Here is a 57,671-nt window from a genome sequence, read left to right on the forward strand (position 1 = left end):
GCCGGGTGGCCAGTTCGCCGTCCTGGAGCACTTCGGCGTGCCTGAGGGTGATGACGGTCCCGGCGGGGCCGTCGACGTGCAGGCGGAGTCTGCCCACGAGGTTCTGGCCGAAGTCGAGGAGGTGGCGGCCGTCGCCGGTGGGCGTGATGGCGATGGGAGCGACTTGCTGGGTGCAACGCACGGCTGGTCCGTCGGGGGCGACGAGGGTCGCGGGGTCGCGTCGGCCGGTCCGTACAGGCGTCCAGTCGCGGGGCATCGAAGGCGCGGGAGTGGCCCAGTTCGGGTCGTGAAGGCGGGCGTCGAAGGCCTCGCCTTCGTACAGGCCGCTGCTCACGATGGGGCCCGGCGCCGCCGTCCAGCTGCGGTCGGTGGCGATGACGAGGGTGGTGCCGTCGTCGTAGGTCACCTCGAGCTGCGCGATGAGGCTCTGGTCGGTGCCGTAGATGTTGCGGGTGCCTCCGTCGAATCCGTACTTACCGCGGTACCAGCCGTCAGCGAGCCAGGCCCCGAGGGTGTTGGCGCCCTGGGTGAGGTGCTCGGTGACGTCGTGCGTGCGATAGCGCAGGCGCTTGGGGTAGACGGTCCATCCCGGGGCGAGCGCTTCGTCTCCTACGGGTCGGCCGTTGATCTCGACTTCGTAGAGGCCGTGCGCCGACACGTACAGGCGGGCACGCGTGGGTGTGCGGTCCAGGCGGAAGTCCTTGCGGACCTGTGCCGGGCGGCGTTCGGCTTGCGGGTCCTCCTCCCAGCCGGCGCCCACGGGCACGGCGCGCCAGTCGGCGGGCGTGAGGAGACCGGCTTCGACGGCACGTGCTTCACTCCACGCGGAGGGGGCGTCACTGTCGGCCGTCCAGACGCGCACGCGCACGGTCGCGCGCTCACGTGAGGCCAACGGTTCGTCGGGCCAAGCCACCAGTATCTGGTCGGTGCCGTCCAGTCGGCCGGTGCGACGGGTGGTGCCGTTGCGGCCGGTTTCCAGTTCGTAGGCCACCTGGTGGCCGGCGCCGGACGGCAACGCCCAGGACAGGCGGGGGGAGGCGATACCGATGCCGAGGCCGTCCGGAAGGTGCTCGAAGGACACCGGAGAGGGCTGAGGGGGGAACAAAGGGGGGACCTTTCGTGCACGAGCGGGAGCGAAGGCGGTGAGGGTTGAATGCGGCCCTTTACCGCTAACCTTTGACCGCTCCCGAAGTGAGGCCCTTCATGACCTTCTGGTTGAGGAAGAGATAGATCAGGAGGGTGCCGAAGACGTTGATGCAAATGGCTGCGAAGAGCGGTCCGTACTGGGTGGCACCGAAATCGCCGGTGAAGTTGAGCAGACCGACCTGAATGGTGCGCAGGTCCTGGCTGTTGGTGAAGGTCAGCGCAATGAGCAGGTCGTTCCAGATGAAGAAGAACTGCACCAGACCGACGGTGAGAATAGCGTTGCGCACCATGGGCACGCTGATGGTCCAGAAGGCGCGCAGAATTCCCGCGCCGTCGATGGTGGCGGCCTCGAAAAGCTCGCGGGGGACGGTCTTGTAGTAGGTGGCCATCATGAACACCGTGAGCGGCAGGCCGGTGCCGGTGTAGGTCAGGATCAGGGGCCACAGGGTGCCGGACAGACCGGTCTGGAAGTAGACGGTGAACAGCGGCAGCAGGATCATCTGGGCCGGGACCATCATGCCGGCGAGGAAGATGAGCAGGGCGAGGCTGCGTCCCTTCCACACCATGATCTGCAGGGCGAAACCGGCTGCCGTTCCGAGCAGGAGGATCAGGGCCAGAGCGGGAAGGACGGCCAGAAGGCTGTTCTGGATGTAGAGGCCGATGTTTCCCGTGGTCCACGCCTCGGTGTAGTTGCCCCACTCCCAGGTGGTGGGCAGGCTCCAGGTGGAGTGGTTGAGGTAGTCGTCGTTGGACTTCACCGACGTCAGGAACATCCACACGAGCGGATAGATCTCGACGACCAGCAGCAGGGTGACGACGGCCTTCACCCACAGGCGGCCGCCGCGGCGGCTGGCGGGGGAACGGGTGCCGGTGGGCTTACGGGCCGGGCCGGTGGCGGCGGTCTTCGCGGTTGTGTCGATGGCCATGGCGTTCAGCCCTCCGTGAGGTCGCGCCGCGAGATGCGGAAGACGACCAGGCTCACCATCAGGCACACCACGGTCAGCAGCAGCGCGATGGTGCTGCCATAGCCGTAGTCGCTGTAGGTGAACGACGTCTGGAACATGTACAGGGTCAGGGGCGTGGTGGCGTTGCCCGGGCCTCCGTTGGTGAGCGCCACGATGGAGTCGAACACCTTCAAGGTGCCGTTGATGCTGAAGATGAGTGAGGACATCAGCACCGGGAACGACATGGGCAGCACGATGTGGCGGACCAGCCGCAGGCCGGTGGCGCCGTCCAGGCGTGCGGACTCCAGGACCTCTTCGGGGATGTCGACCAGTCCGGCGAACAGCAGGACGGCGTAGAAGCCCATGGAGCGCCAGATGTCCATGACGACCAGTACCCAGAAGGCGTGTCCGGCGCTGCCGAACCAGTCGACGGAGTCCAGTCCGACCGCGTTCAGCAGGGAGTTGACGGGGCCGGTCTGGGGGGCGACCTGGAAGAACTTCTGGAACAGCAGCCCCACGGCGACGGTGGGCAGCACCACGGGGAAGAACACCAGGGTGCGGATCAGTGCCGAGGCGCGCTTGAGGAAGAAGACGTAGAGCAGGGCCAGCAGATAGCCGGCGATCACCTGGCCGGCGGTCACGACGAGCGCGTACTTGAGGGTGAACCACAGGGCTTCGCGCACCGCCGGGTCGTGCACGAGGCGGGTGAAGTTGGCGACGCCGTTGCCGGTGAAGCCGTCGATGGTGTTGCCCTTGGTGAAGGAGTACCCGAGTGACCACACCATCGGGACGAGCATGATCAGTGAATAGACGAGAAGGGCGGGACCGAGCAGGAGGGCGATGGCCCTGCGGTCACCGAGTACGCGGTGCATGAGTGGTGTCCACTTCGTTTTGTTGAAGAGGCCTTGACGGGGACCGGGGGCGGCTCGCGCGGGTGCGGGGCGGTGCGAGGAGGCCGGTGAGCCGCCCCTGGTCGGTCACTGGGCCGTCAGGGCGTCCTGAACGGTCTGCATGAACTGCTTGGCGCTCATGCTGCCGCTGACCAGCGAGGCGGCGTTGGTCTGGCTGACCGTGGTGGCCTTGGTGCTGAACAGGGCCTCGAACCACAGGACGTTCTGCTGGGAGGAGCTGATGGTGTCGCGGACCTGAGTGGTGACCTCGTTGGCGTCCTTGACCTCGGTGTTGACCTTGAAGCCGGAGATGGTGCCGTTGTCCTTCAGGGCGGTGGCACCGTAGTTCTTGGCGATGCAGGAGACCCAGTCACCGGTCTTGCTGTCGAAGGACTTGGAGCTGAGGGTGATACCCAGGCCGACGTTGGAGGGGTACTGGTCGATGGATCCCTTGCCGCCGGAGACCGCGGGGAAGGGCATGAAACCGACGTTGTCGGCGCCTACCTTGTTCTGCTTGGCGTCGGCGATGTTCGCCAGGGCCCAGCTACCCATGTAGAGCATGCCTGCCTTGCCGGAGAGGAACTCGTTCATCGCGGTGTCGTAGTCGATGGACCCGACGCCCTTGCCGAAGTAGCCCTTCTTGCCCAGCGCGGCGACTTCCTCGGCGGCTTTGACGTACTCGGGGTCGGTCAGCTTCGCCTTGCCGTCCGCCACCTTCTGCAGGGCGTCCGGACCGAGACTGCGGTAGAGGTATCCGCTGATCAGGCGAGTCAGCGGCCAGCCCTGCTGACCGGAGGCGGCGAACGGCTGCACGCCCTTGGCCTCGAGCTTGGCGGAGGCGGCGACCAGTTCGTCCCAGGTTCCTGGCACCTTCAGGCCGTTGGCCTCGAAGAGCTTCTTGTTGTAGAAGATTCCCTCGATGTTGTACTCGTAGGGCAGCACTTCGAGCTTGCCGCCGTAAAGGGCCTTGATGGTGGAGACGGCCCCCGGCTCCAGCTGGTCGAGGACCCCGAGGCTCGTGAGCTCCTTCTCCAGGTCGGCGACCTTCCCGGACTTCGCGAGCTGCTGGGTCAGTGCGGGGGCGTTGCCCGCCGCGAACTGCACGGGCAGGGCGTTCTGCCCGGCGAGCAACTGCAGCTTCTGGTCCAGGCTCGCCTGCGGGACGGTCTCCACCTTCAGCGGCAGCGCGTCGTCGGCCGACTTGCACGCACCCTTGGCCAGGGTGCCGAGTGCCGTCTTGACCGTGGTGTTCTCCGTGACGCTCAGGTAGCTGAAGTTCTCGGGCGCGGCCGTGGAGGCCCCGCCGCTGCCGCCGCAGGCGGTCGCGAGGAGCACGAGGGAGGCGGAGCCGGCCGTGAACAGACTCAGTCGCGCATGGCGGGCACGGGGCGTAGGTACAGACACAGAGGACTCCCATGGATCTTGGAGAGGAGGAGGCGAGGTGTGAGCTTGAGGGGGCTGGGCGGCTCTTGGCCCGGCCGGGTGAGCGGCGCGACGAGAACAGTGTTAAACGTTCTCTACGGCGAGTGGGCAACACCCTGCACTCCGGCCGGGAATCCGTCAAGACACGACCCTGTAACGTAGAAGGAACAGGGCTAAGGCTTGACGGCACCCCTGGGTCATCATGTAAATCGTTTACCTCAACCAGAGGAGCGGAGCACCGACGATGGACCGCGATGCTGCATCCAGCCCGAAACGGCGTGTGACCATTACCGACGTCGCCCAGTACGTCGGTGTGTCCACCGCCACCGTTTCCAAGGCACTGCGCAACGCCTACGGCGTCAGCCCAGCCGTGCGGGAGAAGGTCGCCGCCGCCGTGTCCGAGCTCGGCTATCGCCCCCATGCCGCGGCCCGCGGCATGCGCGGCCGCACGTACACCGTGGGAGTCCTGCTGGACAATGTCCGCAACGCCTTCTTCGCCGACATCCTGGACGGCATCCGCGACGAACTGCGCGACAGCGCGTACACCGTGCTGATCGGAGCGGCCGGCTTCGACCCCGAGGAGCAGGAGAAGACCATCCGCTCGCTGGTGGACCGGCAGATGGACGGCCTGATCCTCATCGCACCGGGAACAACCAGGGACGAGGTGCTCACCACGGCCGCCACCACACCGACCGTCGTCATCGGCCATCACGACACCACCGACACCCACGATTCGGTCGTCGACGCAGACGACCTCGGTGCCGCGCTCGTCGTCGACCACCTGGTGTCCCTCGGCCACCGCGACATCGCCCTCGTCGCGGCCCCCGGCACCAAGACCAACGACTGGCAGCGCACCCCTGAGATCGTCCTTCGGGAGGGCTATCTGCGCGCCATGCAGCGCCACGGCCTCGCCGAGCGCGCGCAGGTGCACCACGCCGCGTATTCCGACGAGGGCGGCTTCAAAGCAGGCATGACCCTGCTGACCGCCGAGCGGCGACCCACCGCCGTGATGACCGGCGCGGACGTGGCCGCCCTGGGCATCTACCGAGCGGCCCATGAACTGGGCCTGCGCATCCCGGACGACGTCTCCCTGGTCGGGTACAACAACACCGCGCTGGCCGCCCTGGCCCCCGTCCAGCTCACCAGCGTCGACCAGGCCGGCCACACCATGGGCTCCACCGCCGCCCGGATGCTCATCGAACGAGTGGAAGGCCGACGCAGCAGAGCCATGCAGACCGCCATGACCCCGCGCCTCGTGGTGCGGGGCACCACCAGCGGGCCCGGCCGCTGAACCATGGACCGGCATCCCCCGCCCACTCCCCCGTCGCCGATCGACGCCTCGCCCCGCGACGAGCCCACCCGGACCTGGACACGCCGAACCGCCGGCCGCCGCGTCGGCATCAAGGACGTGGCCCAAGCCGCCAACGTGTCGCTCGGAACCGTGTCCAACGTGCTCAACCGGCCAGAGATCGTCGCCGAGACCACCCGTGCCCGTGTCCTGGACGTCATCGACTCGCTCGGCTACGTCCGCGCGGAGGGCGCCCGCCAACTGCGTGGTTGGGCCGCACGGGTCATCGCGGTCCTGGTCCAGGATCTGGCGAACCCGTTCTTCACCGCACTGGCCGCCGGGGTCGAACAGGCGGCACGCGAGGCGGACCTCGGCATCCTGGTGTGCGTCGGGACCCGTGAGCCCGCCGAGGTGGCGCGCCATCTCGCGCTGCTCACGTCGCACCAGGTGCGTGGGGCCGTGCTGACGTCGGGAGAAGGAGTGGGAAGCACCGTGGCGGCCTTCCGCCGCAACGCGGTCCCCTTCGTCGTCGCAGACCAGAGCGCCGCCCAGCCCGGCTCCTGCTCGGTGGGCATCGATGACATCGCCGGCGGCCACGCAGCCGTTCGGCACCTGATCGAGCGCGGACACCGCTCGATCGCCCTGGTCAGCGGCCCTGACCGGCTGCAACAGGTGCGAGACCGCCTCCGCGGTGCCTACCGCGCCGTCGCGGAGGCGGGGCTGTCGACCGACAGTCTGCGCGAGGTCCCGTGCCGGGCTCTGACCGTGAGTGCGGGGCTGGACGCCGGTCATCGCCTGCTCGGCATGTCGGTGCGGCCCACCGCTGTCTTCTGTGCGAACGACCTGCTGGCGCTGGGCCTGATGCAGGCCCTTTACGAAGCCGGACTGCGCGTGCCGGACGACCTCGCCGTCATCGGATACGACGACATCGAGTTCGCGGCATCCGCCATCGTGCCGCTGACCTCGGTGCGACGGCCGGCCGTCGCCATGGGCCGCCACGCCGGCCGCCTGCTCATCGAGGACACGTCTCCGAGCCGCACCGGCCAGGAGCACGCACACGTCGTGCTCCAACCGGAACTGGTCGTCCGCCGGTCCACCATGGCAGCCCCGGCGCGACGTACCTGACGTCCCTGCCGGTGGGACGCGCACCGGCAGGGAACCGAGACTGAGCACCGCGGGCCTCAGTGACCTCGTGCGATCCATGCCTCAAGGTGCGGCGCCTCGTCGCCGATGGTCGTCTCCGGGCCGTGCCCGGTGCGGACGGTGGTGGACTCAGGCAGCACCAGCAGGCGGTCGCGGATCGACCGGACGATGGTGGGAAAGTCCGAGTACGACCGACCGGTCGCTCCTGGGCCGCCCGCGAACAGGATGTCACCGGTGAAGACGGTGCCGAGATCGGGGAGGTGGAGGCAGATGGCTCCCGGCGTGTGCCCGGGTGCGTGCAGGACGCTCACATGTGTACCGGCGACCCCGATCCGCTGGTTGTCGGAGACGTAGCCGTCGGGAGCGCGGTCCGGGTGTGTCTGCTTCCACAGCAGTCGATCGTCCAGGTGCAGCAGGATCGGGGCGCCGGTGGCCGCGGTAGGGCCTGTCCGGCGGATCAAGTCGCAGGAAAGCTGCGGCGCCTCATCGACGCGGGGGAGCGGGGTCTGGCGCGTTGGACTGCAAGGCGGAGGAGGGCGGCGACGCGGAGCGTCGGCAACCGACGACAACGCCGCAGGCCGGCGTGCCAGACCCCGCGTCTGCGGCATGATCCGCCGGACAGGCCCTAGTGCCGGGGCGGCATTGACGTGGTCGTTGTGGGCGTGGGTGCACACGATGGCGGCCAGCCGCCGGTCCCCGACCGCCTCGGCGATGGCGTCGGCGTCGTGCGCTGCGTCGATGACAACCGCTTCATCGTCGTCGCCGACGATCCAGACGTTGTTGTCGACCTCCCAGGTCCCGCCGTCCAGCGTGAAGACGCCCGAGGTGACCACGCGTTCGATACGCAGGCCGGCCCTCACAGGATCACCACCGAGCGCAGGACTTCGCCCTTGTGCATGCGGGCGAAGGCGTCCTCCACCTCGTCCAGGGCGATGGTCTCGCTGACGAAGGCGTCCAGGTCCAGGCGCCCCTGGAGGTAGAGGTCGATCAGCATGGGGAAGTCACGGGAGGGCAGACAGTCGCCGTACCAGGAGGACTTGAGCGCCCCGCCGCGGCCGAAGACGTCCAGCAGCGGCAGTTCGAGCTTCATGTCGGGGGCGGGTACGCCGACGAGGACGACGGTGCCTGCCAGGTCGCGGGCGTAGAACGCCTGCCGGTAGGTCTCCGGGCTGCCGACGGCCTCGATGACGACATCGACGCCGAAGCCACCGGTGAGGTCACGGACGGCCTCGACCGGGTCGGTCCGGCGGGAGTTGACCGTGTGTGTGGCGCCCAGGGACCTGGCGGTGGTCAGCTTGCGGTCGTCGATGTCGACGGCGATGATTTTCGCCGCGCCCGCCAGCCGTGCGCCGGCCACCGCCGCGTCGCCCACACCGCCACAGCCGATGACGGCCACACTGTCGCCCCTGCCGACACCACCGGTGTTGATCGCCGCTCCGATACCCGCCATGACTCCGCAGCCGAGCAGTCCCGCGGCGGCGGGTGAGGCCGCCGGGTCGACCTTGGTGCACTGGCCTGCGGCAACGAGGGTTTTCTCGGCGAAGGCACCGATGCCGAGGGCGGCCGACAGCTCGGTTCCGTCGGCGAGGGTCATCTTCTGGCGCGCGTTGTGGGTGTCGAAGCAGTACTGCGGGCGCCCGCGCCGACAGGCCCGACAACGGCCGCACACCGCGCGCCAGTTGAGGACGACGAAGTCGCCCGGGGCCATGTCCGTCACGTCGGGGCCGACCTCTTCGACCACACCTGCCGCCTCGTGGCCGAGGAGGAAGGGGAAGTCGTCGTTGATGCCGCCCTCGCGGTAGTGCAGGTCGGTGTGGCAGACACCGCACGCCTGCACCTTCACCACCACTTCTCCTGGGCCGGGGTCGGGAATGACGACCGTCTCGACGCGTACCGGTTCACCCTTGGCGTGGGCGACGACACCACGTACGTGCTGGGGCATGGGGACAGGTCCTTTCAAGGAAGTGACAGGGGATCGTGGGCGACGCGGGGTCAGTTCGCCGGACGGATGCGCACCGGCAGCGAGGCCCAGGAGCGAAGGGTGTTGTTGAGGTGCCGCCTCGGTTCTCCGGCCAGTTCCAGGTGTTCCACATGGCGGGCGAGCGCGGTCAGCAGGGACTCGGCCTCCAGACGCGCGACATGCTGGCCGACGCACTGGTGGATGCCCATGCCGAAGCCGACGTGGCCGGAGGGGTCCCGGGTGAGGTCGAAGCGGTCGGGATCCGCCCAGCGGTCCGGGTCCCGGTTGGCGGCGCCCAGGAACATCAGGATCTTGCCGCCCTCCGGGATGCGGGTCCCGGCGATGTCGACGTCGGTGGTGGCCGTGCGGAAGAACGTCTGGACCGGGGACTGCCAGCGCACCGCCTCGTCGAACGCCACCCGCGCCAGCTCAGGGCGTTCACGCAGCCGCTGCCACTCCTGCGGGTGGGTGGCGAAGGCGTACAGGGCGGCGGCGAGTCCGTGCACGGTCGTGTCGACGCCGGCGGTGAGCAGCGAACGCACCACCAGGGGTGCCTGCGCGTGGGTGAGGTCGCCGCGGTCGGCGGCGGCCCAGATCCGGGCACCGAAGCCGTCCTCGCGCAGCGCCTCACGGGCACACTGGGCGTTCACCCACGCCGACAACTCCCCCACCCGGTGCGCGTCGGCCTCGACCAGGGTGTTGCGCGGCCCGAAGGCGTTGAAGGCCATGTTGCCGTAGGGCAACAGGTTCTCCCGCCCGTGCGGACCGAGACCCACCGCGTCAGGGAAGACGCGCAGCGGGAACGCCTTCGCCAAGACGTCGAAGGCGTCGAACTCCCGTCCCTGCTCGGCCAGTACGGTCTCGACGAGTTGGTCGGCTACCGCCTGCCACGTCTCGCGCAGTCGGCGCAGGGCGAGCGGGGCAAGGATCTCGCTCAGCACGCGGCGTGGCGCGTCATGGTGGGGCGGGTCGGCTTCCAGCAGCAGGCTCGGCGGACGCCACGGCTTCTCGTGGCGGAAGTTGGCCAGTCCTACCCCGGCGCCGGACTGGAAGGTCTGCCAGTCGACAAGCGCAGTGTGCACTTCCTGGTAGCGGGCCAGGGCGTGTACGTCGTACCGGGAAAGGCGGACGACGGGACCGGCTGCGCGCAGTTGCCGGTGCAGTGGTTCCGGGTGTGCCAGGTGTTCGGCGGCGAAGGGGTCGGCGTCACTGATCGGCGGCAACGCGGGCAGGGCGGAGGTTTCGGTCATGGCGACTCCACGAAAGGCGAAGGGGTGCGAGGCACATGGCTCGGGAGTTCGGCAGCGTGTGACTCAGGTCGGCGGCCGGTTACGAAAGCTCAGAGGTCCAGGACCAATCGGTCGGAGAGCGAGCGGGACACGCAGGGCAGCATGCAGTCACCTGCCGTGCGTTCATGGCCGCCCAACACCGCGTCGCGGTGGTCCGGGGTTCCGTCCAGCACCGGGACGAGACACGTGCCGCAGGTCCCCTGCTCGCAGGAGGACAGCACCTCGGCACCGACGGCCCGCAGCGCGCGCAGCACGGAGACGTCGGGGGTGACGGTCACCGTACGGCCGGTGCGACGCAGTTCCACCTCGAAGGGCGTACTGCGCACAGGCTCGGACTGGACAGCGGCGGTGAACCGCTCGGTGCGCAGGCTGTGGTCCGGCCAGTGCGCGCTCGCCTTGTCAACGGCGGCCAGCAGAGGGGCCGGTCCGCAACAGTAGATCTTGGTCCCGGGCAGCGGCTCGCTCAGCCACCCGGCCAGGTCCAGCAGGCCGCGCTCGTCCTGGGGGCTGACGTGCACGCGCTCGCCGTAGGCGTCCGTGAGGTCCGCGTGGAACGCCATGGACACGCGAGTGCGACCGCCGTAGAGCAACTGCCAGTCGGCGCCGATCATGTCGGCTTGCCGGATCATCGGCAGCAGCGGGGTGATCCCGATCCCGCCCGCGATGAACAGGTAGCGGTCGGCCGGCACGAGGGGGAAATGGTTGTGCGCGCCACCGACGCTCACACGGTCGCCGACCGTCAGCCGGTCGTGCACGTACGCCGAGCCTCCGCGCCCTGCGGGCTCGCGCAGCACGGCGATGCGATACGTGTGCGGGTCCCAGCGATCGCCGCACAGGGAGTACTGCCGCGTACTGCCGCCGGGCAGCACCAGGTCGATGTGCGCCCCAGGCGTCCAGTCCGGCAGCCGCACGCCGTCGGGATGGTCGAGGGTGAGGGACACGACGCCGTCCGCGACGACGTCCTTGGCGCGGACGCGCAAGGAGAGGGTGGGGGTGGGGCAGGGAACCGCAGGTAGCAGGTTGTGTACGACCACGTTGTCGCCTCCCGTCTGTGGAATGCAGGAAGGATGCGCGTGGCCGCCGTCGCAGCGCGACGGCATTCTCACTGAGCGAGAGACGAAGTTCGGGCCGATGTCACACTGCCGTCACACCCGCATCCTCACGCCAGGCGGGCGCGCCGAGGGCACGGGAGACACCCCGTGCGGCGGTGCGCACGACGGGGACGACCGCTTGGGCGCCCGCGTCGTTGGGGACGATGACCGACAGCGCCGCGACCACCCGGCCGTCCGCACCGCGCACCGGAGCGGCGACACCGAGGGCTTCCTCGTGCACATAGCCGGGACAGTAGGCGTAGCCCCGCCGGCGGACTTCGGACAACGCGGCGCGCAGCCGGGGGCTCGTCGCCGGGGTCTCCGGGGTGTACGCGGTGAGCGAGCCGGCCAGCACTCGTTCCTTGAGGTCTGCCGGGCCGTGGGCCAGGAGCACCAGTCCGCTGGACGAGGCGTACAGAGGCAGCCGCCCGGCGATCCGGGTGTAGTTGATCACCGCGCTCGGCGCCGAGAGGCGTTCGAGGAACAGCACCTCGTGGCCCTCGAGGACACCCAGTTGCACATGGTGGCCCACGACGTCGTGCACGCCTTCCATGAACGGCATCGCGGTGTCACGCAAGGACAGCGTGGGTGACGCCCGTACGGCGAGTTCCCACAGCCGGACACCGATCCGCACCCGGCGATCGTCGTCCCGGCCCAGGAAGCCGTGGGCGGTCAGTTCACCCACGAGCCGGGAGGCCGTGGCCACGTGCAGTCCGGTGCGACGCGCGATCTCGGAGACCGTCAACGCCGGCTCCTCCTGGGTGAACGCCTCCAGGATGCGGGCGGCGCGTGAGAGAACCGACTCCTGGTGAGGTGTCTTCACAGCGTCACTCCTCGTCTGTGCGGGGCAGCTGAGCCCCGACCCGCGCGGCCGTCTCCCGCAGCCAGATGTGGGCCGCGTCATGGGTGTGGACCGGATGCCACCACAACGCTTCCCTCAGCGGCACCGCCTCATAAGGCGGATCCAGCACCCGCACCGCGGCGACCGGGGCCATCATCCGCGCCAGCCGAGCCTGGACCAGGGCGATGCGCCGGGTGTCGGCGATCATCAGGGGCAGGAGCTGGAAGCTGTCGACGGAGACCTCGACGCGCGGTTCGATCCCGAGCATGCCGAGCTGCCGTACAGCCGGCGCGTCGTACGTGCGCAGGTACGTCACCCAGGGCAGCGCGGCCAGGTCGTGGTGGGTGAGCCGGTCCCCCACGGTGGGGTGGTCCCGCGCCACGAGGAACACCCATCGGTCGTCGTAGAGATCGGTGGCAGGGAAGTCGCTGATCACGCCGTGGGGCATGAGCAGGCCGTCGGTGGCGCTCAGCAGGGTCGCCGTGTCGTCGATGACGGTCGGCGGGGCCTGGGTGAAGCGCAGCCGGATACCGGGGGCCTCCTCGTGCACGAGGCGAGCGAGTTCGGTGCCGAAGACGGAGACGGCGTAGTCGGACGCGATCAGTTTGAACTCTCGGTTTTCCTTGGCCGGGTCGAAGTCCGCCTGACTGGAGAAGAGGCGTTCCAGCAGGTCGTAGGCCGAGGCGGTGCGGTCCAGCAGGACCTGGCCGAGTGCGGTCAGCTCGTAGTGGCCGCCGACGCGTGCGAGCAGCTCGTCGTTGAAGTGTCGGCGCAACCGGGCGAGAGCGGCGCTCATCGCGGGCTGGCTGAGACCCACCCGCTGCCCGGCGCGGGTGACGTTGCGCTCCTCGAGCAGAGCGCGCAGGGCGACGACGAGATTGAGATCGAGACGGGCCAGGTTCACGGATCGGTCCCTTGCGGTGGGCGGCGGAGAAGGAGAATAAACACGATGGATGCCGATCATCCACAGAATCGATTTCCCTGATCACGGGGGGCGGGTCCAGATTAGTCCCACCGCAATCAGGAGGACATGTCCGTGAAACCCGAACCCGCGTCCGCTCTCTTTGCCGGGCCGTTCGCCCTCGCCACCCTCTCGACCCCTGACGGGCCGGAGTTCCCCGCCCTGGTCACCGCCGACGGCCAGGCCCTCGATCTGCGGGACACCTTCGGCGACGACCGGCTGACCGTCCTGGACGTGCTGGACCGCTGGGACACGGTCCTGCCGCGGCTGCGCGCCCTCGCGTCCGACACCGGCCTCGCCCGTACGCCCGTCACGGACCTGCGCGTGCACGCACCCGTCGCGCCGCGCCAGGTGTTCCAGTCGGGCGCGAACTACCGGCAGCACGTCATCGACCTGCACGTCGCCCACCGCGCCCCCGACGACGACCGGCCGGAGAGCGAGCGCCGCGCGGAGGCCGCGGAGATCATGGACCGGCGGGCCGCCGAGGACCTGCCGTACGTCTTCATCGGCCTGCCGAGCGCGATCACCGGCCCGTACGACGACGTCGTCCTGCCCGGATGGGCCGAACAGCCCGACTGGGAACTGGAGTTGGCGGTCGTCATCGGCAAGCCGGCCTACCAGGTGCCGGTGGAGGACGCGGCCGAGTACATCGCCGGTTACACGATCGCCAACGACCTTACCGACCGGGCCACCGTGTTCCGCCGGGACATGAAGGCCATCGGCACCGACTGGCTGCGCAGCAAGAACGCGCCCGGCTTCACCCCGCTCGGCCCGTGGATCGTCCCCGCCGAGTCCATCGCGAACCCGGACGACCTGCGCGTCACGCTGAAGCTCAACGGCGAGACCATGCAGGACGAGTCGACCAAGGACATGATCTTCAAGGTCGCCCGCATGGTGTCCTACGCCTCGCAGACCGCCCGCCTGCTCCCCGGCGACCTGGTCCTCACCGGCTCCCCGGCCGGCAACGGCATGCACTGGGGCCGGCTGCTGCGCGACGGCGACGTCATGGAGGGCACCGTCACCGGGCTCGGGCGCCAGCGCACCCGATGTGTCGCGGAGGGCTCCGCATGAACCGCAACGACCCCGAGGGCTCGATCGCCGAGGCCGCCAAGGCGTACTCCAACTGGGGGCGTTGGGGCGAGGACGACCGGCTCGGCACCCTGAACTTCCTCACGGAGGACAAGCGCCGCGAGGGCGCGGCCCTGATCCGGCGAGGCGTCAGCTTCTCGCTGTCGCAGTCGTTCGACATGAACGGCCCGCAGAAGGGCTGGCGGCGCCGCACCAACCCCGTCCACACCATGCTGGACACCGGCACCGACGCCGCCCTCGGCGCCCAGGGTTTTCCGCACGGCATCGGCGGCGCCGACGACGTGATCGCGATGCCGCTCCAGTGCTCCACCCAGTGGGACGGGCTCGGGCACATCTTCGACCACGGCAAGGCCTGGAACGGCCGCCCCGCCGAGAAGGTCGTCACCTCCGACGGCGACCTCGTCACCGGCATCGAGCACATGGCGCCCCACGTCGCTGGGCGCGGGGTCCTGCTGGACGTCGGTCAGGTCTGCGGCACCGCGGGCGAGTTGCCGGACGGTTTCGCGATCACCGAGGAGCACCTCACCGCGACCGCCGAGGCCCACGGGGTGACCGTGGGACGCGGTGACATCGTCCTCGTACGGACCGGACAGCTCGCCCGCGTCCGGCGCGACGGCTGGGGCGACTACGCCGGCGGCCAGGCGCCCGGTCTGTCGTTCACCACGGCCGGCTGGTTGCACCGGACCGAGATCGCCGCGATCGCCACCGACACCTGGGGTTTCGAGGTCCGCCCCAATGAATTCGACCACGCCTTCCAGCCCCTGCACCAGGTCGCCATCCCCAACATCGGCCTGCTGATCGGTGAGATGTGGGACCTGGACGCCCTCGCCGAGGACTGTGCACGCGACGGCGCGTACGCGTTCTGGCTCACCGCCGCACCACTGCCCATCACCGGCGCGGTCGGCTCACCCGTCAACCCGATCGCGGTCAAGTAACGCACGGAACAAGGGAGTTCCCCCATGAGCAACCCCCGCACAGTCCTGGTGATCGGCGGTGGCGCCGCAGGCAACGCCGCGACTGTCTTTCTACGTCGCGCCGGCCTCAGGGTGGACCTGATCGAGGCCAAGGACGACTGGAACGCCACCGCCGGCTCCGGAATCACCCTCCAGGGCAACGCCCTGCGCGTCCTGCGTGAACTCGGCGTCTGGGACCAGGTCAAGGCGTCCGGCTTCGGTTTCGGCTCCGTCGGCATCACCACTCCCGACGGCACCGTCCTGCACGTTGCCCGGGACCTGCGCACCGGCGGTGACGATCTGCCCGCCACCCTCGGCATGCAGCGCCCCCAGCTCCAGCAGATCCTGATCGACGCCGTCCGGGCCAGTGGCGCCACCGTGCGACTCGGCACGACCGCCGAGATCCTCGGCCAGGACACCGACGGGGTGGCGATACGGTTCTCGGACGGCAGCCAGGGCCGCTACGACCTGGTCATCGCAGCCGACGGCCTCGCCTCGTCGACCCGCGCGGCGATCGGCATCGGCGACAAGCCCGAGCCGACCGGCATGGCCATCTGGCGCATCGCCGCCCCGCGCCCGGCCGGAGTGATCCGCACCGACCTCGCCTACGGCGGCCCCGCCTACATCGCCGGGTACTGCCCCACCAGCAACACCACGATCTACGCGTACGTCGTCGAGGCCAACCGCGACCGCGCCTCCATCCCGCCGGAGACGTACGCCGACGAGATGCGTCGGCTGGCCTCCGCCTACGGCGGCTTCTGGCCGGAGATCACCCAGCACATCACCGACCCGGCGAAGGTCAACTACACCTGGTTCGACCGGCTGCTGGTGGAGGGCTCCTGGCACCGCGGCCGGGTGGTGCTCATCGGTGACGCCGCGCACTGCTGCCCGCCCACACTTGCGCAGGGCGCGGCCCTGTCCCTGGAGGACGCGTGGGTGCTCACCCAACTGCTCACCGCGTCCGAGAGCTGGGACGACGCACTATTCCAGGCGTACTACGAGCGGCGAGTGACCCGCGTCCGACCGGTCGTGGAGGCGTCCGTGCAGATCGGGCAGTGGCAGCTCGACGGTGTCCGTGACGCCGACGTCCCCGGCCTGATGGGCCGCACCATGACGATGCTGCGGGAACTTCCGTGACCATCACTCCCACCGTGGACGTCCACGCCCACGTCCTGCTGCCCGAGGTCGAGGCACTGGTGGCCGAGCTGCCGGGACTGGCGGAGGCGAAGGCGCTGGACGCCCGGCGCAACGGCCCGGCGGCACTCGCCGTCAGCGGGCCCATGGTCCGCGAACGGATCCCGCGCCTGACCGACCCCGCCGTACGGCTCGCCGCGATGGACGCGCAGGGCGTGGACGTCCAGCTGGTCAGCCCCTCCCCCTCGCACTACCACTACTGGACCGACGAGGAGACGGCTGAAAAGCTGTACCGGCTCGCCAACGAGGCGACGGCGGCCCACTGTTCCGCAGCGCCCGACCGGCTGCGCGGCCTGGGCCTCGTACCGCTGCAACACCCGCAACAGGCTGTGCGCGCCCTCGAACACGCGATGGACCAGGGCCTGTTGGGCGTCGAGATCTCCAGCCACGCACCGGGGCGGGAACTGTCCGACCCGGCGTACGAAGCCTTCTGGACCCGGGCCGAGGAGACGGACGCGATCGTCTTCCTGCACCCCTTCGGCTGCACGCTCGACGAACGGCTCGACCGCTGGTACCTGTCCAACACCGTGGGCCAGCCCACGGAGAACGCCGTCGCGCTCTCCCACCTGATCTTCTCCGGCGTCCTGGACCGCCACCCGGACCTCAAGCTGATCGCGGCCCACGGTGGCGGCTATCTGCCCACCCACATCGGCCGCTCCGACCACGCCTGGCAGGCCCGCTCCGACGCCGGGGCCGGCTGCGCCCACCTGCCCAGCAGCTACCTCAAGCGGCTGTACTTCGACTCCCTCGTCCACGACCCGCACGTCCTGCGGGAGCTGGTCCGTGTCGCCGGGGCCGACCGGGTGCTGCTCGGCTCCGACTTCCCCTTCGACATGGGCACCGAGGACCCCCTCGGCGCGCTGCGCGCCGCCCGGCTGCCCGACGCCGACTTCGACGCCGTACGGGGCGGCAACGCCGCCGCCCTCCTCCGGAAGGACTGACACCATGCGTCTGCTCACCCACCTCCGGCACGTCGACCTCGCCGTGCCCGACTACGACAAGCAGCTCGACTTCTACGCCGGCGTCTGGGGCCTGACCAAGGTCTCCGAGGACTCCGGGATCTCCTTCCTCGCCGCCGAAGGCTCCCCGGAGCAGTACGTCGTACGGCTGCGCAAGGCCGAGGAGAAGCGCCTCGACCTCGTCTCCTACGGCGCGGCCTCCGCCGCCGACGTCGACACGCTCGCCGAGCAACTCCTCGCCGGGGGCGTGCAGTTGATCTCCCAGCCGGGCAAGGTCGACACCCCCGGAGGCGGCTACGGTTTCCGCTTCTTCGACGTCGACGGCCGCACCATCGAGGTCTCCGCCGACGTCCAGGTCCGGCAGCACCGCAAGATCGAGGAGAAGGAGGCGATCCCGGTCAAGCTGTCCCACGTCGTCCTCAACTCCCCCGACCTGGACCGCACCCGGCAGTGGTACGAGGAGCACCTGGGCTTCCGGCTCTCCGACACGCTCAGCTCCCCGCACATGGGCGAGGTCATGCACTTCATGCGGATCAGCAACCAGCACCACTCGATGGCGTTGGCCAAGGGCCCGCACACCGCGCTGCACCACATCTCGTTCGAGATGCGCGGCATCGACGAGTACATGCGCGGCTCCGGCCGGGTCATCCGTGCCGGTCACCGGAAGATCTGGGGTCCGGGCCGGCACATGGCGGGCGACAACACCTTCACCTACTTCCTCGACCCGCACGGCAATACCGTCGAGTACACCACCGAGCTGGAGCTCCTCGACGAGGACACCTGGCACCCGCACGTCTACGACTTCTCCCAGCCCGAGGTCACCGACCAGTGGGGCACCGCGAACCCGATGAACGAGCTGATCGCCAAGGAGTCGTTCAACGACGTCGACCGCGGCGTCTTCGTCGCCCCGCCGGTCTGATCCCACCCCCGCTCCCGGGAGCGCGGCCGGCCCTGTCACTTGCCCTGACTCACCACCGCCGCGCTCCCGGGCCCTCCTGCCCGGAGCCGCACCATGCGTTTCGCCGCCTACGAACACCACCACCGCCGTCGCGTGGCCGTCGTGCACGACGACGGCACCCTGCTGCCGCTGCCCGGCGTCTCCTCGCTCACCGCCCTGCTGTCGGAATGCGGCAGTCTTCCCGCCCTGCTCACCGCGGGCGCCGCCGCGCTGGACGTGCCGCCCGGCCCGCACGCGTCGGAAGTGCGGCTGCTACCACCTCTCCAGCCCGTGTCCGTAAGGGACTTCGTCACCTTCGAGGAGCACGTCGAGGGCGTACGACGTTCCGTGGACGGCACCGCCGGCGTACCGGAGCAGTGGTACGCCGCGCCGACGTTCTACTTCACCAACCCGCACGCGATCTACGGGCCGCACGACGACATCCCCGTCCCGCCCGGGTCGGGCGTGCTCGACTTCGAGCTCGAAGTCGCCGCCGTGATCGGCAAGGAGGGCCGCGACCTCACCCCCGAGCGGGCCCGCGACCACATCGTCGGTTACACCGTCTTCAACGACTGGTCGGCCCGCGACCTCCAGTCCGCGGAGATGCGGGTCGGCCTCGGCCCGTGCAAGGGCAAGGACACCGCGACCACCCTCGGCCCCTACCTGGTCACCGCCGACGAGCTGGAACCGTACCGGGACACCGACGGTTTCCTGCGCCTCGCCCTCACCGCCTCGGTGAACGGTGAGACGGTCGGCACGGATCTGCTCTCCAACATGAGCTGGACGTTCGAGGAGATGGTCGCCTACGCCTCCCGCGGCACCTGGGTGCACCCGGGTGACGTCCTCGGCTCCGGCACCTGCGGCAACGGCGGCTGCCTCGCCGAACTGTGGGGCCTGCGCGGCGAACAGACCCCGCCGCCCCTCAAGCCCGGCGACACCGTCGCCCTCACGGTGGAAGGGATCGGCACCGTGTCCAACACGATCGTCCCCGGCACCGCCCCGGTGCCGCTGCCCACCGGCCGGCGCCGGTCCCGGGAGCGGCCGTGAGCGACCTGCACCCCAAGAGGCTGCTCGGCAAGGTCGTCGTGGTCACGGGTGCGGCCCGTGGACAGGGCGCCGCCGAGGCGGAGGCCCTCACCCGGGAGGGCGCCCGGGTGATCGCCACCGACGTGATCGAGGCCCCTGACTGCCGTCGGCTGGACGTCACGAGCACAGAGGACTGGGCGGCGCTCGCCGCCGAACTCAGGGAGTCGTACGGGCAGGTGCACGGCCTGGTCAACAACGCCGGCATCACCTGGCGCGCCCGCCTCGGCGACGTCCGGGCCGAGGACTTCGCCCGGGTCCACGCCGTCAACGTCACCGGGCCGCTCCTCGGCATCCAGCACCTCGCGCCGCTCATGCCGGCCGGCTCGTCCGTCGTGAACGTCGGCTCCTCGGCGGCCCTCACCGCCCACTACCCCATCGCCTACACCGCGAGCAAGTGGGGTCTGCGGGGGCTGTCCAGGACGGCCGCGCTGGAACTCGGCCCGCGCGGCATCCGCGTCAACACGATCCACCCCGGCTACATCGAGACCGAGATGACCGCCTCGGCCGCCCCCGCGTTCCGCGAGGCCAACGTCCGCGAGACCCCGCTCGGCCGTACCGGGACCACCGACGAGGTCGCTCCGCTGGTGGTGTTCCTGCTGTCGGACGAGTCGTCGTTCATCACCGGGGCCGACATCCCCGTCGACGGTGGGCTCACCGCGCACGGCGGGACCAAGTCGGTCTCCGACGCACTGCGCGAGGCAGCCTCATGAAACGCCTGGAGGGCAAGGTCGCCCTGATCTCCGGCACGGCACGCGGTCAGGGCCGGGCCGCAGCCCTGCGGTTCGCCGCCGAGGGCGCACTCGTGGTCGGCGGTGACCTGCTGCACGAGGAGGCCGTCGAGACGCAAAGGCTGATCGCCCGCGAGGGCGGCACGGTCCTCACACCCGGCCCCCTGGATGTCACCGACGAGCCGTCGGTGCGCTCCTGGGTCGCTGAGGCCGTCGACGCCTTCGGCGGTATCGACATCGTGTACGCCAACGCCGGCGCGGTCCGCTTCGGAGGCATCGCCGACCAGCCGTACGAGGACTTCGTCTTCACCCTGCGCGCCGAACTCGACTCGGTGTGGCTGACCGTCCGGGCGGCCTGGCCGCACCTGATCGACAGTCACGGCTGCGTCCTGACCGTCGGCTCCACCGCCGGTCTGACCGGTTCGCTCACCAACCAGCGCACCGCGCACTCCGCGTCCAAGGGCGGCGTGATCGCACTGACCCGGCAACTGGCCGCCGAGGGCGCCCCGTACGGCATCCGCGCCAACTGCGTCAGCCCCGGAATGATCGACACGGACGGCTCCCGCACCGGCACACCGGACGACGTGGTCAACGCGGCCGTCTTTCTCGCTTCCGACGAGGCGTCGTACATCACGGGCGCCAACCTCGTCGTCCACGGCGGCTGGTCGACGGTCCTGCCCGGCGCCACTCCCTGAAAGGAACTCAGTCGTGAACAAGGTCCGCGGCAGCGCCGCAGAGGCCGTCGCCGACATCCCGTCCGGTGCCTCACTGGCCGTCGGCGGGTTCGGTCTCAGCGGTGTACCCGAGGTACTGGTCCGCGCCCTGTACGAGCAGGGCGCGTCCGGTCTGGAGGTCGTCTCCAACAACTGCGGCGTGAACGGCCGCGGCCTGGGCGTCCTGCTCGCCGCTGGCCGGATCGCCCGCGTCACCGGCTCCTACGTGGGCGAGAACAAGGAGTTCGCCCGCCAGTACCTGGCCGGTGAACTGGAGGTCGAACTCACCCCGCAGGGCACCCTCGCCGAACGCCTGCGGGCCGGCGGCGCGGGCATCCCCGCCTTCTACACCCCGGCCGGTGTGGGCACCCAGGTCGCGGGCGGCGGCCTGCCCTGGCGTTACGCGTCCGACGGCTCGGTGGCCGTCACCTCGCCGCCTAAGGAGATCCGCACCTTCCGGGGCCGCCCGCACGTCCTGGAGCACGGCATCACCACCGACTTCGCCCTCGTACGGGCCTGGCGCGGCGACCGCCACGGCAACCTGGTGTTCCGCAAGGCCGCCGCGAACTTCAACCCTCTGGCGGCCATGGCCGGCGGGATCACCGTCGCCGAGGTCGAAGAGCTGCTGGAGCCGGGCGAGTTGAGCCCCGACGAGGTGCACGTCCCCGGCATCTTCGTCCAGCGGGTGGTGGAGTTGACGGCCGGTCAGGCCGACGACAAGCGCATCGAGAAGAGGACCGTACGAGCATGAGCTGGACCCGCGACCAGATGGCCGCCCGCGCCGCCGCCGAACTCACCGACGGCTCCTACGTCAACCTCGGCATCGGCCTGCCCACCCTGATCCCAGGCCATCTCCCGCCGGGCGTCCAGGTCGTCCTGCACTCCGAGAACGGCATCCTCGGCACCGGCCCCTACCCCACGGAAGCCGAGGTCGACCCGGATCTCATCAACGCGGGCAAAGAGACCGTCACCGTGCTCCCGGGTGCCTCGTTCTTCGACTCCGCCCTGTCCTTCGGCATGATCCGGGGCGGCCACATCGACACCGCCGTGCTCGGCGCGATGCAGGTGTCGGAGCGGGGGGACCTGGCCAACTGGATGATCCCCGGCAAGATGGTCAAGGGCATGGGCGGCGCGATGGACCTCGTCCACGGCGCCCGCCGCGTCATCGTCCTGATGGAACACACCGCCAAGGACGGCAGCCCCAAGATCGTCCGGGAGTGCACACTGCCGCTCACCGGCGAACGCTGCGTCCACCGGATCATCACCGACCTTGCCGTCCTCGACATCACGGACGACGGACTCGCGCTCGTCGAGACGGCTCCCGGTGTGACCGTCGAGGATGTGGCGGAACACACCGATGCGCCCCTGTCCCACAGCAGCGGCAACCGTTTCCACGCGCTGCCCCGACCCGGAGTTCGGTGAGCGGGCCGGTACGGCCGTGCTGCCCCCAGGTGCGCATCTGCCGGACCGTGCAGGTCGGACACGCCGTTCACGGCGCGCAGGACGGTCTCCTCAACGACGTCGTCGGCACCTCGGAGACCGTCATGTGCGGTTCCCGGCGCGCCGGGCGTCGGAGATGCAGCAGCCGTACCGTGCGTCATGCCCCCGATGTCATCCTGCACCGTGGTGGCGGAGCCACAGGAGCAGGTGCCAGTCCTGGTCGTTGGCGAGGGGGTCGGCGGTATGGGCGGCGCGTCCGTCGACGGTGGAGGGCATGACGAAGGCGCAGGTGGCCGAGCCGTCCTCGTCGTAGTTGGCCATGTTGGCGCGCATGATGGCCTCGGCGAGCCGGTCGGTGTCACCGGTGCGCAAGGTGGCCGGCAGACGCAGCAGCGTCGTGGCGGTCAGAACGCTCCAGTAATGCGGGAAGACGTCGCCCCAGAGCCTGTTCTCGCCGAACCAGTAGCCGTCCCAGTGCCGGATCGCGATGCCGTGCAGCCGGGCGTGCGGCTGGGGGCCGCCGAACGCCAGCAGCCAGGGCAGGCGCTCCTCGATGGCGTCGTGGAAGAGGGCCTCGCCGGTCAGGGTGTACGCGTCGCTGAGAAGGTCCAGCAGCGGAGCGACGATCGCCTGCTCGTAGTTGACCTCGTGGGCGGGCAGCCGCCGCCCCATACGGACGAACTCCCGGGCGCTGTCGACCAATCGGTCGCGCAGTCGTCCGGCACGGGAGGTCTGACCGGCGGCCTCGAGGCTGTCGCAGACGGCCGCCGTCGCCGGGGACACGTCGATGGACAGATGGGCGGAACCGCCCAGGTCGAAGCGGCGCTCGATGATGCGGGCGGCGCGCTCGAGGTCCTCTTCCCGGTCGTGCGTCCGGTGCCGGTCGAGGAAGAAGCGGGCCAGCCACGGCATGTCGTAGAGCCGCGGTTCGATGTGCCAGCTCTGGGATCCGCGCCGCGGGGCGTCGGTCTCGTCGAGCAGATGACGCACCGCGAAGCGGGACCAGCCGTCCAGGAGGGGGTCGATCTCCGCCGCGTCGGCTAGGCCGTGGGCGACGGCGGCCTGGAGCAGCAGCGGCATCGCGATGCGCTCGGAACCGTCCGTCCAGTCCGACCAGCCGTTGGTGGCACTGGTCAGTCCGGTGCGGGTGTTCACGGGGACGAAGGCGTGCGCGAGCAGCCCCGGACGGCCCGTTGCCCGCTGGTGGCGGGTGATGTAGGCGACGCGGCGGCGAACGACCTCCTCCAGGGGAAGGTGGAAGAGAATCTCGGTGCGGGCGCCATCGCCGATCTCCAGGGTGCGTGTGCCGTGCGCGGATGCCTCGACGCGATAGCGTCCCTCCGTCTCCCGCTCGACCTTCACCTCCGGGTCCGGGCTGCTGACCGACGTCGCCTCGACGACGATCGGGGTCCCGGTCTCGGCGGCGTATGCGGAGAACACGGCCGGTGGCCGGGTGGCGGCGATGAAGGCGTCGATGGACTCGTGCCAACCCAACTCCCAGGCCACCGACGTCGATTCCCCCGGCGCCAGACGCAGCACCGGTTGCCCGCCGAACGCGTCCGAGTTGCGGGCGTGGTCGGTGACCTGGAGGACCAGGTGGCCGCGGACGTCCGACAGCGACGCCTGGTTGCGGGACTCGACCGAGTACCCCCGTACCGCCCCCTCCCGCACGATCAACCCCAGGCAGCGCTCCTCGCCGGACATCGGCTGAGCCAGCGCCCACGCCCACGTGCCTCCGGTGAAGACGTGGGCGTGCACGGCCTGTTCGAGCGAGGTCTGCGCGTCGCGGTACCAGTCTGCGAACGGAGTCTGAATGCCGAGGCTCGTGACGGCGAGCGGCTCGTCGGCGCTGTTGACGACGGTGTAGGACTCACGCAGCACGGTCCCGTCGACGGAACGCCGCACCTCGACTCGGATCCCGGGCAGGGGTGCGTGCACCGCCTCGACGGTGTCGTCCGCCGCACGCAGTTCGGCAGGCGCGAGCCAGCGGGCGGCTCCCCTGTCCGTCACCAGGTGTCCTGACCCCCACTGATGCTCCAGTGAGTGCCAAGGGGTGGTGGCCTGGTCGAGCAGAAACCGCCGTACCGGTGCCAGGTCGTCCAGGAATTGCGTCGGCGCGCCCGTCACCGGGTCGAGCACCGCGTGCCCCGCGCCGAACCGGAGCGATTCCGGGATCCTGGCCTCGGTGGATAGCACCTGTGAACTCCTCAGTCTTTGTCGCGTGCGCTGGAGTCCGCTTGGGCAACAGCGGTCACATCAAAGCAACGCCACCTGACCGAGTACAGGGAAGCGAAACTTTTCGATCACCGGCCCGGTGGGCGCTGCACCAGGAGAGCCAGGCGATCGGCCGACGGACGGCCAACTCGCCGATACCGCCGCGAGACCTCGCGCCCGCGCACCGCAACGGGAGCAGACGGAAGGCAGAGCGCCGTCAGGAGACGGGGGCAGTTCCGTGCCGGAGTCGAGCCGGTCGGAGAAGCGGAAGCCCTCTTGGGAGCGGGCGGAGGGAACTACGCCACCGACCCCGACAAGGTCGTCAACGACCTGTCGGCGGCCCACATCTGGGACGCCTCCTCCGACGGGGGTGACCCCGTCGGAGGCCCGGCCGCACCCTGGTGCTCGTCACAGCAGCAGTGCCGCGATCCGTCGAGAGGGCCGGTGGCGCCGCCAGGCCACGGTCAGGAAGACGATCAGGCCGCCGACCGGGAGGGCGCACACACTCCAGCTGAGGGCCAGGGGCGGTCCGGGTTGTTCCAGGACGGTGATGTTCTTCAGCGTGCCCGTGCCCTGTCCCTGGGGGCCGTTGATGGTGAAGGTAATGCTCCATCGGCCCGCCGTGGACAGGGACTGGACGTCCAGGCCCCAGACCGACAGCTTGCGCGGGTGACGCGCCAGCTGGCCTCCCATGCCGCCTCCGCCGCCTCCCCCGCCTCGCATACCGTCGGCCTGCTGGCCCGGGGCGGTCATGGAAAGGGTGCCGGACTTGTCCTTGATGCCTCCGTCGGGGGCGAACGTGAAGTCCAGGGACTGTGTGGCCCGCAGCGGCCACTTGGAGAAGCCCACCGTCAGGTTGTAGGGACCGACCTTCACCTTCTCGGTGTGAACGATGTCGACCGGTGCGTACGCCTGGGCGGACGGGGCCGAGACGAAGAGCGTGCCGGCCACCGCGCACAGGGCGAGGAGCAGGGCCCGGGCGCGGCGCCTCAGCGTCCGGCGGGGGCTACGTGTCTGAGGGCGCATCGGTCAGCGACCTTCCGGAGCAGTGGGGTTCGTGGGTTGCGCAGCCGCCGTGTTGAGGTGCAGCAGGACGGTGAAGCGGGAGCCGAGGTAGCCGGCCAGCGTGCCGAAGACCAGGCCGAGAACGGCGTCGGTGAGCAGCGTGGTCGCGGACGTGCCGGACTGGCCCATCGGACCACCTCCGCCACCACCACCTCCTCCGCCCCCGCCGCCTCCGCTGACCAGGGAGGTCTGCAGCAGCAGGGAGAGGCTGACGAGCACCCCGCCGACGGCGCCGACGACCTGCGGCATCCAACGGGCCGACCAGCCCTGCCTGCGGCCGACCCACAGCAACGCCTCGATCACCACGGCCACGCCGATCATGAACATGGGGATGCCGGAGGGCAGCACGGGCGCCATGTCCATCAGGTTGTCCCGCAGCGGCAGCCCGACGTACCCGGCGTACGCCTTCGCCGCCCACGGCGAGAACCACCACAAGAACACCTGCATGACGCCGAGGACCGCCGCGATGGACAGCGCGACTCCCCTGCGGCGCAGGGTCAACGCTCCCATGATCAGCAGGCAGACGGAGAAGAAGACGTTGCCCGCGAGCTGGGGATCAATGGTCTGGGACAGTCCCTGGAAGGCGTAGGTGGTCAGGGGGCAGAACGTGATCAGAACCGGCGTACTGACGATCAGCCCGATACGCCCCCACAGCTGCTCCCGGGCTGCGGCGAAGACGATGATGCTGCCGACCATGGTCAGGCTGATGGAGATGAACAGGGCAACGTGTGGAGGGGAGTTGAGTACGGCGTCGAAGCCGTACAGGGAGTGCCACCACAGGTCCATCAAGCCGTACAGGAGGAACAGCGCTGCGCCGGTTCCGGCGACGAGGTAACCCAGGGGCGCGGTGAACGTTCCGCGCAGGACCCGGACGGGGCTGCCGCCGACGCCGGGGTCCGCGGGGCGTCCGGCGCGCTGCGCGAAGGTGGAGCGCAGCACCATCACCAGGCTGGCGATGCCGGCGAGGGCGCTGCCGGAGTACAGCATCAGGTGGGAGAGCGTGAAGAAGGTGTCCGGGCCGACGTCGACATGCCACTCGACGTCCCAGCTGATACCGATCAGCGAGGTCAGGGTGCCGATCAGGACGGTGAACGCCCCTGCCGCACTGGGCAGTTGACCGGCCAGGGGGCGGGTTGACGGGAGTGGTCGAGCGGAGCCGGGCAGCGTCGCTGCGGGGACGGAGTCCATCGGTATGCCTTTCGGGGAGGTTCCGAGGATCAGCGGGAAATCGTGAGCGGGAAGACGAGCCGGTCGTGGCGGTCGCCGGTGTCGATGTCGACCAGGAGCTCCCAGCGGCCGGTCATCATCAGCGGGAGTCCGGCAACGTGGTAGCGGTTGTCCGCGGTGCGTACGGCGGTGAAGTCGGGCACCGCGTGGCCCACGGTGGGCAGTACCGCGGAGACGGTGACGACCGGCGTTGCGGACCCGGTGGTCGTGGTGCTCGCGCGGGGCGTGAGGCGGACGTCGATCGCGGTGGTGCCGACCGCGGGTTCGTCGATCGTCAGCGTCACCGCATCGGTGGCGGTGCCGCTGGTGAGCGTCGCGCCGGCAGATGCGGAATCGGTCGTACCGGATGACGCCATCCACCGAAGCGTCAGCACGGTGACCATGACGGTCGCCAGGACGGCCGCGGCCATGAGGGCCCGGCGGGTACGCCGCGTCATCGTGTGGCCTCCGCGGCGTCGGTGACGTGCAGCAGATACGGGATCGTCAGGACGGTGTTGTCCCGTTCGGCCTGGATCCAGATCCGGTAATAGCCTGCGGTCGGGAAGGTGTAGACGAAGGACACCTCGGGGCCGTACGCGGCGACCGTCTCGTCGGCGGTGCTGTCGCCGTTGACGGAGGTCAGGCCGCTCATCGAGCTCATGTCGGTGTCGGAGTTCATGTCCATGCCCGCCATGTCGTCCGCGACGGAGCCCATGGAGTGGGAGTGGGCCCACACCTCGGCGTTCTGCGTCGCCGCCCCCACCGCCGTCGGCCGGGAGGACACCGGCCCGACGATGATCAGGTGCCCGACCATGCCGAGCCAGGGCTGCAGGGTCGCGTCGGTGCCGACCCGGGCGGTGAGGACGGCAGCCTTCCCCACGGTCAGCGAGGACGCGGTCAGCCGTACCCGCACGCCATCGACGGTCTGCGAACCGGGTCCCGAATGGGCTGATACGGCGGTGGCCTTGGTCTTGGTGGTGCCGGCCACCGCGTCGATGCCGGTGGCGGAGCGGTTTTGCTGGACGCCGCCCCCCACCCGTGCGAACTCGGCGGAGACCGCGTAATGGCCTGCCTCGGGAAGGGTCAACGGCACCTCGTACGTGCCGGGCCCGGTCCTGACCGGATGGAGATGCCAGAGCTGCCCCGAAGGACCGACGACCAACAGATGCATCAGGGCTCCGTCGTGGACGACGAGGTCGTCGGCGGGCAGGCCCGTGGAGGCGTCGGTCAGGGTCAGCCGCAGATCGTCGGTCTCCCCCGCGCGGAGCGTGGAGGACTTTATGGCCAGCGTGGCGGGTGGGCGTGAGTATTCGGTCAGCTGGCGCCCGACAGAGGAGTACGGATTGCTGACGCCGTCGATCGTGGCGTCGACCTGACCTCCCTGCGACGCGGGCAGCGGCAGCACGGACGAGAGGATCGCGCCGGTGACGGCCACCGCCAGACAGGCGACCACCCCCACCGGCCGGCACCATCGTCCACCACCCGCGTCGTCCCCGTACGGCCACGACGACGGTGACCAGGATGAAGACCCCGGCGCCGATGAAGCCCGCGTAGACGGCCTTCTCCTCCGGCGAGGTGACCTGCTTCGACACCACGAAGGGGATCGTCGCGGTGCGCTTGCCGTCGCCCAGCGTGAGCTCCCATGGACCGACCTGGTCGACCCGCAACTGTGCGGAGTAGGAGCCGGCAGTCTCTCCCAGCGTGACGACGGCCGTATCGGTGGTCGTACCCGACGCGGAGGCGACGGGCGAGGAGGTGGACACCCCGGTCGGCACCACGCCCAGCCTGATACGGCCCGCTGCCGTGCCGGTGTGTGTGATGACGTCCACATGCAGCGGCCCCGGGACGCCCGTGACGCGGCGCAGGACTACGGTCAGCTCCCTGTCGCCGAGTGTCTGGGCGACCTGGATGTCATTGCCGCTCGACGCGGAGTCCGCCGTCGCCACCGGGCTCGCGGTGAACAGCAGAGCCACGGCGCACAGCAGGCTCGCGAGGGCCGTCCGCACCCGGCGTCGTCGGGGCGGAACCGTTCTCGTACGGACGGGGATGGCGTTCATGGTCCGACCAAACTAGGAAGGCCCCTCCCTCACTGTCGTCACGACACCAGGGGATGTCGGGTCCCCCGGACGGGGGACCCGCCCACGTCCGTGACCAGGCATCATGGACAACCGCGACGGCCGACGAGAGGGGTACCGGTGCCCGGGAGGCAAGGGCGAGCGGAGCGCGGCATCGCGTCCGTCCGCCCCCACGACCTCAGCGGATCGCTGACCCGCCAGTCGATCCTGGTCGCAGCGACCACCCTGGTGGTCGACTGCCTCTCCTTCTTCCTGACCAGCGCCTCGTCCTATCCGCCGACCTGGCGCTGGGCCGTTCTCGTCGCGATCGTGCTGGTGGACGCCAGTCTGGCCACCGCGCCCCGGTGGTCGGGGGTGGTGGCCGTCGCTCAGGCGGCCGTCGCCGTCGTCGGCGCGGCACTGCTCCCCGGGGGCGGCGGCCCACCGCCGCAGCTCAACAGCGCGGGTCTGCTGATCTCCGCCTACCGCGCGGGCGCCTGGCTGAACACAGGGCCCGCCGTGGCGTCCCTGCTGTGCCTGGCGGCCGGAACCATCGCGGGGCAGCTGCTCGGCGGAGGCGACTTCGAGGAGGGGCGGCTCCTGCTCGATCCCATGGCCAACGCGCTGCTCCCCTGGCTCGTCGGCCGGTACACCACTGCCCGCCGCGCCTCATCGCCGAGTTGGAACAGCGCTCCGAGCGCGAACAGCGCGAGCGACGGCAAGCCCTCGCCGAAGCCATCGCGGAGGAGCGCAGCAGCATCGCCCACGACCTGCACGACGTGATCTCGCACCACGTGAGCGCCATCGGCGTCCACGCCGGTGTCGCCCGCCTCAAAGCCACCGCCTCGACGGACGCCGTGGATGTGACGGACTCACTGACGGCCGTGGAGACATCCAGCCGGGCCGCCATGCTCGACCTGCGCCGACTACTGGACTTCCTCCACGGCAACGCCTCGGACCCCGGCGGAGAAGACCGTCAGCCGGGCCTGGCCGACCTCGCCACCCTCCTGGACACCGTCAGCGCCGCCGGCCTGCATGCACAGGTCACCGTCCGAGGCGTCCCGTCACAGCTGCCCGACTCCCTGGACATCGCCGCCTACCGGGTGGTGCAGGAGATGCTCACCAACGCGCTGCGTCACGGAGACGGCCGTACGGCGGAGGTGGAACTCCGCTACGACCACGCAGCCCTCACCGTGACCACGACCAATCCCCTCCCGGCCCACGCCCGCGCCCAACCCGACTCACCGCACCGGGGACTCCAGGGCATCCGCAGCCGCGCAGCCCTGTTCGACGGCACCACCGGATACGGCCCCACGCCCGACGGCAGAGCATGGCTCACCACCGTGACCTTCCCCCTGTCCCCTCTGGATCCCATGGATCGCTCATGACGTTGCGCGTCCTGGTCGCCGACGACCACGCCATGTTCCGTTCCGGCCTACGCGCCGTCCTGGACACCCAGCCCGACCTCGAATGCGTGGCGGAGGCAGCGGACGGCCGCGCCGCGGTGAACGAGGTACGCCGGCTCCGTCCCGACGTGGCCATTCTCGACATCCGCATGCCGCGGCTCGATGGGCTCCACGCCACAGAGGCGATCCTGGTCGACCCGGGCAACACCACCAGGGTTCTGCTGCTCACCACCTACGACCAGGACACGTACGTCCATCGCGCGCTGCGCGCCGGCGCCAGCGGCTTCCTCCTCAAGAGCCTGCCGCCGGAGGAACTCATCGCCGCCGTCCGCGTCGCCGCGCGTGGCGACGCGCTCATCGACCCCTCGGTGACCCGCCGCCTCATGGCACGCCTCGCCGACAGCGTCGCACCGCCACCCGCTCCGGCCTCCCTGAACCACCTCACCGCTCGTGAGCGCGAGGTCCTCCTGCTCCTGGCCCGGGCGTACAGCAACGCCGAGATCGCCGCACGCCTCGGCATCGGCGACGAGACCGTCAAGACCCACGTCTCCCGCATCCTGACCAAACTCGACCTGCGCGACCGGGTCCACGCAGTCGCCTACGCCCATCTCCATGGCCTCGTCACCTAGGCAGGGCAGGTCCGAGAGGCACAAAGACGCTGTGCATGCCGGTAGGTGACAGGTGACCAGGCCGAAGAGGGCCTCGTACGTGCCGTCGCTTCGCTGACACCGGATACGTGGACAGGGGAAGCCGTGCGGGCAGGCGATCGTGCTCTCGATGACATACCGAGAAGCACAGGCTGGTGCCATGTGGTGGGTCCGGTGGACCATGACCGGGCGCATGCCCAGGGCCGAGACCTGCACCCTGCCGGCGTCCTGCCACGGCCCGGGTCATCACCGCTCTACGGCGGCGACCGCCGCTCCCGCTCTCCCACCCGCACGCCGGTTTGGCCCCTACACCTCCCCGGCCGCCACCGGCACCCTGACCACCCGCGCCCGGCCCATCCGCTCCGCCAGACCCTCCCGCACGCCGCCGACCCGGCACGCCTCGGTCAACAGGCCAAGGCCCGTCGCCGCCCCGTCCTGATCCTCAACCGTCGTGCCGCAGGCAATGGCCAACCCGGCGCGGAGAAACGCCAGGCCGCACCTGATCGCTGTAAACAGTGCAGAGCGTGCCGGGCCAGCCGGCAGCCGGGCAGCTATTGTCTGGATCATCAGCGGGCGTCGCGCGGACAGGTGAGTGATGGCGGATTTCTCGATCGATGCGAACGTTTCGGACGACTGTCTGCACATACAGGTCAAGGGCGAGATGATCTACGAACATCAGGCGCTGGTCCGCGCACGATTCGACGAGCTGTTGCAGCACAGCGAAGCCTGCATCGTGGTGGACCTGGCCCGGGTGGGGTTCTGTGATTCATCCGGCCTGAACGTGCTGCTGGACCTGCGCCGCCAGGCCGAGCAGAACGGCAGGCAGCTCGCCCTCGCATGCGTACCCGCCTCCCTGCGGCGCATCCTGGAAGTCACCGGAAGCGACCAGGTCCTGAGAATCTACGAGACCGTCGCCGAGGCGGAAGCCGCCTGCACAGCACAGTCCTGAGACCAAGGCCGTCACCAGCCGTCGGTATGTCGTTGCCGGGGTCGTTGCGCTGTGACGGCGTCTGCGACACGGCACCCACCGCCCTCCGCCCGCCGCGGAGCACCTGCTGTGGCAAGGCCGGAAGCCCAGGTTGATCTCGCGACGAACCACGGCGCCTCATCCCCGGGAGGAATCGCATCCTGAGCTGTGCGGCGCGGGGTGCCGCAGTGCCTTGCCGTGCGGAGCAGTAGGAGGGCGAGCATCGCCGCCAACAATTCACGGCCGAAGCCCTGGCTCCGACGGTCCAGGTCAAGCCGCCCGAGTCCGGGCAGGTCGGCCTCGCATACGCGTTGGCCGCGTGCGCTGCTTCACTCATCCTGAGGGTGACCGGTGCCACGGCGAAGGACGACGACACGAATCGGGGCATCGATGAATGGGCACGATCAGGGCGGGGGCGTCGGCATGCGGCCGGACATCACCGAACGAGACGTCCTGCGCGCACTGCAGAGCCTCGGCAGTCGACTGGAGATCGCACCCCGGCTCATCGCCGCAACCGGACGATACCGATCAGCGCGGCGGACATCCTCGTCACCTTCCACAGCCGCTCCATGAGGCGACGACCACCCGGCCCGAAGTGCAGGCCGTCATCGCCGAGTTGCGAGACGCCGCCGGTGCTCGGCCGAGGGCTGCGGTGATCAGTATGCTGCGCTCCTTCGAGGTCACCGAGTGCCTGGTCGCCGCCCACTCGCTGTATGCGCAGCCGCCCCTCCGCAGCCACGACGTGATGCGACTGGCGACAAACATGCTCAGCGAGGCCACCCATCTCCTGGGCGCGGAGCGGCTCATGGCCCCTGTCGGACCCGTCGACGGCAGTCGGCGGCGCGCCCTGCGGGGCATGGGCGACCGCCTCGACGGGGTCCGTCGCGGGAACGACGACCGCCGCGCCCCGGCATCACAGCTTGAGGGTCATGCCGAGGCGGTGGGCGCCGGGACCGAAGTGGTCAGGGTGTGGTCCCTCGGGATCAGGGACGAAACCGAGGGACTCGTACAGCGCTCGGGCCGGTTCGTTGGTGGGCTCCACCCAGAGCCGGACGGTGCTCGCCCCGTCGGAGCGCAGGGTTTCCAGCGCCTGCGTCATCAGGGTGCGGGCCAGTCCCTTCCTGCGTCTCGCGGGCGCGACGCCCAGGCTGAAGATCCAGCTTTCCCCTCTGTAGGGCGGTGTGGCGAGTACGTAGGCACACAGGTGGCCGTCGTCGTCATCGACGACCAGCAGATGGTCCGCGTAGATGTCCAGCAACTGGCGCAGGGTGGAGTTCCGCATCGGATCGTCGGGAAAGGCGGCACCGTCCAGGCGCAGAAGGTCGGGCATGTCCTGCCCGTTGGCCTCGCGAGGTTGGCCGGGCGGAAGCGAAGGTGCTGGCATCGCACCAGAATTGCCTGGCGCTCGCGCCGGTTCAAGTGCCTGGATCAGGCACGGCGCGTCGCGTATGGCCGTGCGTTCATCGCACCCCTCTTTCGGCGACAGTGTTGGTACCGTGAGGCATGCCTTTCGGATCATCAGATGGACAGGCACAGTTGAACGGGGACGCGCCGTGGGACGACTTCGACTCCGCGAAGTATGTGGAGAAGAACTACATCGAAGTGCTCTCCGTCGACGAGGAGATCATGTCGATCGTCCGCGGGCACTTCAGTGATCATTTCCGGGGGCTGCCCAATCTGCCGGTCCACGGTATCGACGTGGGGGCAGGAGCCAATCTCTACCCGGCTTTTCTGATGCTGCCCTGGTGCGACCGCATCACCCTGCTCGACCGGTCGAAGACCAATCGGGCCTACCTGCGCGGGCAGATCGAAGAACACGACGGCAGCTGGGAGAAGTTCTGGCAGAAGCTGTGCCCGGACGAGGCCTACGCCGGCTTTCCCGACGGCCCCTGGCCCCGGCTGCGCGAGGTCGCACAGGTCAAGGAAGGCGACATTCTTCGGCCGCTCGATCTGCCGGACAACTGGCAGACCGGCACCATGTTCTTCGTGGCGGAGTCGATCTCCACCGACCCGGAGGACTTCCACCGCGCCGTCCAGCACTTTCTGGAGGCACTCGCTCCGGGCGCGCCCTTCGCCGCCGCCTTCATGGAGCACAGCGCCGGATACCAGGTAGGCGATCTCTGGTTTCCCGCGAGCAATGTGGACCGTACGGAAATCGAGGCCAGTATCAGGCGTTTCACCGATTCCGTGCGGATCCATGAGATCGGCGAGCAGGGCGAGGTGCGCACCGGTTACGACTACATCATTCTCGCTTGCGGTTTCCGCTGAGCGGGTAGCTTTCTTTGACCGTCGTGGGGAGACAGGGACGGCAAGGGGGCGCCGGATGCGGATCAGGCCACGGCAGCATCTGCTCGACATGTGGCAGGCGCTGGCCAGGCATTCCTTCCCCGAAGGCGTGTGGGCCTGGAACGACACGGACGGGCGCAGCAGTGTCGCGGACGCCGAACGGCTGCTGTGCCTGCTCTATCCCGCCACCGAGATCCCGGCCTTCCGGCTGGACCACCCCGACACCACGCAGCTCGACGTGGCGAAGGCGCTCAGAGCCTGGGGGGACACCACGGACATCCCCCTGCGGCTCATCGACGTGCTCGGCGAGTTCATGGACCGCAACCGCTCCGGGCACAGGCCCGGCTTCGCCGGGGGCCACTACTTCGTCCCGGTCGACCCGGCCGGGGAACTCGCCCCGGAGCAACGGGACATCGACGTCGTCGACTCCTACTCCATGTCCGTCAGCCTGTGTCTGGCCGTGCTGGAGTTCCTCAAAGGATGCCGGAGCACGACCCGCCGGCAATCCACCCTCGACCGCATCGACCGGCTCCACAGCGACACCAGCCTGCGGCTGACCGCCGCACTCGTGGGCCTGCTGCGGTCCTTCACCGTGCACGTGATCGATATCGCGTCTCCGCAGGGGCAGGTTCTCGCCGGTCTCCTGGACCAGGACGGCCTGTCCGACCGTCAGGTCGTCGAGCGCTTCCAGCACCGGTTCGGGACCCTGCGCGCGACCATCACGGAAAGCCCCGGGCTCGACCTGCCCGCCGAGGTCCGTGACGAACTCACCAATCCCAACCGCCTGTTCGAGTGCGGATGGGCGTGGAGCGTTGTGCGGGACGCTCCGGAGGTTCCCCTCAAGGGCCCCGCCCATGAGACGGTTCCGCAGCCGCCCGGGGTCGCCCTTCCCCTGCCCAACCTGCACTTCACGGTCGTAGCGCTGGACGGCATCGTCGACCTGCTGTCCGAACGCACCCTCACCCGGGGTCTGCTCGACGCGGAGCAGCACAAGCTGGCCAACGCGCTGCGGCTGCGCTGGGAAATCACCCACCAGTACTGGTCGGCCCTCGCGCGCCTCGGTGAGGACCACTGGCCGCTCGCGAAGATCCCCTGGCGTACCACGTCCCAGCAAGCGGACTCGGCGTACTTCTCCCTGTCGGTCGTCTCCGTCCTCGTGCACGACATGATGCGTCGGCGTACCACCGGCCACGACCTCAGCAACCTCATCAAGGTCATGGAACGCCTCAACGAGCACGGGCGCTTCACGGGTGCCGCCACGAGCGACGGCCAGGAGAGCGGCCCGCACAGCCCAGGGGTCACCCTGCCGCTGCCGGGCAGCGAGGCGCTGGGGCCTGCCATGGCCTGGGTGATGGGCGACTTCCCCACCCAATTGCTCAAGCGCGCGGTCCAGTTGTGCTCGCTGGCGCAGAGGACCTCCGAGGAGGAGAAGCTGCTGCGTCTCGCGGAGGAGACCCTCGATCACGTGTGGAGCCACCGCATCGAGGACGGTGTGGGTATCGGCCTGTGGAGCGGCCTTCCGGTGACGGGCCTGCAGGCGCCGCTCCCGGCGGGGAGTCCTTCGTGGAGCATCACGGAGCGTGTCGCCGAGTGCATGGTCGCCGCGCACCTGCTGTACATCCAGCCGCCGAGCCACAGCCGCGACCTGTCCGGGCAGGCTCAGGAGGCGATCAGTGAGGCCGCCCATCTGCTGGGCAGGGAGCAGGAGATGTACCCGGCCCCGAGCCGGGCCACCGACCAGGAGAAGTGGATGAAGCGCCTGGAAGCCGACCTGGAGCGGGCGCACCGGCTGGTGGCCGAACAGGCGGGAACCGCGCTCGCGCTCGCCCTTGACGTCCTGGCCCGGCTGGACACCCTCGCCCGGGCCCGCGGCACCGACGGGAAGGGGTGACGTGCTCGTCTTCGCAGCCTCGGACAAGGGCGGCACCGGCAGGTCCGTCACCAGCGCCAACCTCGCCTACCAGTGTGCCCTGGAGGGCTCCGACGTCTGCTTCCTGGACTTCGATTTCGGATCCCCCACCGCCACCACCGTCTTCGACCTGCCCGACGTCCACCACGAGGCCGAGACGGCGGGACTGCACGCGTATCTGCAAGGCGTCGTCGGCGAACCCCTGCGCGTCGATGTCTGGGCCCACACGGAACACTCCGACCTGCGCAACCGGCCCAATGGCTCCGGCCGCCTCGTCCTCCTGCCGGGCGACCGCTACGGCGGTGAGTTCGTCACCGACCAGGAGCATGTGCACCGGTGCGTCGACCTCATCCTGCGGCTCAGACGCGAGTTCGACATGCTCATCGTGGACCTGAGCGCCGGACGCAGCTACGCCGTCGACCTGATCCTCCAAGCCACCACACCCGGACTCGGACTCGACCGGCTCCCCCACCGGTGGCTGGTCTTCCACCGCTGGACACGGCAGCACGTCGCCGCAGCGGCCGAACTCGCCTTCGGCCCACGCGGCATCCTCAGCACCGGCGAGAGCCTGGGCCACGACCGCCACGCACTGCGCGGCGCCATCCGCTTCGTACGGGCGGCCGTACCCGATCCGGACTCGCCCCTGTGGTCCCAGGTGGGACCGGCGAGGTACGCGTGGATGACCCAGTGCGACAGCACCCTGGAGAAGCTCGCCTCCAACCGCGGGCTGGGCCGCACCGTCATGGTCGCCAAGATCCCGCTGGAACCCGTCCTCCAGTGGCAGGAGCGGCTCATCACCGACCAGGACGTGCACGACCGCCAGATCGCCGACCCGCAGACCTGGCTGGCCCTGGGCAACCTCGCCCAGCGGCTGACCGACGACGGATTCTGGGGGGAGCGGTGAACCATTCCGTCCCGATCTTCCGCGAATCCAGCGCCGAACCACGCACCGAGTCCCTGCCGTTCTCCCATCTCTCCCTGGAGATCGGCCACTTGTACATGGAGGACATCGTCGAGGGACCCGAACGGCTACGGCGCCACTTCGCCACGGTACGACCGTGGGTGGACGCCGTGCGGTCCGGACTGGGCACGTCCCTCACCGGTGGACGCCCGCGCGTCAGCACCTGCTTCCTCATCGACGACTACTTCTCCCGGCTCGCCCCTCCCGACGAACTCCTGCCGACGCTGGTCCAAGAGGCCGCTCGCGCCGGACTGGCCGTCGACTACCTGGCCCGCGAATCCGCCTGCGCCACCGCTCCCGGTGCTGACGGCAAGCTCATCCACCCTGCCGAGTCCGTCGCGGCCAGGCTGGTGGAGTCCCCGCCACCGGGCAGCAGCGGCTTCCGGCCGCCCGTCAGCCGCACCGGCTGGCTCAGCAACGGTCAACGCACCCCCGCACAGCGCACCTCCGCCGCCCTGGACCCCACCACAGCGGTCTGGCACCCGCCCGCGGAGACCGGCGCGCGCGGCCACTCCGTCTTCATGGACATCGAGCTGTGGAACGAGACGGAAGGTCAGCGCACCTGGTCCTGCGCCTTCCTCGCCGCGGTGTGGCAACTGGTCCGGCTGGGACTGCTCCGCGACGGCGGCCGAGCGGTGCTCAAGCCGGTCGCCTGGCAAGACCCCGACTTCCCCGAGGAATGGGACGCGCTGCCCGCCGTGCTGCAGCTCAATCCCCAGGCCGCGCCGTTCACCGCGTACGCCACCTGCAGTGTGCTGCCAGGCCGGTTCCTGCCCGTCGAGCACGCCGTGCGTGTCATCCTCGACCAGGTCCACGTCGAGGAGGGGCCGCTCCGGCAAGCCGCGCAGCGCTCCGCGGACGAACGCTTCGACGTGCCCGCGGGCATCGCGGACCGTGTCACCTACGTGTTCCCGCCCGGACTGTGACATGACGAGCGCACCCACGGACCCCGGCTCCGTCCTCGCCTGCGGTGAGGTCCGCACCTGCCTGCTGCCCACCCGCGACGCGCTGGACGAGCCCACGGCCGTACGACTGCTGCAACTGCGCGCCGACGACCGCGTCAGGGTCTCCCGGCACCCCAACCGTCACGTGGCCTCCCCGGAAGTGCCGACCGGCGTCGACTGCCCACTGCCCTCCGACACGGGGACACGGGTCCGCGCGGTGGGCACCGTGCTCATGCGCGCGATGCTCGTGGAAGGCCGGGTGCTCCAGTCCTCCGCGTTCTTCTCCCTGGCCGACACCGGCACCGACCGGCGCCAACCCTGGGGCCACTACCTGGTCCGGCCCGGGCTGCTCGTACCCGTGGGGCGACCGGCCGGGCAGGCGGTCGCCCGCGGCTTCCTGCTCGGACACCGTCCAGGACAACTGGACATCGGGTCCATCGCCGAGGCCCTCACAGCGCGGATCTCTCGTCAGCACCGGGTCCTCGACCACGATCCGCCGCTCACCACCATCGACACCCGTCTGCGCTGGACCGCCGCACGGACGCTCCCCTATGACCGGCCCACCGTGCTGTTCACCAAGCACCAGGACGGCCTGAGGGTCGTGGAGCTGCGCCTGCCGCCCGACACCACGCCCGGTGCCGCAGCCGGTCTCTGCGAGGATCTGGCGCTGCACGACTGGTTGCTGACCACCGTCGCCGACAAACTCGACGGACTGCGGACCGGTGCCACGGACGACCGGTCCGGCCCCGGGGTCCTGGGACCGCTCGTCGACCACCTGCTGCACCTGTGGATGCCCCGGGCCCGCGTCGACAGCGCCCTGCACCCGGTATGGGAACAGTTGGACAGGACACCGGGCTACGGAAGGCAGTGGCAGACACTCGCCCAGCGCATTCGAGACCGACTGGCGCTGCTTTCACTTCACTCGCTCCCAGAGGTGCCGGAGCCGAGCCGACGGGGCACCATCTTGTGAGCATCTGACGGGGGGAGACGTATATGCAAGGCGATCCGGACACACCGCAACCGGCCACCCACGGGGTGCATGTCTCGCCCCTGATACTCAAGATCCTCATCACCATCGTCGTGAGCACCGGCGCGTACGTGCTCACCAACCTGGTGAAGCAGTCGGGCGACGAACTGTGGAAGATCGCGGTAGCCGTCGTCATCGGTGGTTCCACGCTCATCGTCCAGTACATGGTGGACTTCGAGCAGCGCCTGGCCACCGTCGAGACGGGTCACGTCGAGCGCAGCCGCCGGACGGACGAGCACTTCGACCACCTCAGTGACGCCGCCGCTCTGCTGAGCGACCTGGACGAGGCGGGCATGAGCACCAGCGACGCCAAACGGCTGATCACAAGTCTGAGGCGGGTCGGTCAACAGGGCCCGGAGATAGTCAAGGCGTTCGCCCGGTCGGAAGTCGAGAGTCTCGCCTCCGTCGTCACCGACCTGACCGGCAAGAGCGCGCACTGGCCGCGCGACAACAACGAATGGCTCATCCGCCTGACACAGTGCGCCCAACGGACGATCGACGCCACCAGCAGCTCCGTTGACCAGCCCTTCTGGGGCACGGACACGGCAGGGCCGTACCTGGACGCACAGACCGAGGCCATGGCGGTCCGGCAGGTCACCATCCGCCGCCTCTTCATGATCAAGGAGACCGAGGCGGAGGACCCCGTGGTCATGGCCCGCTTCACCGAGCTGTGCCAGGCCCAGCTCGACGTCGGCATCACGGTGCGCTATCTCGTCCTGCCGCCCACTCCGGAAACGAATCCGCACCCGAGGCCGGCCGCGCGGGACGTCGTCATCTTCGACACCGACCTGTACCTGGAGTTCGAACCCGACCAGCTCGGAGTCAACATCAAAACCACGCTCGACGCGCATCACGAACGAGTCAACCGCCAGGTCAGATGGTTCAACGCCCTCTGGTCGCGGGCCCAGGAGATCGTTCCCGACCCCGATCCCCACCCCGATCCGGTGCCCTGAGCCGGTGCCCTGAGCCGGTTCGGCGACATTGATGGCCATTACATGGACCCGCCGGTCGGCCCTCCCCGCGCCGGTGAGAGGATCATGCCGTGGAGACAGGAAGAACTCCTTCGGCGCCGGACGCGCCGAAGCGTCATGCCGTCCACCGGCGGCCCCGACCAGCCGGAGAATCCTCCGTGTCCACGGAAGGGGAATCAACCGTGTCCGTGTTCCAGCGCATCCTCGTCGCCGTCGACCCCGACCCCGCCCGACTCTCCGCCATACGCCTGGCGGGAGACCTGGCGAAGCTGACCAACGCCGAGGTGCGGGTCCTGCACGTCATCGCCTCCGCCGCTTCCCTCGCCACGGTCGTCGCCCTCGAGGACGACACCGAGGGCAAGGCCGTCGTCGACGAGGCGCTGGCGATCCTCGCCGAGAAGGGCGTCCGGGCGGAGGGCAGCCTCACCCGCGGGCTGACCACGCAGGTGGCCGAGTCCATCACCGAGTCCGCCGAGGCCTTCGGCGCCGACCTGATCATCCTGACCCCGCATCACCGGGGCTCCGTCGAGGCGCTGTTCAACCCCCGGGTGAGCGACGCGGTCGCACACCGCACCGGTGCGGCAGTGCTGCTCGCCCCTGAAGGCCCTGCCGAGGCCTGATCCCCGCGCCGCACACACCTGCGCCCGTCCCAGAGGAACATGCGGGACGGGCACAGGTCTTCGAGGTCCTGAGGCCGTGCATGGGTTGAGGATTGCCCCAGCGCACGGCGTCAGTGGCCGATGTCGCGTGCGTCGCAGCAAGAACTGGCCGCCTGTTCTCGCTTCCTCGTGGACGACGCAGACGGCCACGAGGTGGTTCCGCCGCTCGGGTGCGTCCAGGACGGCCACGACCTCCTGCGTCCGATCGCCGTTCGTGGTCCTGCACGACACGGATGCTCCTGATGGCGGTGCGACGGCACTGCAGCATTGCCGAGGGTGCGCTGAGCTGTCGACGGGATTGCGAGTCGTCGGAACATCCATGGACGGATGGGCCCCCCTTGGCCGTAGCGGCGGTCTACGTGCCGCTACGGCCCGCTGAGCGGAGGTTGCTGGTTTCTCAGGGGGTCAGGGGAGGGTCCATTTCTGGTTGGGGCCGGTGTGGCAGGTCCACAGATGGACCGGGGTGCCGTCGTTCCAGGTGCCGCCGGAAGCGTCGAGACACTTGCCGGACTGCGGATTACGGACCGTCCCGTCCGACTGCGGCGCCCACCGCTGCGCTCCCGTGCCGTTGCACGTCCACAACTGGATCTTCGTCCCGTCGGCACTCGCCCCGCCGGACACGTCCAGGCACTTACCGAGCGCGCGCACTGTGCCGTCCGCGGCCAGCGTCCAACTCTGCGCACCGCTGCCGTTGCACGTCCACAACTGCACCTGCGTACCGTCCGCCGTCCCGGCGTTGTCCACGTCGAGACACTTGCCGTTGACGCCCTTCACCGGGCCCGAGACGGGTCCGGGAGGGGTGGCGTCCTCCGCGTCGATCCGGATGTTGCGGAAGGCGACCTCGTCGCCGTCGCCGTGGTTCTGGATGCCGATGTAGCCCTGTTGGAGACTGCGGGCGGGATCGGTGTTGGTGAAGTCGTTGATCTTGGACCCGTTGAGGAAGATCTCCAGTCGTTCGCCGGTGACGCGGAGTTCATACGTGTTCCACTCCCCCGGCGGATTCAGTGCCGCGTCGCGTGCCGCGAGGTCGGCGGACTGGAACCCGTACACGGCGCCCGTGGTCCGGTCGGCCGCGTCGGTGGCGTCGATCTGGATCTCGTACCCGTTGTTGACCGCGGACCAGGGGTCGTCGGAGGCGGGGAAGCCCAGGAAGACACCGGAGTTGTCGTCGCCGGCGGCTTTCCAGTCGAGCTTGAGGGAGTAGTCGCCGGTGAACTCCTCGGCCGCGTACCAGAGCATGCCCAGGCCGCCGTGGGAGGTGAGGCTGCCGTCGGCGGTGAGGGTGAAGCCGCCGGGGCCCGCCTGCCGCCAGCCGTTGGTGGAGGTGCCGTCGAACAATGAGGTGTAGCCGTTCTCCGGGCGGCAGTCCGCATGGGTCATACCCGCGGCCCAGCGGATGCCGCCCAGGAGGTGTCGTCGGAAAGCGGGGTCGCTGTACGACTCCTCGGTGTGTCCGCCTCCGGTGTAGAACGCCCGGCCCCCTCGGTAGTCCTTGCACCATGCGATCGGATGGTCCCCGGACATGTTCCCGCCCGTGTAGCTGGACTCGTCGAGGGAGGCGAGCACGTGTGCGGTGGTGCGGGGGTTGGTGCGGTAGTTGTACCACTCGTCGGTGCGCTGCCAGGTGGTGCCGAGGTGGGCGGTGGCGTCGTGGGCGCGGTCCTCGACTTTGACGGTGGCGGGCTGAATGGCGGGGTGGGAGTGGAACAGGGCCCCGGCCAGGCCCTCGTAGAACGGCCAGTCGTACTCGGTGTCGGCGGCGGCGTGGATGCCGACGTAGCCGCCGCCGGCGTTGACGTACTGCTCGAAGGCGGTCTGCTGGGCGTCGCCGAGGACGTCGCCGGTCGTGGAGAGGAAGACGACCGCCTTGTACTGGCCGAGGTTGGCGGCGGTGAAGACCTGGGGGTCCTCCGTGGCGTCCACGGTGAAGTTGTTGGCCGCGCCGAGGGCTTGCAGTGCTGAGACGCCCTCGTCGATGGATGAGTGCCGGAAGCCCGCGGTACGGGAGAACACGAGGATCTTGTACGAGGGGTCGGCCGCCGCGGCGGTCGGGGCGAGGGGGGCCGGTTCCGCCTGGCGGGTCGGGCCGGCGGGCGTGCCCGTCGGTTCGGGTACGGCGGTGGCTTGCGGGGTCAGGCAGAGCAGGAGGCCGGTGAACAGGCCGATGGTCGCTGTGAGTCGCGTACGCATGTCAGGTCGCCTCCTTTCTAGGGAAGGGTCCATTTCTGGTTGGGGCCGGTGTGGCAGGTCCACAGATGGACCGGGGTGCCGTCGTTCCAGGTGCCGCCGGAAGCGTCGAGACACTTGCCGGACTGCGGATTACGCACCGTCCCGTCCGACTGCGGCGCCCACCGCTGCGCTCCCGTGCCGTTGCACGTCCACAACTGGATCTTCGTCCCGTCGGCACTCGCCCCGCCGGACACGTCCAGGCACTTGCCCAGCGCGCGCACTGTGCCGTCCGCGGCGAGGGTCCAACTCTGGGCACCGCTGGCGTTGCACGTCCACAACTGCACCTGCGTACCGTCCGCCGTCCCGGCGTTGTCCACGTCGAGACACTTGCTGTTGACACCCTTCACGGGGCCGGTGCGCGTTCCCGCGCCGGAGGTGGTGAAGGAGAACTCGTCGACGTCGAACAGGGCGCCGCTGCCGCCCTTGAAGACGAGGTACAGCTGGGTGGTGCCGCTGGGTTGGTCGGCCAGAGTGGTGGTCACGTCCTGGAAGGTCTCCCAGCCGCCGGTGACGGGTACGGTCGCGGTTCCGAGGAGGGTTCCGGTCGGTGATCCGGAGCGGATCTCGAGGGTGCCGCCGGCTCCCGCCGAGGAGACTCGGGCGGTGAAGCCGGTGGTGTTGGCGAGGGCGTACGGCGTGAAGGAGATCCAGTCGCCGTTGTCGATGTTGCCGACGGTCTTGCCGCCGTGGGCGGCGGCGTGGGTGATGACGTCCACGCCGGAGGAGTTGCCGTAGTGCTCGGCCTGTCGGTGGGAGGGCTGGGTGACGTGCTGGTCGTGTGCGGTCAGCGCGGGCTGGCCGCCTGCGCCCTTGTCGGTGTACTCGGCGTCGATGACGCCGAAGATGTTCGCGTTGGGGTCGTGTTCGCCGTCGGCCAGGGTCTGGAGTGTTCCGCTGCATCCGGTCGCCGAGGTCTGCGGGTGGCCGTGGCTGTCGTGTCCGACGATGAACGACACCTTCACCTTGGCGCAGTCGATGGTGCCGTCCTCGGGATCGGTCACCGTGACCTTGAACGGGATCGCCGCTCCGAAGTCGTAGATGCTGCCGTTCGCGGGCAGGTCGAGTCGTACGGTGGGCGCGGTGTTGCCGACCGTGAGCTGCACGGACGCGGTCGCGGTCTTTCCGGTCGGGTCGGTGACCTTCAGCGTGGCCGTGTACTGGCCGTTGGCGGTGTAGGTGTGGGAGGGGTTGGCGGCCGTGGAGGTGGCGCCGTCCCCGAAGGTCCAGGCATAGGTGAGAGCGCCGCCGTCCGGATCCGCGCTGCCGGACGAGGAGAAGGCGACGGTCAGCGGGGCCACGCCGGAGGTGATGTCGGCTTTGGCCTGGGCGGTCGGCGCGAGTCCGTCGGTGGCGTACTCGATGCGGTACAGGGCGGAGTTCTCGTCGCCGTTGAAGTAGCCGGTGCCGTAGTCCAGGACGTACAGGGCGCCGTCCGGTCCGAAGGCCATGTCCATCACCTGGGTGCCGCTCCAGGGGACGGGGTTGATGGACTGCACGGTGCCGTCGGTTCCCGCCTCGATGCGCTTGATCCAGCGGGGTCCGAACTCGCCCGCGAAGAAGTCTCCGTCGTACTCCTGCGGGAACTTGACCTCGGAGGTCGATGCGGCGTCGTACCGGTAGACGGGGCCGCCCATCGGCGACTCCGAGCCGCCGCCGAACTCCGGTACGGAGTCACCGTTGTAGGGGATCCAGGCCGGCTGTGCGGCGGGCAGGTCCGTGAGACCGGTGTTGCGGGGTGAGGTGTTCTTCGGCGCCGAGCAGGTGAACGTGGCTCCTGAGGTGTTGGTGGCGAAGTCGTAGTCGACGTAGGCGTCGTTGCGGCCCGTGCAGTACGGCCAGCCGTAGTTGCCTGCCTTGGTGATGCGGTTGAACTCGACCTGGCCCTCGGGGCCTCGTCCGGCCGAGGAGGTGCCGGAGTCAGGGCCGTAGTCACCGAGGTAGACGATGCCGGTGGCCTTGTCGACGCTCATGCGGAAGGGGTTGCGGAATCCCATCGCGTAGATCTCGGGGCGGGTCTTGGCGGTGCCGGGCGCGAAGAGGTTGCCGCTCGGGATCGCGTACGTGCCGTCTGCGTCGACCTTGATGCGCAGCACCTTTCCGCGCAGGTCGTTGGTGTTGCCCGCGGAACGTTGGGCGTCGTAGGCGGGGTTGCGGGAGGCCCGTTCGTCGATGGGGGTGAAGCCGTCCGAGGCGAACGGGTTGCTGTCGTCGCCCGTCGACAGGTAGAGGTTGCCGGCCGCGTCGAAGTCGATGTCCCCGCCGACGTGGCAGCAGATGCCGCGGGAGGCGGGAACGTCGAGGATCTTCTTCTCGCTGGCCAGGTCGAGGGTGTTGTCGGCCTTCAGCACGAACCGGGAGAGCCGGTTGACGCCGTCGAACGGCGTGAAGTCGGAGGCGGCTCCGTCGGACGGGGCGTCACCGCCGGGCGTGCTCAACTGAGGTGCGTAGTAGAGGTAGACGAAGCGGTTGGACGCGAAGTCCGGGTCGGCCGCGATGCCTTGCAGGCCTTCCTCGTCGTGGCTGTATACGGTGAGTTTGCCCGCCACGGCGGTGTTGCCGTTCGCGTCGGTCCGCCGGACGGTGCCGTCGCGCGAGGTGTGCAGTACCGACCGGTCCGGCAGGACCGTCAACGTCATGGGCTCGCCTGTCTCGGCCACGCCTTTGGCGAGCGTGACCTGCTGGAACGCCGGGGCCGCCGCGCTCGTGCCGGTCGGCCGATCCGGCGGTGCGGCACTCGCGGTGCCCGGGGCGAGGAAGCCGACGGCACACACCACCGTCAGTGCCAACGTGCGGACGAACCTGGGTCTGAGCAGTCTTGTGCGCACAGAGTCTCCCGAGGGGTGGGGGTGACAGCGGGACACGATCGGTCCCGTCTAGGGGAGAACAGGCGCGCGCCGTCGCGCCGTTGAACCGGCCATCTGTGAATGACCGGTTCATTTCAAGGAAGTTAGCGGCCTTCGTGCGGACGCGTAACCCCTTTCGCGCCTGATCTCTCGACTTTTTCCATGACTAGGACAAAGTCTCGATGTCGGGCGGCGGCGCTCGGCAGTCAGAAGGCCAACAGCCGACAGGGGCAAGGGGTTTGATATTGGTTAGGTAGCTTGAACCCCGTGACGAGCGAGGAAGTGATGCAAGACGGTGTCCACCGCCGGGTGGTGCGGGTGGGTGACACTGTCCGCAGGCCCGTCCAGCCGTGGACGCCGACCGTGCATGCGCTGCTGCGGCACCTGGCGGACGTCGGCTTCGCCTGTGCGCCACGCCCACTGGGAATCGACGACGAGGGTCGAGAAGTCCTCACCTACATCGAGGGCGAGTCCGGGCCGTCAGGCTGGGCCAAGGTGGTGGGCGGTCAGGGGCTGCGGAACTTCGCCCGGCTGTTGCGCGACTACCACGACGCCTGTCGGGACTTCGCACCTCCGCCCGGGGCGACCTGGTCCACGGGCGCCGCGGCCCCGGGCGGCGGCGAGGTCATCTGCCACGGGGACTTCGGCCCCTGGAACGTAGTCTGGCGGGGCGACCGGCCGGTGGGCCTCATCGACTGGGACTTCGCCCGTCCGGCGCCACCCATGGAAGACATCGCCTACGCATTGGAATACGTCGCCCCGTTCCGTGACGACGCCGAGTGTCTGCGCTGGCTGCACCACCCGACCCCGCCCGACCGCCGTGCGCGGCTGGAGGACTTCTGCGGCGCCTACGGCCTCGACTCGACCGCGGGCGTGGTCGACGCCGTGATCGCCAGACAGCGGCAAACTCTCGACCACGTACGCCAGTTGGCCGAGCGGGGCCACGAGCCGCAGGCCGGCTGGGCCGCCGACGGTCTCCTGACACAACTCGCCGACAGGATCGACTGGAGCACATCGCACCGGCACCTGGTCGAACGCCGCGAGACCGGGCGCTGAGCCGGCGTCACCCGACGCGCCGGGCGCGCAGACACCGCGGGTCCTGCCCGTGGTCCGTGTCTGCGGATCGCACCGTTGTGCCGACGGGCCATGATGCTGATTGAGTTGAATCGATTGTGCGTCGATGTCACGCGGCGCAGGCGACGGGGTCGTCCTCGCGCAGACGGGAGGCGAGGCGGCGCAGGCCGCGGCGGGCGTGGCTCTTGACGGTGCCCAGGGGCCAGCCGGTGAGTTCGGCGATCTGGGTCTGGGTCAGGTCGTCGTAGAAGGCCAGGTTGAGCACCCGGCGCTGCGGTGCCGGGAGCAGCGACATCTCGTCCGCGAGCAGGACGTGGTCGATGGCGGCCTCCGGCCGCACGGCTTCGTCGGTGGCCCTCAGCATCAGCTCGGCGCCCGCTGCGGCGACCAGTTCGGTGCGGCGGGTGCGGGCCGCCAGCGCGTCGGCGACCTTGCGCCGGGTGATGCCCGTGAGCCAGCCGGGCAGGGTCCCGCGGTCCGGCTTGTATCCCGCCCGGCCGCGCCACGCGGCGAGAAAGACCAGCTGGGTGACGTCCTCGGCTTCCCTGGCGTCCCCCAGGGCACGCCGGGCCAGGGTGTACACGAGGGAACCCCACTGCTGGTACACGGTGGCGAGACAGGTCTCGTCCCCCCTGAGGAATGCGTCCACCAGCGCACTGTCGTCGATGTCCGCGCCGGTTCGCTGTGCGGTCGTCATGGCTCCTCCTCCGCCGGGCCTCGCGGTCGCCGCGAGCGACTGCTGCTCCTCCACAGTGCGCAATCAATGCGAGATGGACCACTCGCATCGTCTCTGCATCGAATCCGTCTCTCGGTGCGGATCACAGTCCGTTCGTGCATCCGTCAAGCATCCGAAGGAAGAACAGATCAGGGCGGGGAAGGCGAAGGCGAGACCGAACGGGAGGCCCTTGTGAGCGGAGTCGAGCGTGTCGTGCCGGCGCGGCATCCGGGCGCTCACGCCCGCTCCGCCCTGTACGTCGGGACCTTCCCATGGACGTGAGCGAACCGACGGCAGCGATTCCCGCGGAGGCCGGGGTGACGACCGGTTCCCTCGCCAGACGTCTGGGCGTGTCGCCCACCACGCTGCGCTCGTGGGACCGGAGATACGGCCTCGGCCCGGCAGCCCGGGCCCAGGGACGCCATCGCAGGTGGACACCCGACGACGTCGCCATGGTCCTGGAGATGTGCCGGCTGACCGCTGTCGGCATTCCGCCGGGGGAAGCCGCGCGGGCCGCCAAGAACCTCGCCCATCGAGACCCCGCACACCAGAAACCGGCCGAGTTCCCGCTTGCCACGGACGACGCATCCGGCTCCCCGTACGCCTCCCGCTCCGGCAGCGGCCTGCCGCTCGGAACGGTGCGACCCGAATGCAAGGGCCTCGCGCGCGCCGCCGTACGGCTGGACGCCGCAGCGGTCCAGGAGCAGCTCACGACGTCCGTCCGCACCCACGGGCTGGTCGTCGCGTGGGAGGAGATCCTGGCCCCGGCCCTCCAGGCCGTCGGACGCAAGTGGCAGTCAGCCGGCGAACGCTACGTCGAGGTCGAGCACCTCCTGTCGTGGCACATCTCAACGACGATCCGCCACGTCTACGTGAGTGCCGCGGCCACCCGGGCGTCATCGTCCTCGGCCCCCGTGATCCTCGCCTGCGTGCCCGGCGAACAGCACACGCTGCCGCTGGAGGCACTGAACGCCGCGCTCGCCGAGCGGCAAGTCGCCACCCTCATGCTGGGCGGCGCGGTCCCGGCGGAGGCACTGCTGGCCGCGGTGCACCGTGTCGGGCCGAGTGCGGTCGTCCTGTGGTCGCAGTCCTCGGCGACGGCCGCCATGGAGCTGGCCCAGCACATCGCCTCCACCCACTGGGGCGTCCGCGGCGCCCGCACCCGCAGCCGCGTCCTGCTCACAGGGCCCGGCTGGGGCCGCACACCACGCCCCGGACAGCTGCGTCCGCACGGCCTGCACGAGGCCCTGGTCATGCTCGACGCGCTGGCGAGCAGGGCGCGTGCAGCACAAGCCGCCGGCGACGTTCCCTGAGGTCGGGCGAGACCTACGGCTACGGCGCGCGGTGGGCGATCCACGCCGCAGGAGTCAGGTCGTACTCCGCACGCACAGAGGTCAGGCAAGGCGGGCAAGCCCTCTCAGCAGCGCGCTGCGGCCGCCGTCCGGAACCGTCCACAGGGTCTGGCCTCTGACGCCCCACCGTTCGAGTAGCGCGTTGGCCGCGAGGAATCCGCTGGTGGCCGCGCGCTCCATGAGTGCGACCGGCAGTTCCGTGCGGACCAGGTCACCGGCGACGACGAGGCCGGGATCGCTGGTGCGTACGGTCGGCCGGTCGTCGTAGCCGCCCACCGGGAACAGGGGGCAGTCGGCGCGCCATTCGTGCCGGGCGTCGACCACCGCGGCCGTGCGGGACTCCGGATACACCCGGTGCAGCTGCTCCACCAGATGTTTCTGTTCGACGTCACGGACAGCGCCTTCGGGCAGGGCGTAGGCGTGCAGTTCCACCACGGAGCCCCCGGTCCGCGAGGCCCAGCGCGCCGCCTCGCCCTCCCAACGGTCCAGGACGCTGACGTTGTCGAGGCTGCCGTAGCCGCTGGTGCCGAGGAAGCCGGGCCGGTCCGCGGCGACCGGGCGGTCCAGCCACAGCCGGGACACCAGGAAGGGCGGCGCGGTGCGGAGCCCGGCGATCCGCTCGCGCCACGCCGCGTCGGCCAGCCCCGGCGAGCGCGCCACGAGCGCGCGCAGTCCTGCCGCGTCCAGGGCCAGGACCACCGTGTCGTGATGGTGTGCGTCCGGTCCTGCGGCGACGACGAAGCCACCGTCCGGCCGGGATTCCACCGAGTCCACAGGAGTGGCGGTGCGCAGGTCGACACCGTGACCGGCGAGATAGGCGGCGAGGGGGTCCCACAGGGCGGTGGGGAACGGTTCGTCCGGCACGTCGAACAGAAGGCCTTCGGCCGAGCCGAGGAAGTAGATGTGGAACATCAACACCATCTCCGCCGCGGACAGTTCGCGCGGATCGGCGAAGAAGCTTCTGGAGAACACCTCGAACGCCAGGTGGTGCGCGGCCTGCGGGAAACGGATCGAGTGCAGGAAGTCGTGGGCGCTGACGTCGTCCAGCCGGGTGTAGACGCCCGGGACGCGGACATCGAGGAGGGGCAGGGCGGCCCGGGGGCTCATGCGGGCCAGGTCACCCAGGCCGAAGGTGGGGCTCAGGGCGACGAAGCCCAGAGCACTCCAGGGTGGGGTGCGCGGGACGTGCCGGAAGCTGTCCTCGATCCCGTCGGCGTGCCGCAGTGGGTAGTCGGGCAGGCCCCGCAGGCGCTCCAGTCCGGGATCGGTACGGCGCAGCAGTCCGCGCAGGTTGTAGTACTGACGGAAGAAGGCGTGGAAGCCGCGGCTCATGGTCACGCGGCTGCCGTCCGCCAGGACCGTCGGCCAGCCCGCGAGCCGGCCGCCCAGGGTGCGCCTGCGTTCGTAGAGCGTGACCCGGACACCGCGCTCGGCCAGGGCCGTCGCGGCTGCCAGTCCTGCGATGCCGCCGCCCACGACCGCCGTCGACACGGTGCGGTCGCTGCTCACACGCTTCGTGCCGGGCACGGGCAGCACGGTGCGCGCACGCCGGTCCCGACCGCGCCGGACCGCCGGCTGCCGTCGCCGCGCGCTCATCGGACGGCCTCGGCGCCGACGGCGGGACGGCGGGCGACGACCGTGTGCGTGATGCCGGTCTGCCATCCCGGCAGGGGCAGCACCCGGACGTCGGTGAAGCGGGCGTCGCGCACCCGGTCGGCGAAGTCTCCCGCCGTGTCGAACTGCACGACGCTGCGCCACAGATGGCGGTACAGGTCACCGTCGCCGAGCAGGGCCGCCACCGGCAGGACCAGACCCCGGCACACTGCGGTCCACACCGCGCGGTCGACGGCCCGGCCGCTGAGGGTGTACTCGTGCACCGCCAGCCGGCCACCGACGGCGAGGACGTCATGCACCGAGGCCAACACCGCGTCGGGATCGGCGACGTTGCGGAAGAGGTAGGCGGCGAAGACGGCGTCGAACGGTCCCCGCACGCCCGCCTGCGCCAGCCGTTCCGCGGGGGACTGAACGAATCTCACGCCCGGCGGCCACCGCTTGGCGGCAGCACGCTCCAGCATGCCCGCGGAGGCGTCCACCGCGACGATCTCCGCGTCGGGCAGCACCCGCGTGAGCGCCGCCGTCGAGGCGCCGGTACCGCACCCGAGGTCCAGCACCCGCAGGCCGCCGCCGTGACGCGGCAGTTGGAGGCGGCGCACGGAACGGCGCAGATGGGCGTGGTAGCCGGGGTTCGCGGCCACCAGCGTGTCGTAGCTGCGCGACGCGTGGTCGAACGCGGCGGCCAGGTCCTCGTCGCGCAGCAGGTTCATGCCGTCTCCTGCATCGGGGTGCACAGAACTCCTTCGTGCCGTCATCACGGTCAGGGGGCAGGCCTGCGGGGAAGCCAGAAAAGGTCGGCGGCCGAGCGGAGCATCGGCAGCACCGGTGTACGGCTGCCGAGGGCGAGGTCCTCGCCCAGCCGGGTCCGTCCGTCGAGGAAGCGCAACAGCCGCTCCGCCGACACGTGTGTGAAGAGGCGTGAGAAGAACGCCGCTCCGTCCACGCGTCCGCTGTCCAGTGCCCTGAGCAGGACGGCGTCCATGGCGAGCGAGCGCGCGGAGTGCGCGGGCGGTGGCTCCGGACGGCGGCCCGCGTACAGGGCTTCGGCGATCGCTCGCGTCTGGCGCTGGACGGCGGAGAAGGTGTACCCGGTCGCCGGTCTGGTGGCGCCTCCCGCGGCGCCGATGCGGAAGACCGAGGGCGCTGAGCGGCGGGCGAAGCGCGCGTCGGTCATCGGGATCACGCCGGTCTCGGTCGACAGGACCTCGAAGGACCCGAGGCGCAGCACGTCCTCCGTGTAACGGCGCAGTTCGGCCTCGTAGGCCTGCCGCGACAGCACGGCACGCGAGAACCGCGTGTACTCCACCAGCGCCTCGTGCGGGCTGGTCGGCAGCACGTATCCGAAGGCGAGGCCCCGGGCCGGCTGAGGCACCCGGAAGTCCATGAACTCCACCGTGCCGGGATCGAACACGGGCCGCTCGGTGCGGACGAACCAGCCGTGGAAGTGCTGCAACAAGGTGGTTCGGGCCGCGGGGAGACTCCCCAGTGGCCGGGAGTCGAAGACCCAGCGCGCACGGACCACGAGAGGGCGCCCCCGGTCGTCCCGGGCACGGATCTCGGCCCCGTCGGCGCAGGGGTCCACCGTCTCCACGGCCGCTTCCAGCCAGCGGATGTCCCGGCTGTACGCGACCTCGCGCTCGACCAGGCGCTCGAATTCCGTGGAGCGGATCATCTTGTAGGAAAGCGGGGCGATGTCGTCCTCCAGCGGACGGCCCGCGGGTGTGTGCAGGCGCAGCCGCCGCCAGGTCGCGGTGACCGCGGCGTCGTAGGGTCCGGGGCCGTTCTCCCAGAAGCACCAGGTCCGTTCCGGCGGCCGCAGCGGACCCGGCGGGGCGTCCAGCAGGACGACCGTCACGCGCCGGGCACCGGAAGCCGGCCGGGCGAGGCGGTGCACGAGAGACAGTCCCGCGGCTCCCGCGCCCACGATGGCCACCTCGGCCTCCCACATGTCCCCTCTTCCCTCCCTGCGCGCACCGCCGGGGTCGCGCGCCCGGCGGTGCGGGCAACTGCCCGTCGGACTCCCTTCCGTGCAAACCGTAGACACGGATGCAGGCAGCCCCGGGAAACCGAGGGACGACGCGCGGAGGGACGCGCGGGACGACGGCACGGGGGTGAGCGGGGCCGGCGCTACGGGAGGGGGTGACCTGGGCAGGGCCCGGTGGCTGCTCCGCCGTGCGGTCGGCGGCCGGTCCGTCGAGCATGGACGGGACGGGGCCCGGGCCCCACCTGGCATCACCTCAGCAGCGCCGTGCGGGCCTCGGTCGGCGTGGCGCCGCCTGGTCCAGGTGCGATCTCTGTGACGGATCAGGGATCGCGGCCGCGACGGCGCATCCGTGCGGGCCGCTCGTGAGGAAGGCCTTCGGTCAGCCAGCTACGCGAGCGACACGGGAGGAACCGGGATGTGCCCCACCGAGGCGAAGGATCACCCTGTGGCCGGGAGGCCGCCAGGCTCCCGTCCCGCCCCGGCCCGCTCTGCCCACGGCGGCGGGCACCTCCGCGTCGTCGACGCCGATGTGCCCGCCGCCGTGGGCCGCGTACTGAAGTCCGTGCTGGCGGAACGCACCGAGCGGGCCACCGCCATGGACCCGGATTTCGGCCGTGATCTCGCCGAACGTCTGGCGCGCTTCACCCTGGACGGGGGCAAGCGCGTACGGTCGCAGTTCGCGTGGTGGGCGATGCGCGCCTGCGGCGGCGGAGCCGCCGAATCCGAAGCGGCCCTGCACGTGGGTGCCGCACTGGAACTCATCCAGACCTGCGCCCTGGTCCACGACGACGTGATGGACGGATCCCGGCTGCGGCGCGGACGGCTCGCCCTGCACACGGACATCGCCGCCCAGTACGCCGACACCGTGCCGGGCGCCGCGGGCTCGCGTTTCGGTGAGGCCGCGGCGATCCTCGCCGGGGACCTGGCCCTGGCCTGGGCGGACGACCTGGTCGCCGACATCGAGGCACCCCGGCCGCGGGCCCGCGCCGTACGCGACCTGTGGAGCGCCATGCGCACCGAGATGGTGGCCGGGCAGTATCTCGACATCCAGGGTCAGGCCACCTCCTCACGGTCCATGCGGCGGGCGATCCGCGCCGCCTGTCTCAAGAGCGCCCTGTACTCGGTGGAACGCCCCCTCGCGCTCGGCGCCGCCCTGGCCGGAGCGGATGCCGCACGCAGCCGAGCCCTGTGCTCGGCGGGCCGGTGCGTCGGGATCGCCTTCCAGCTCCGCGACGACCTCGGCGACGTCTTCGCCGACCCCCGGCGCACCGGCAAACCCGTCGGCGGCGACATCCGGGCGGGCAAGCCGACCTATCTGGTGGCCGTGGCGCACGCCCGGGCCGAGGCGACCGGCGACCACCGGGGCCTTGCCGTGCTGCGCAGCTGCCTCGGCCGCGCCGACCTGCCCGACAGCCGCCTCGGCGAAGTCCGCGACGTACTGATCGACACGGGCGCGCGGGACATCGTCGAGGCGAAGATCGACCGGCTGGCAGGTCACGCGATGCGCCATCTGGAGTCCGCTCGGCTGGAGCCGGAGGGTCATCTGCCGCTGCGTGACCTGCTCCTCGCAACGGCCGGTTCCTCCGCCTCTCCCCCGCCGCTCCCGGGCCACCCGAGCGCCGAGGACGGCCTTCCCGTCTCCCTGCTGCTGACCGCGGCCGTCGAAGGGGCCGCCCGATGAGCCTTCGAGGAGGCCGCTCGATGCCCAGAACCGTTCCGGGACGCACCGATCACGTCGTGGTGGTCGGCGCCGGCCTCTCCGGCCTGTCCGCCGCCTTGCATCTGCTGGGCGCGGGCCGCCGCGTGACGCTCGTGGAACGCGATCCGCTGCCCGGCGGCAGGGCCGGACGGCTCGACCACCACGGATACCGGATCGACACCGGTCCCACGGTCCTGACCATGCCCGACCTGGCGGACGAGGCCTTCGCGGCGGTGGGCGACAGCCTGCGCGACCGCGTGGACCTCATCCCCCTGCACCCGGCCTACCGCGCGCTCTTCGCCGACGGCACCAGCCTCGACGTACACACCGACGCACAGGCGATGGAGTCGGAGCTGGAGCGGTTCGCAGGCCCCCAGGAGGCCGCCGGGTACCGGCGGTTGCGCCGCTGGCTGGAGGATCTGTACCGGGCCCAGATGCGGCACTTCATCGACGCGAACTTCGATTCGCCGTTCGCCCTGCTGACCCCCGATCTGGCCCGGCTGGCCGCGCTCGGCGGGTTCGGCCGACTCGACGCCCGGATCGGCCGGTACCTGCGCGACGAGCGCGTGCGCCGGGTCTTCTCGTTCCAGTCGCTGTACGCCGGTGTCCCGCCGGAGCGGGCCCTGGCGGCGTACGCCGTGATCGCCTACATGGACACCGTCGCCGGCGTGTACTTCCCCCGCGGCGGCATGCACGCGCTGCCCCGAGCCATGGCGGACGCCGCCGCCGACGCGGGCGCGCAGCTGCGCTTCGGGGAGCGGGTGACCCGGCTGGAACGCAGCGGTGACCGCGTCACGGCCGTCGTCACCGACCAGGAACGCATCGCCTGCGACGCCGTCGTCCTCACACCCGACCTGCCGCTCGCCTACCGCCTCCTCGGACACACACCCCGCCGCGTCCTGCCGCTCAGATACGCGCCGTCGGCCGTTGTCCTGCACGCCGGCACCGACCGGACCTGGCCCGCACTCGCCCACCACACCCTGTCCTTCGGGGCGAAGTGGCGGCGCACGTTCGACGAGCTGACCCGCACCGGGCAGCTGATGAGCGACCCGTCCCTGCTGATCACCCGCCCGACCGCCACGGACCCCTCCCTGGCCCCGCCCGGCCGCCATCTGCACTACATCCTCGCCCCCTGCCCCAACACCGCCATCGGCCCCTCCGCCACTGCCTGGGCCGAGCTCGCACCGCGCTACCGCGACAGCCTTCTGCGAGAGCTGGAGCGACGCGGCTTCGAGGGCATCGCGGACGCCGTACAGGAGGAAACCCTCGTCACCCCCGCCGACTGGCAGAACCAGGGGCACGCGGCCGGCACCCCCTTCTCGGCGGCCCACACCTTCCCGCAGACCGGCCCGTTCCGGCCCCGCAACCTCGTACGCGGCACCGAGAACGCGGTGCTCGCCGGCTGCGGCACCACCCCGGGCGTCGGGGTGCCCACCGTGCTGCTCTCCGGCAAACTCGCCGCGGCCCGGATCACCGGGCGCCGTCAGGCCGCTCCACCCAGGCGCCGACGCCCCGCCCCGCCGACCTCGATCGCGCCGGAGCCGCCGGCCGCATCCAGCACCCCCGCCCCCTCGGCAACCTCGAAGGGAACTCGCGCATGACCGCCCGTGAACTCGACGCGGCGGGCATCACCGACCCGGCGCTGCGCCAGGCCTACGCCCACTGCCGTCGGCTCAACGCCCGGCACGGACGGACCTACTTCCTCGCCACCCGGCTGCTGCCCGTCGAACGCCGCCCCGCCGTGCACGCCCTGTACGGCTTCGCCCGCTGGGCCGACGACATCGTCGACTCCCTTGACGCCCGCGTCCCGCCCCACGCCCGCGCCACCGAACTGGCGCGCCTGCAGCGACACCTGGAAAAGGGGCTGCGGGACGGCGCCGGCCTCGAACCGGTGGCGCTCGCCCTGGCCGATACCGCCCGACGCTACGACATCGACCACCGGCACTTCGGCGACTTCATGGCCGCCATGCGCAGCGACCTGGAAGTGACCGACTACCAGACCTACGAGAACCTGCGGGCGTACATGCACGGTTCCGCCGCGGTCATCGGACTCCAGATGCTCCCTGTCCTGGGCACGGTGGTCCCCCGGGAGGAGGCCGCCCCCTACGCCGCCGCCCTGGGCGTCGCCTTCCAGCTGACCAACTTCCTGCGCGACGTGGGCGAGGACCTCGACCGCGGCCGTGTCTACCTCCCCGCCGACCTGCTGCGCGCCCACGGCGTCCATCGGGATCTGCTGACCTGGAGCCGCGCGACCGGCAACCGCGACCCGCGCATCACCGAGGTGTTCAGGTCCTTCGAGGCCCTCACACGCGGCGTCTACCGTGAGGCGGCCCCCGGGCTGGCGATGCTCGACCCGGTCGCGCGCCCCTGCATCCGCACGGCGTTCGTCCTGTACGGCGCGATCCTGGACGCCGTCGCCGAGGACGGGTACGCGGTCCTGCACCGCCGGTCCGTGGTGCCGCGGCGGCGGCGCGCCGCGGTGGCCCTCGACGGGGCGGTACGGCTGGCGGCGGCGAGGATCGCGGCGCGGGGCTCCCGCCGGACCCCGCAGCCCGCGCCCCCGCGGTCACCCTCCCCGGCTATCCGCTCGTCCGACTCCGTGGACGGCCCGCTGCGCAAGGAGGCCGTATGAGCACCGGCCCTGTCGACGACCGCTCCGGCGACCGTTCGCGGCGGCGACCGGATCCGGCGGACCGACCCGCCCGCCCCCTCCGTCCCGTCCGGCGCGGACGGTATCCCCTGTCGTTGCGCCGGAACACTGTGGACTGGGAACGTCAGCGTCCGACCTGGCGCGAGGCGCGCCCCGCCCTCATCGCCGACGCCCTGAAGCGCGCCCAGGCGCGGCCGTCCGGCAACTGGTACGTCGTAGGCGCCACGAGCGACGTACGAGACGACCGCCCGCTGGCCCGGACGATCGCCGGGCAGGAGGTCGTCGTCTGGCGCGACGCCACGGGGCAGTTGGTGGCCGGACCCGGCATCTGCCCTCACCTGGGCGCACCGCTTCGCGACAGCCCGGTGCGCTGCGGCACCCTCGTCTGCCACTGGCACGGGCTCGGTCTTCCGGGCACCTCGTTCGCGGGCTGGGAGCCGCTGCCCGCGCACGACGACGGCGTGCTGGTGTGGGTGCGCCTGGACGACGTCGGCGGCGAGGTACCGCTGGAGGCGCCTGTGGTGCCTGTGCGACCCGCACTGGCGGGAGCGGTGTCCGCGGTGTACGTCGGCGTCGGTACCTGCGAACCCGAGGACGTCGTGGCCAACCGCCTCGACCCCTGGCACGGCGCCTGGTTCCACCCGTACTCCTTCGTGGACCTGACCGTCGTGTCCGCGACCGCCGCGGCACAGGGACGCGATGAGCCCTCACCGCGTGAGACCGGCGCCGCGGACGAGAGCGCGCCGACGGACGAGGACGGTTTCACCGTCGACGTGTCCTTCAAGGTCGCCGGGCGACTCGTCGTACCGGTGCGGGCCGTGTTCACCGCTCCCGAGCCTCGTACGGTCCTGATGCGTATCACCCGGGGCGAGGGCGCGGGGTCGGTCGTCGAGACGCACGCCACCCCGCTCGGCGCCGACGAGCACGGCCGGCCGCGGACAGCAGTGGTGGAAGCCGTGGTGGCGGCGTCCGATCGCCCTGGATTCGCCGTGGCCCGCCGGATGACGCCGCTGCTGCGCCCCCTGATGCGGGCCGCCGCCAGCCGGCTGTGGCGCGACGATCTCGCTTATGCGGAACGACGCTGGCAACTCCGCTCGAACGGGCGCTTCCCTGGCTGAGAA

Annotated in this window: 52 protein-coding genes (1 of these 52 only partly in view); 30 read left to right on the plus strand and 22 right to left on the minus strand. The window is 70.4% G+C overall.

What is annotated here, in order from left to right; translation table 11 throughout:
• From OG885_RS01905 to OG885_RS01920, 4 genes are all read right to left on the minus strand, one after another.
• Positions 1–1,081 carry the beginning of a family 78 glycoside hydrolase catalytic domain gene (locus OG885_RS01905; RefSeq protein WP_405724872.1) on the minus strand. Its footprint begins 1,490 nt before the window's first position, so the window shows 1,081 of its 2,571 coding nt (coding positions 1–1,081); its start codon is at positions 1,079–1,081; its stop codon lies off the left edge, out of view.
• Positions 1,082–1,169: 88 nt separating this feature from the next.
• A complete protein-coding gene (locus OG885_RS01910) occupies positions 1,170–2,072 on the minus strand; it encodes a carbohydrate ABC transporter permease (RefSeq protein WP_405724875.1) in 903 nt (300 codons plus the stop codon).
• Positions 2,073–2,077: 5 nt separating this feature from the next.
• On the minus strand, positions 2,078–2,962 hold the full coding sequence (locus tag OG885_RS01915) for a carbohydrate ABC transporter permease (RefSeq protein WP_405724878.1): 885 nt from the start codon (positions 2,960–2,962) through the stop codon (positions 2,078–2,080).
• A 105-nt stretch (positions 2,963–3,067) separates the two neighbouring features.
• Positions 3,068–4,384, minus strand: coding sequence for an ABC transporter substrate-binding protein (locus tag OG885_RS01920; RefSeq protein WP_405724881.1), 1,317 nt, complete (start codon positions 4,382–4,384; stop codon positions 3,068–3,070).
• Between the two features lie 298 nt (positions 4,385–4,682).
• On the opposite strand from OG885_RS01920, the gene OG885_RS01925 reads away from it, so the two are divergent.
• Both OG885_RS01925 and OG885_RS01930 read left to right on the plus strand, forming a co-directional pair.
• A complete protein-coding gene (locus OG885_RS01925) occupies positions 4,683–5,693 on the plus strand; it encodes a LacI family DNA-binding transcriptional regulator (protein WP_405724884.1) in 1,011 nt (336 codons plus the stop codon).
• 3 nt (positions 5,694–5,696) lie between these two features.
• A complete protein-coding gene (locus OG885_RS01930) occupies positions 5,697–6,815 on the plus strand; it encodes a LacI family DNA-binding transcriptional regulator (protein WP_405724887.1) in 1,119 nt (372 codons plus the stop codon).
• 56 nt (positions 6,816–6,871) lie between these two features.
• Here the strand turns inward: OG885_RS01930 and OG885_RS01935 are convergent, their stop codons facing one another.
• The 6 genes from OG885_RS01935 to OG885_RS01960 form a co-directional block, all read right to left on the minus strand.
• Complete coding sequence (locus OG885_RS01935; protein ID WP_405724890.1) at positions 6,872–7,693, minus strand: MBL fold metallo-hydrolase; 822 nt, start codon at positions 7,691–7,693, stop codon at positions 6,872–6,874.
• On the minus strand, positions 7,690–8,775 hold the full coding sequence (locus tag OG885_RS01940) for an S-(hydroxymethyl)mycothiol dehydrogenase (protein ID WP_405724893.1): 1,086 nt from the start codon (positions 8,773–8,775) through the stop codon (positions 7,690–7,692). Before OG885_RS01940 ends, OG885_RS01935 begins: the two co-directional genes overlap by 4 nt.
• A 50-nt stretch (positions 8,776–8,825) precedes the next feature.
• Complete coding sequence (locus OG885_RS01945; protein WP_405724896.1) at positions 8,826–10,043, minus strand: cytochrome P450; 1,218 nt, start codon at positions 10,041–10,043, stop codon at positions 8,826–8,828.
• Between the two features lie 89 nt (positions 10,044–10,132).
• Positions 10,133–11,116 carry a PDR/VanB family oxidoreductase gene (locus OG885_RS01950; RefSeq protein ID WP_405724899.1) on the minus strand — a complete coding sequence of 328 codons (984 nt, stop codon included), beginning with the start codon at positions 11,114–11,116 and terminating at the stop codon, positions 10,133–10,135.
• Positions 11,117–11,216: 100 nt separating this feature from the next.
• The gene (locus tag OG885_RS01955; protein ID WP_405724902.1) at positions 11,217–11,996 is read right to left on the minus strand and encodes an IclR family transcriptional regulator; all 780 of its coding nucleotides are present in this window, start codon (positions 11,994–11,996) and stop codon (positions 11,217–11,219) included.
• A gap of 4 nt (positions 11,997–12,000) precedes the next feature.
• Positions 12,001–12,918: a LysR family transcriptional regulator gene (locus OG885_RS01960; RefSeq protein ID WP_405724904.1), complete on the minus strand. Its 918-nt coding sequence runs from the start codon at positions 12,916–12,918 to the stop codon at positions 12,001–12,003.
• Positions 12,919–13,044: 126 nt separating this feature from the next.
• Between OG885_RS01960 and OG885_RS01965 the strand changes: the two genes are divergently transcribed.
• The 10 genes from OG885_RS01965 (at position 13,045) to OG885_RS02010 (ending at position 22,056) form a co-directional block, all read left to right on the plus strand.
• On the plus strand, positions 13,045–14,046 hold the full coding sequence (locus tag OG885_RS01965; RefSeq protein WP_405724907.1) for a fumarylacetoacetate hydrolase family protein: 1,002 nt from the start codon (positions 13,045–13,047) through the stop codon (positions 14,044–14,046).
• Positions 14,043–14,999: a cyclase family protein gene (locus OG885_RS01970; RefSeq protein WP_405724910.1), complete on the plus strand. Its 957-nt coding sequence runs from the start codon at positions 14,043–14,045 to the stop codon at positions 14,997–14,999. The genes OG885_RS01965 and OG885_RS01970 overlap by 4 nt, the downstream gene beginning before the upstream one ends.
• Positions 15,000–15,023: 24 nt before the next feature.
• Entirely contained in the window at positions 15,024–16,154 is a 1,131-nt protein-coding gene (locus tag OG885_RS01975; RefSeq protein WP_405724913.1) for an FAD-dependent oxidoreductase, read from the plus strand.
• Entirely contained in the window at positions 16,151–17,152 is a 1,002-nt protein-coding gene (locus OG885_RS01980) for an amidohydrolase family protein (protein WP_405724916.1), read from the plus strand. Before OG885_RS01975 ends, OG885_RS01980 begins: the two co-directional genes overlap by 4 nt.
• A 4-nt stretch (positions 17,153–17,156) precedes the next feature.
• Positions 17,157–18,089: a VOC family protein gene (locus tag OG885_RS01985; RefSeq protein ID WP_405724919.1), complete on the plus strand. Its 933-nt coding sequence runs from the start codon at positions 17,157–17,159 to the stop codon at positions 18,087–18,089.
• 93 nt (positions 18,090–18,182) lie between these two features.
• Positions 18,183–19,154, plus strand: coding sequence for a fumarylacetoacetate hydrolase family protein (locus OG885_RS01990; RefSeq protein ID WP_405724922.1), 972 nt, complete (start codon positions 18,183–18,185; stop codon positions 19,152–19,154).
• Positions 19,151–19,903: an SDR family NAD(P)-dependent oxidoreductase gene (locus tag OG885_RS01995; protein WP_405724925.1), complete on the plus strand. Its 753-nt coding sequence runs from the start codon at positions 19,151–19,153 to the stop codon at positions 19,901–19,903. The genes OG885_RS01990 and OG885_RS01995 overlap by 4 nt, the downstream gene beginning before the upstream one ends.
• On the plus strand, positions 19,900–20,616 hold the full coding sequence (locus OG885_RS02000) for an SDR family NAD(P)-dependent oxidoreductase (protein WP_405724928.1): 717 nt from the start codon (positions 19,900–19,902) through the stop codon (positions 20,614–20,616). The genes OG885_RS01995 and OG885_RS02000 overlap by 4 nt, the downstream gene beginning before the upstream one ends.
• 13 nt (positions 20,617–20,629) lie before the next feature.
• The gene (locus OG885_RS02005) at positions 20,630–21,385 is read left to right on the plus strand and encodes a CoA transferase subunit A (protein ID WP_405724931.1); all 756 of its coding nucleotides are present in this window, start codon (positions 20,630–20,632) and stop codon (positions 21,383–21,385) included.
• Positions 21,382–22,056, plus strand: a complete 675-nt coding sequence (locus tag OG885_RS02010; RefSeq protein WP_405724934.1) for a CoA transferase subunit B — start codon at positions 21,382–21,384, stop codon at positions 22,054–22,056. Before OG885_RS02005 ends, OG885_RS02010 begins: the two co-directional genes overlap by 4 nt.
• A gap of 189 nt (positions 22,057–22,245) precedes the next feature.
• On the opposite strand, the gene OG885_RS02015 is transcribed toward OG885_RS02010, so the two are convergent.
• The 5 genes from OG885_RS02015 to OG885_RS02035 all read right to left on the minus strand — a co-directional run bounded on the left by OG885_RS02015 (position 22,246) and on the right by OG885_RS02035 (position 28,018).
• Positions 22,246–24,270: a hypothetical protein gene (locus OG885_RS02015; protein WP_405724937.1), complete on the minus strand. Its 2,025-nt coding sequence runs from the start codon at positions 24,268–24,270 to the stop codon at positions 22,246–22,248.
• 426 nt (positions 24,271–24,696) lie between these two features.
• A complete protein-coding gene (locus tag OG885_RS02020) occupies positions 24,697–25,314 on the minus strand; it encodes a hypothetical protein (RefSeq protein WP_405724940.1) in 618 nt (205 codons plus the stop codon).
• A 3-nt stretch (positions 25,315–25,317) separates the two neighbouring features.
• Positions 25,318–26,541 (minus strand): hypothetical protein, encoded by a 1,224-nt coding sequence (locus tag OG885_RS02025; RefSeq protein ID WP_405724943.1) that lies wholly within the window; start codon positions 26,539–26,541, stop codon positions 25,318–25,320.
• Positions 26,542–26,570: 29 nt separating this feature from the next.
• Positions 26,571–27,017 carry a hypothetical protein gene (locus OG885_RS02030; RefSeq protein ID WP_405724946.1) on the minus strand — a complete coding sequence of 149 codons (447 nt, stop codon included), beginning with the start codon at positions 27,015–27,017 and terminating at the stop codon, positions 26,571–26,573.
• The gene (locus OG885_RS02035; protein WP_405724949.1) at positions 27,014–28,018 is read right to left on the minus strand and encodes a hypothetical protein; all 1,005 of its coding nucleotides are present in this window, start codon (positions 28,016–28,018) and stop codon (positions 27,014–27,016) included. The genes OG885_RS02030 and OG885_RS02035 overlap by 4 nt, the downstream gene beginning before the upstream one ends.
• A 242-nt stretch (positions 28,019–28,260) precedes the next feature.
• Between OG885_RS02035 and OG885_RS02040 the strand changes: the two genes are divergently transcribed.
• The 5 genes from OG885_RS02040 to OG885_RS02060 all read left to right on the plus strand — a co-directional run bounded on the left by OG885_RS02040 (position 28,261) and on the right by OG885_RS02060 (position 31,615).
• Complete coding sequence (locus OG885_RS02040; RefSeq protein WP_405724952.1) at positions 28,261–28,632, plus strand: hypothetical protein; 372 nt, start codon at positions 28,261–28,263, stop codon at positions 28,630–28,632.
• 122 nt (positions 28,633–28,754) lie between these two features.
• On the plus strand, positions 28,755–29,396 hold the full coding sequence (locus tag OG885_RS02045) for a hypothetical protein (protein ID WP_405724955.1): 642 nt from the start codon (positions 28,755–28,757) through the stop codon (positions 29,394–29,396).
• Positions 29,294–30,001, plus strand: coding sequence for a sensor histidine kinase (locus OG885_RS02050; RefSeq protein WP_405724958.1), 708 nt, complete (start codon positions 29,294–29,296; stop codon positions 29,999–30,001). The genes OG885_RS02045 and OG885_RS02050 overlap by 103 nt, the downstream gene beginning before the upstream one ends.
• Entirely contained in the window at positions 29,998–30,648 is a 651-nt protein-coding gene (locus OG885_RS02055; protein WP_405724961.1) for a response regulator, read from the plus strand. Before OG885_RS02050 ends, OG885_RS02055 begins: the two co-directional genes overlap by 4 nt.
• A 613-nt stretch (positions 30,649–31,261) precedes the next feature.
• On the plus strand, positions 31,262–31,615 hold the full coding sequence (locus tag OG885_RS02060; protein ID WP_405724964.1) for an STAS domain-containing protein: 354 nt from the start codon (positions 31,262–31,264) through the stop codon (positions 31,613–31,615).
• 931 nt (positions 31,616–32,546) lie between these two features.
• On the opposite strand, the gene OG885_RS02065 is transcribed toward OG885_RS02060, so the two are convergent.
• A complete protein-coding gene (locus tag OG885_RS02065; RefSeq protein WP_405724967.1) occupies positions 32,547–33,017 on the minus strand; it encodes a GNAT family N-acetyltransferase in 471 nt (156 codons plus the stop codon).
• Positions 33,018–33,136: 119 nt separating this feature from the next.
• Between OG885_RS02065 and OG885_RS02070 the strand changes: the two genes are divergently transcribed.
• The 7 genes from OG885_RS02070 (at position 33,137) to OG885_RS02100 (ending at position 40,351) form a co-directional block, all read left to right on the plus strand.
• Positions 33,137–33,901, plus strand: a complete 765-nt coding sequence (locus tag OG885_RS02070; protein ID WP_405724970.1) for an SCO2525 family SAM-dependent methyltransferase — start codon at positions 33,137–33,139, stop codon at positions 33,899–33,901.
• A gap of 55 nt (positions 33,902–33,956) precedes the next feature.
• Positions 33,957–35,810: an SCO2524 family protein gene (locus OG885_RS02075; protein WP_405724973.1), complete on the plus strand. Its 1,854-nt coding sequence runs from the start codon at positions 33,957–33,959 to the stop codon at positions 35,808–35,810.
• A 1-nt stretch (position 35,811) separates the two neighbouring features.
• Positions 35,812–36,732: an SCO2523 family variant P-loop protein gene (locus OG885_RS02080; protein WP_405724976.1), complete on the plus strand. Its 921-nt coding sequence runs from the start codon at positions 35,812–35,814 to the stop codon at positions 36,730–36,732.
• The gene (locus tag OG885_RS02085; protein WP_405724979.1) at positions 36,729–37,715 is read left to right on the plus strand and encodes an SCO2522 family protein; all 987 of its coding nucleotides are present in this window, start codon (positions 36,729–36,731) and stop codon (positions 37,713–37,715) included. The genes OG885_RS02080 and OG885_RS02085 overlap by 4 nt, the downstream gene beginning before the upstream one ends.
• A gap of 1 nt (position 37,716) precedes the next feature.
• Positions 37,717–38,703 carry an SCO2521 family protein gene (locus OG885_RS02090; RefSeq protein ID WP_405724981.1) on the plus strand — a complete coding sequence of 329 codons (987 nt, stop codon included), beginning with the start codon at positions 37,717–37,719 and terminating at the stop codon, positions 38,701–38,703.
• A 23-nt stretch (positions 38,704–38,726) separates the two neighbouring features.
• Positions 38,727–39,713, plus strand: coding sequence for a hypothetical protein (locus OG885_RS02095; RefSeq protein ID WP_405724984.1), 987 nt, complete (start codon positions 38,727–38,729; stop codon positions 39,711–39,713).
• A 200-nt stretch (positions 39,714–39,913) separates the two neighbouring features.
• Positions 39,914–40,351: a universal stress protein gene (locus OG885_RS02100; protein ID WP_405724987.1), complete on the plus strand. Its 438-nt coding sequence runs from the start codon at positions 39,914–39,916 to the stop codon at positions 40,349–40,351.
• A 444-nt stretch (positions 40,352–40,795) separates the two neighbouring features.
• Here the strand turns inward: OG885_RS02100 and OG885_RS02105 are convergent, their stop codons facing one another.
• A complete protein-coding gene (locus OG885_RS02105; RefSeq protein ID WP_405724990.1) occupies positions 40,796–42,580 on the minus strand; it encodes a ThuA domain-containing protein in 1,785 nt (594 codons plus the stop codon).
• Between the two features lie 17 nt (positions 42,581–42,597).
• Positions 42,598–45,444 (minus strand): PQQ-dependent sugar dehydrogenase, encoded by a 2,847-nt coding sequence (locus tag OG885_RS02110; protein WP_405724993.1) that lies wholly within the window; start codon positions 45,442–45,444, stop codon positions 42,598–42,600.
• Positions 45,445–45,729: 285 nt separating this feature from the next.
• Here OG885_RS02110 and OG885_RS02115 point away from each other — a divergent pair, with 285 nt between their 5' ends.
• Positions 45,730–46,518 (plus strand): aminoglycoside phosphotransferase family protein, encoded by a 789-nt coding sequence (locus OG885_RS02115; RefSeq protein WP_405724996.1) that lies wholly within the window; start codon positions 45,730–45,732, stop codon positions 46,516–46,518.
• A gap of 127 nt (positions 46,519–46,645) precedes the next feature.
• Here OG885_RS02115 and OG885_RS02120 read toward each other — a convergent pair whose 3' ends face one another.
• A complete protein-coding gene (locus OG885_RS02120) occupies positions 46,646–47,233 on the minus strand; it encodes an RNA polymerase sigma factor (protein ID WP_405724999.1) in 588 nt (195 codons plus the stop codon).
• Between the two features lie 290 nt (positions 47,234–47,523).
• Between OG885_RS02120 and OG885_RS02125 the strand changes: the two genes are divergently transcribed.
• Positions 47,524–48,564 (plus strand): MerR family transcriptional regulator, encoded by a 1,041-nt coding sequence (locus tag OG885_RS02125; RefSeq protein WP_405725002.1) that lies wholly within the window; start codon positions 47,524–47,526, stop codon positions 48,562–48,564.
• Between the two features lie 81 nt (positions 48,565–48,645).
• On the opposite strand, the gene OG885_RS02130 is transcribed toward OG885_RS02125, so the two are convergent.
• The 3 genes from OG885_RS02130 to OG885_RS02140 are packed head-to-tail and all read right to left on the minus strand — an operon-like array spanning position 48,646 to position 52,165.
• Positions 48,646–50,199, minus strand: coding sequence for an FAD-dependent oxidoreductase (locus OG885_RS02130; protein ID WP_405725005.1), 1,554 nt, complete (start codon positions 50,197–50,199; stop codon positions 48,646–48,648).
• The gene (locus tag OG885_RS02135) at positions 50,196–50,927 is read right to left on the minus strand and encodes a class I SAM-dependent methyltransferase (RefSeq protein WP_405725008.1); all 732 of its coding nucleotides are present in this window, start codon (positions 50,925–50,927) and stop codon (positions 50,196–50,198) included. The genes OG885_RS02130 and OG885_RS02135 overlap by 4 nt, the downstream gene beginning before the upstream one ends.
• 50 nt (positions 50,928–50,977) lie before the next feature.
• Positions 50,978–52,165 carry a lycopene cyclase family protein gene (locus OG885_RS02140; protein ID WP_405725010.1) on the minus strand — a complete coding sequence of 396 codons (1,188 nt, stop codon included), beginning with the start codon at positions 52,163–52,165 and terminating at the stop codon, positions 50,978–50,980.
• Positions 52,166–52,616: 451 nt separating this feature from the next.
• On the opposite strand from OG885_RS02140, the gene OG885_RS02145 reads away from it, so the two are divergent.
• Genes OG885_RS02145 through OG885_RS02160 form a run of 4 tightly spaced genes read left to right on the plus strand, consistent with a single transcriptional unit; the run spans position 52,617 to position 57,668 of the window.
• On the plus strand, positions 52,617–53,882 hold the full coding sequence (locus OG885_RS02145) for a polyprenyl synthetase family protein (protein ID WP_405725013.1): 1,266 nt from the start codon (positions 52,617–52,619) through the stop codon (positions 53,880–53,882).
• Positions 53,883–53,902: 20 nt separating this feature from the next.
• Positions 53,903–55,501 carry a phytoene desaturase gene (locus tag OG885_RS02150; RefSeq protein WP_405725016.1) on the plus strand — a complete coding sequence of 533 codons (1,599 nt, stop codon included), beginning with the start codon at positions 53,903–53,905 and terminating at the stop codon, positions 55,499–55,501.
• Positions 55,498–56,532, plus strand: coding sequence for a phytoene/squalene synthase family protein (locus OG885_RS02155; RefSeq protein WP_405725019.1), 1,035 nt, complete (start codon positions 55,498–55,500; stop codon positions 56,530–56,532). Before OG885_RS02150 ends, OG885_RS02155 begins: the two co-directional genes overlap by 4 nt.
• Entirely contained in the window at positions 56,529–57,668 is a 1,140-nt protein-coding gene (locus OG885_RS02160; RefSeq protein WP_405725022.1) for a DUF5914 domain-containing protein, read from the plus strand. Before OG885_RS02155 ends, OG885_RS02160 begins: the two co-directional genes overlap by 4 nt.
• The last annotated feature ends 3 nt before the right edge of the window (positions 57,669–57,671 follow it).

Origin of the sequence: Streptomyces sp. NBC_00028 (genome assembly GCF_045041065.1) — a bacterium.
In the GTDB taxonomy this organism is placed as follows: domain Bacteria; phylum Actinomycetota; class Actinomycetes; order Streptomycetales; family Streptomycetaceae; genus Streptomyces.

Excerpts from the sequence above, each read along its gene's own strand:
- OG885_RS01910 (WP_405724875.1), bottom strand. The coding sequence starts at position 2,072 with ATGGCCATCGACACAACCGCGAAGACCGCCGCCACCGGCCCGGCCCGT.
- OG885_RS01915 (WP_405724878.1), bottom strand. The coding sequence starts at position 2,962 with ATGCACCGCGTACTCGGTGACCGCAGGGCCATCGCCCTCCTGCTCGGT.
- OG885_RS01930 (WP_405724887.1), top strand. The coding sequence starts at position 5,697 with ATGGACCGGCATCCCCCGCCCACTCCCCCGTCGCCGATCGACGCCTCG.
- OG885_RS01940 (WP_405724893.1), bottom strand. The coding sequence starts at position 8,775 with ATGCCCCAGCACGTACGTGGTGTCGTCGCCCACGCCAAGGGTGAACCG.
- OG885_RS01945 (WP_405724896.1), bottom strand. The coding sequence starts at position 10,043 with ATGACCGAAACCTCCGCCCTGCCCGCGTTGCCGCCGATCAGTGACGCC.
- OG885_RS01965 (WP_405724907.1), top strand. The coding sequence starts at position 13,045 with ATGTCCGTGAAACCCGAACCCGCGTCCGCTCTCTTTGCCGGGCCGTTC.
- OG885_RS01970 (WP_405724910.1), top strand. The coding sequence starts at position 14,043 with ATGAACCGCAACGACCCCGAGGGCTCGATCGCCGAGGCCGCCAAGGCG.
- OG885_RS01975 (WP_405724913.1), top strand. The coding sequence starts at position 15,024 with ATGAGCAACCCCCGCACAGTCCTGGTGATCGGCGGTGGCGCCGCAGGC.
- OG885_RS01985 (WP_405724919.1), top strand. The coding sequence starts at position 17,157 with ATGCGTCTGCTCACCCACCTCCGGCACGTCGACCTCGCCGTGCCCGAC.
- OG885_RS01990 (WP_405724922.1), top strand. The coding sequence starts at position 18,183 with ATGCGTTTCGCCGCCTACGAACACCACCACCGCCGTCGCGTGGCCGTC.
- OG885_RS02000 (WP_405724928.1), top strand. The coding sequence starts at position 19,900 with ATGAAACGCCTGGAGGGCAAGGTCGCCCTGATCTCCGGCACGGCACGC.
- OG885_RS02010 (WP_405724934.1), top strand. The coding sequence starts at position 21,382 with ATGAGCTGGACCCGCGACCAGATGGCCGCCCGCGCCGCCGCCGAACTC.
- OG885_RS02020 (WP_405724940.1), bottom strand. The coding sequence starts at position 25,314 with ATGCGCCCTCAGACACGTAGCCCCCGCCGGACGCTGAGGCGCCGCGCC.
- OG885_RS02025 (WP_405724943.1), bottom strand. The coding sequence starts at position 26,541 with ATGGACTCCGTCCCCGCAGCGACGCTGCCCGGCTCCGCTCGACCACTC.
- OG885_RS02030 (WP_405724946.1), bottom strand. The coding sequence starts at position 27,017 with ATGACGCGGCGTACCCGCCGGGCCCTCATGGCCGCGGCCGTCCTGGCG.
- OG885_RS02055 (WP_405724961.1), top strand. The coding sequence starts at position 29,998 with ATGACGTTGCGCGTCCTGGTCGCCGACGACCACGCCATGTTCCGTTCC.
- OG885_RS02060 (WP_405724964.1), top strand. The coding sequence starts at position 31,262 with ATGGCGGATTTCTCGATCGATGCGAACGTTTCGGACGACTGTCTGCAC.
- OG885_RS02065 (WP_405724967.1), bottom strand. The coding sequence starts at position 33,017 with ATGCCAGCACCTTCGCTTCCGCCCGGCCAACCTCGCGAGGCCAACGGG.
- OG885_RS02070 (WP_405724970.1), top strand. The coding sequence starts at position 33,137 with ATGCCTTTCGGATCATCAGATGGACAGGCACAGTTGAACGGGGACGCG.
- OG885_RS02075 (WP_405724973.1), top strand. The coding sequence starts at position 33,957 with ATGCGGATCAGGCCACGGCAGCATCTGCTCGACATGTGGCAGGCGCTG.
- OG885_RS02090 (WP_405724981.1), top strand. The coding sequence starts at position 37,717 with ATGACGAGCGCACCCACGGACCCCGGCTCCGTCCTCGCCTGCGGTGAG.
- OG885_RS02095 (WP_405724984.1), top strand. The coding sequence starts at position 38,727 with ATGCAAGGCGATCCGGACACACCGCAACCGGCCACCCACGGGGTGCAT.
- OG885_RS02105 (WP_405724990.1), bottom strand. The coding sequence starts at position 42,580 with ATGCGTACGCGACTCACAGCGACCATCGGCCTGTTCACCGGCCTCCTG.
- OG885_RS02120 (WP_405724999.1), bottom strand. The coding sequence starts at position 47,233 with ATGACGACCGCACAGCGAACCGGCGCGGACATCGACGACAGTGCGCTG.
- OG885_RS02125 (WP_405725002.1), top strand. The coding sequence starts at position 47,524 with ATGGACGTGAGCGAACCGACGGCAGCGATTCCCGCGGAGGCCGGGGTG.
- OG885_RS02130 (WP_405725005.1), bottom strand. The coding sequence starts at position 50,199 with ATGAGCGCGCGGCGACGGCAGCCGGCGGTCCGGCGCGGTCGGGACCGG.
- OG885_RS02135 (WP_405725008.1), bottom strand. The coding sequence starts at position 50,927 with ATGAACCTGCTGCGCGACGAGGACCTGGCCGCCGCGTTCGACCACGCG.
- OG885_RS02140 (WP_405725010.1), bottom strand. The coding sequence starts at position 52,165 with ATGTGGGAGGCCGAGGTGGCCATCGTGGGCGCGGGAGCCGCGGGACTG.
- OG885_RS02145 (WP_405725013.1), top strand. The coding sequence starts at position 52,617 with ATGTGCCCCACCGAGGCGAAGGATCACCCTGTGGCCGGGAGGCCGCCA.
- OG885_RS02150 (WP_405725016.1), top strand. The coding sequence starts at position 53,903 with ATGCCCAGAACCGTTCCGGGACGCACCGATCACGTCGTGGTGGTCGGC.
- OG885_RS02155 (WP_405725019.1), top strand. The coding sequence starts at position 55,498 with ATGACCGCCCGTGAACTCGACGCGGCGGGCATCACCGACCCGGCGCTG.
- OG885_RS02160 (WP_405725022.1), top strand. The coding sequence starts at position 56,529 with ATGAGCACCGGCCCTGTCGACGACCGCTCCGGCGACCGTTCGCGGCGG.